The 55,205-nt window shown below is 52.2% G+C and carries 44 protein-coding genes and 5 pseudogenes; 24 read left to right on the top strand and 25 right to left on the bottom strand.

What is annotated here, in order from left to right; all coding sequences use genetic code 11:
• Positions 1-163 (top strand): annotated as a pseudogene (locus GEI7105_RS41230) (IS701 family transposase); the annotation flags it as partial.
• A 540-nt stretch (positions 164-703) separates the two neighbouring features.
• Here GEI7105_RS41230 and GEI7105_RS41235 read toward each other — a convergent pair.
• Positions 704-1,153: pseudogene (locus GEI7105_RS41235) on the bottom strand (nuclear transport factor 2 family protein); the annotation flags it as partial.
• Between GEI7105_RS41235 and GEI7105_RS29175 the strand changes: the two are divergent.
• Both GEI7105_RS29175 and GEI7105_RS29180 read left to right on the top strand, forming a co-directional pair.
• A pseudogene (locus GEI7105_RS29175) lies at positions 1,049-2,315 on the top strand (IS701 family transposase). The pseudogenes GEI7105_RS41235 and GEI7105_RS29175 sit on opposite strands and share 105 nt — an antisense overlap.
• Before the next feature lie 175 nt (positions 2,316-2,490).
• Positions 2,491-3,975, top strand: a pseudogene (locus GEI7105_RS29180) (IS5 family transposase).
• Positions 3,976-4,118: 143 nt separating this feature from the next.
• Here the strand turns inward: GEI7105_RS29180 and GEI7105_RS36770 are convergent.
• The 3 genes from GEI7105_RS36770 to hemB all read right to left on the bottom strand — a co-directional run bounded on the left by GEI7105_RS36770 (position 4,119) and on the right by hemB (position 6,602).
• On the bottom strand, positions 4,119-4,307 hold the full coding sequence (locus tag GEI7105_RS36770) for a hypothetical protein (RefSeq protein WP_144053680.1): 189 nt from the start codon (positions 4,305-4,307) through the stop codon (positions 4,119-4,121).
• A 28-nt stretch (positions 4,308-4,335) separates the two neighbouring features.
• Positions 4,336-5,466 (bottom strand): tetratricopeptide repeat protein, encoded by a 1,131-nt coding sequence (locus GEI7105_RS0105410; RefSeq protein ID WP_017659466.1) that lies wholly within the window; start codon positions 5,464-5,466, stop codon positions 4,336-4,338.
• Positions 5,467-5,603: 137 nt separating this feature from the next.
• Entirely contained in the window at positions 5,604-6,602 is a 999-nt protein-coding gene (gene hemB, locus GEI7105_RS0105415) for a porphobilinogen synthase (RefSeq protein WP_017659467.1), read from the bottom strand.
• Between the two features lie 398 nt (positions 6,603-7,000).
• Between hemB and moaA the strand changes: the two genes are divergently transcribed.
• Positions 7,001-7,993 (top strand): GTP 3',8-cyclase MoaA, encoded by a 993-nt coding sequence (moaA, locus tag GEI7105_RS0105425; protein ID WP_026097450.1) that lies wholly within the window; start codon positions 7,001-7,003, stop codon positions 7,991-7,993.
• A gap of 281 nt (positions 7,994-8,274) precedes the next feature.
• On the opposite strand, the gene rpsD is transcribed toward moaA, so the two are convergent.
• Positions 8,275-8,883: a 30S ribosomal protein S4 gene (gene rpsD / locus GEI7105_RS0105430; protein ID WP_017659469.1), complete on the bottom strand. Its 609-nt coding sequence runs from the start codon at positions 8,881-8,883 to the stop codon at positions 8,275-8,277.
• Positions 8,884-9,024: 141 nt separating this feature from the next.
• On the opposite strand from rpsD, the gene GEI7105_RS29185 reads away from it, so the two are divergent.
• A complete protein-coding gene (locus GEI7105_RS29185) occupies positions 9,025-9,567 on the top strand; it encodes a hypothetical protein (RefSeq protein ID WP_017659470.1) in 543 nt (180 codons plus the stop codon).
• Between the two features lie 299 nt (positions 9,568-9,866).
• Here GEI7105_RS29185 and GEI7105_RS0105440 read toward each other — a convergent pair whose 3' ends face one another.
• The gene (locus GEI7105_RS0105440) at positions 9,867-10,430 is read right to left on the bottom strand and encodes a thylakoid membrane photosystem I accumulation factor (RefSeq protein ID WP_071591975.1); all 564 of its coding nucleotides are present in this window, start codon (positions 10,428-10,430) and stop codon (positions 9,867-9,869) included.
• A 246-nt stretch (positions 10,431-10,676) separates the two neighbouring features.
• On the opposite strand from GEI7105_RS0105440, the gene rbp reads away from it, so the two are divergent.
• Entirely contained in the window at positions 10,677-10,982 is a 306-nt protein-coding gene (rbp, locus tag GEI7105_RS0105445) for an RNA-binding regulator (protein WP_017659472.1), read from the top strand.
• A 51-nt stretch (positions 10,983-11,033) separates the two neighbouring features.
• Positions 11,034-11,231, top strand: coding sequence for a 30S ribosomal protein S21 (rpsU, locus tag GEI7105_RS0105450; RefSeq protein ID WP_017659473.1), 198 nt, complete (start codon positions 11,034-11,036; stop codon positions 11,229-11,231).
• Positions 11,232-11,477: 246 nt separating this feature from the next.
• Here the strand turns inward: rpsU and miaA are convergent, their stop codons facing one another.
• Entirely contained in the window at positions 11,478-12,407 is a 930-nt protein-coding gene (miaA, locus tag GEI7105_RS0105460; RefSeq protein ID WP_245555374.1) for a tRNA (adenosine(37)-N6)-dimethylallyltransferase MiaA, read from the bottom strand.
• 172 nt (positions 12,408-12,579) lie between these two features.
• Between miaA and gyrB the strand changes: the two genes are divergently transcribed.
• Positions 12,580-14,520 carry a DNA topoisomerase (ATP-hydrolyzing) subunit B gene (gene gyrB / locus GEI7105_RS0105465; protein ID WP_017659476.1) on the top strand — a complete coding sequence of 647 codons (1,941 nt, stop codon included), beginning with the start codon at positions 12,580-12,582 and terminating at the stop codon, positions 14,518-14,520.
• 270 nt (positions 14,521-14,790) lie between these two features.
• On the opposite strand, the gene GEI7105_RS29190 is transcribed toward gyrB, so the two are convergent.
• From GEI7105_RS29190 to GEI7105_RS0105495, 6 genes are all read right to left on the bottom strand, one after another.
• A complete protein-coding gene (locus GEI7105_RS29190) occupies positions 14,791-16,731 on the bottom strand; it encodes a pentapeptide repeat-containing protein (RefSeq protein WP_017659477.1) in 1,941 nt (646 codons plus the stop codon).
• A gap of 62 nt (positions 16,732-16,793) precedes the next feature.
• Positions 16,794-19,103 carry a single-stranded-DNA-specific exonuclease RecJ gene (gene recJ / locus GEI7105_RS0105475; protein WP_051044119.1) on the bottom strand — a complete coding sequence of 770 codons (2,310 nt, stop codon included), beginning with the start codon at positions 19,101-19,103 and terminating at the stop codon, positions 16,794-16,796.
• A 59-nt stretch (positions 19,104-19,162) separates the two neighbouring features.
• Positions 19,163-19,615 (bottom strand): STAS domain-containing protein, encoded by a 453-nt coding sequence (locus tag GEI7105_RS33160; RefSeq protein WP_017659479.1) that lies wholly within the window; start codon positions 19,613-19,615, stop codon positions 19,163-19,165.
• 44 nt (positions 19,616-19,659) lie between these two features.
• Positions 19,660-19,821, bottom strand: coding sequence for a hypothetical protein (locus GEI7105_RS38250; protein WP_158413166.1), 162 nt, complete (start codon positions 19,819-19,821; stop codon positions 19,660-19,662).
• A 153-nt stretch (positions 19,822-19,974) separates the two neighbouring features.
• The gene (locus tag GEI7105_RS29200; RefSeq protein WP_017659481.1) at positions 19,975-20,544 is read right to left on the bottom strand and encodes a DUF3611 family protein; all 570 of its coding nucleotides are present in this window, start codon (positions 20,542-20,544) and stop codon (positions 19,975-19,977) included.
• Between the two features lie 348 nt (positions 20,545-20,892).
• Positions 20,893-24,495 (bottom strand): hypothetical protein, encoded by a 3,603-nt coding sequence (locus tag GEI7105_RS0105495; RefSeq protein ID WP_017659482.1) that lies wholly within the window; start codon positions 24,493-24,495, stop codon positions 20,893-20,895.
• A gap of 17 nt (positions 24,496-24,512) precedes the next feature.
• Between GEI7105_RS0105495 and GEI7105_RS0105500 the strand changes: the two genes are divergently transcribed.
• Positions 24,513-25,214, top strand: coding sequence for a phycobiliprotein lyase (locus GEI7105_RS0105500; protein WP_017659483.1), 702 nt, complete (start codon positions 24,513-24,515; stop codon positions 25,212-25,214).
• A 134-nt stretch (positions 25,215-25,348) separates the two neighbouring features.
• Here GEI7105_RS0105500 and clpS read toward each other — a convergent pair whose 3' ends face one another.
• Complete coding sequence (clpS, locus tag GEI7105_RS0105505) at positions 25,349-25,672, bottom strand: ATP-dependent Clp protease adapter ClpS (protein ID WP_017659484.1); 324 nt, start codon at positions 25,670-25,672, stop codon at positions 25,349-25,351.
• 238 nt (positions 25,673-25,910) lie between these two features.
• On the opposite strand from clpS, the gene GEI7105_RS0105515 reads away from it, so the two are divergent.
• From GEI7105_RS0105515 to GEI7105_RS0105525, 3 genes are all read left to right on the top strand, one after another.
• Positions 25,911-26,663, top strand: coding sequence for a WecB/TagA/CpsF family glycosyltransferase (locus GEI7105_RS0105515; RefSeq protein WP_017659485.1), 753 nt, complete (start codon positions 25,911-25,913; stop codon positions 26,661-26,663).
• A 52-nt stretch (positions 26,664-26,715) separates the two neighbouring features.
• The gene (locus GEI7105_RS0105520; RefSeq protein WP_017659486.1) at positions 26,716-27,780 is read left to right on the top strand and encodes a lipase family protein; all 1,065 of its coding nucleotides are present in this window, start codon (positions 26,716-26,718) and stop codon (positions 27,778-27,780) included.
• Between the two features lie 72 nt (positions 27,781-27,852).
• A complete protein-coding gene (locus GEI7105_RS0105525; RefSeq protein WP_017659487.1) occupies positions 27,853-28,983 on the top strand; it encodes an AI-2E family transporter in 1,131 nt (376 codons plus the stop codon).
• Between the two features lie 29 nt (positions 28,984-29,012).
• Here GEI7105_RS0105525 and GEI7105_RS0105530 read toward each other — a convergent pair whose 3' ends face one another.
• Positions 29,013-29,852, bottom strand: a complete 840-nt coding sequence (locus GEI7105_RS0105530; protein ID WP_245555375.1) for a response regulator — start codon at positions 29,850-29,852, stop codon at positions 29,013-29,015.
• A gap of 147 nt (positions 29,853-29,999) precedes the next feature.
• Positions 30,000-30,218 carry a photosystem II protein, Psb35-related gene (locus tag GEI7105_RS0105535; RefSeq protein ID WP_017659489.1) on the bottom strand — a complete coding sequence of 73 codons (219 nt, stop codon included), beginning with the start codon at positions 30,216-30,218 and terminating at the stop codon, positions 30,000-30,002.
• 221 nt (positions 30,219-30,439) lie between these two features.
• On the opposite strand from GEI7105_RS0105535, the gene GEI7105_RS0105540 reads away from it, so the two are divergent.
• A complete protein-coding gene (locus GEI7105_RS0105540) occupies positions 30,440-30,838 on the top strand; it encodes an ArsR/SmtB family transcription factor (RefSeq protein WP_035492445.1) in 399 nt (132 codons plus the stop codon).
• Between the two features lie 181 nt (positions 30,839-31,019).
• Positions 31,020-32,503, top strand: a pseudogene (locus GEI7105_RS29205) (transposase); the annotation flags it as partial.
• A 130-nt stretch (positions 32,504-32,633) separates the two neighbouring features.
• Here the strand turns inward: GEI7105_RS29205 and GEI7105_RS0105555 are convergent.
• Positions 32,634-34,124, bottom strand: a complete 1,491-nt coding sequence (locus GEI7105_RS0105555) for an IS5 family transposase (protein WP_017659491.1) — start codon at positions 34,122-34,124, stop codon at positions 32,634-32,636.
• A gap of 353 nt (positions 34,125-34,477) precedes the next feature.
• Here GEI7105_RS0105555 and GEI7105_RS0105560 point away from each other — a divergent pair, with 353 nt between their 5' ends.
• Both GEI7105_RS0105560 and GEI7105_RS0105565 read left to right on the top strand, forming a co-directional pair.
• Positions 34,478-35,176, top strand: coding sequence for an MBL fold metallo-hydrolase (locus tag GEI7105_RS0105560; protein WP_017659492.1), 699 nt, complete (start codon positions 34,478-34,480; stop codon positions 35,174-35,176).
• A 26-nt stretch (positions 35,177-35,202) separates the two neighbouring features.
• Positions 35,203-35,988 carry a sulfite exporter TauE/SafE family protein gene (locus GEI7105_RS0105565; RefSeq protein ID WP_017659493.1) on the top strand — a complete coding sequence of 262 codons (786 nt, stop codon included), beginning with the start codon at positions 35,203-35,205 and terminating at the stop codon, positions 35,986-35,988.
• 233 nt (positions 35,989-36,221) lie between these two features.
• Here GEI7105_RS0105565 and GEI7105_RS0105570 read toward each other — a convergent pair whose 3' ends face one another.
• From GEI7105_RS0105570 to GEI7105_RS0105585, 4 genes are all read right to left on the bottom strand, one after another.
• Positions 36,222-36,698, bottom strand: coding sequence for a low molecular weight protein-tyrosine-phosphatase (locus GEI7105_RS0105570; protein ID WP_026097456.1), 477 nt, complete (start codon positions 36,696-36,698; stop codon positions 36,222-36,224).
• A gap of 233 nt (positions 36,699-36,931) precedes the next feature.
• A complete protein-coding gene (locus tag GEI7105_RS0105575; protein ID WP_017659495.1) occupies positions 36,932-39,715 on the bottom strand; it encodes a CHASE2 domain-containing protein in 2,784 nt (927 codons plus the stop codon).
• A complete protein-coding gene (locus GEI7105_RS29210; protein WP_218959060.1) occupies positions 39,700-40,539 on the bottom strand; it encodes a DUF928 domain-containing protein in 840 nt (279 codons plus the stop codon). Before GEI7105_RS29210 ends, GEI7105_RS0105575 begins: the two co-directional genes overlap by 16 nt.
• A gap of 580 nt (positions 40,540-41,119) precedes the next feature.
• Positions 41,120-43,657: a CHAT domain-containing protein gene (locus tag GEI7105_RS0105585; RefSeq protein ID WP_035492446.1), complete on the bottom strand. Its 2,538-nt coding sequence runs from the start codon at positions 43,655-43,657 to the stop codon at positions 41,120-41,122.
• 474 nt (positions 43,658-44,131) lie between these two features.
• Between GEI7105_RS0105585 and GEI7105_RS0105590 the strand changes: the two genes are divergently transcribed.
• Together GEI7105_RS0105590 and GEI7105_RS36780 are read left to right on the top strand one after the other, a co-directional pair.
• Positions 44,132-46,879 carry a beta strand repeat-containing protein gene (locus GEI7105_RS0105590; protein ID WP_017659497.1) on the top strand — a complete coding sequence of 916 codons (2,748 nt, stop codon included), beginning with the start codon at positions 44,132-44,134 and terminating at the stop codon, positions 46,877-46,879.
• Positions 46,880-47,189: 310 nt separating this feature from the next.
• Positions 47,190-47,432: a hypothetical protein gene (locus tag GEI7105_RS36780; protein ID WP_144053681.1), complete on the top strand. Its 243-nt coding sequence runs from the start codon at positions 47,190-47,192 to the stop codon at positions 47,430-47,432.
• Here the strand turns inward: GEI7105_RS36780 and GEI7105_RS29215 are convergent.
• Positions 47,390-47,884, bottom strand: coding sequence for an REP-associated tyrosine transposase (locus tag GEI7105_RS29215; protein ID WP_017659499.1), 495 nt, complete (start codon positions 47,882-47,884; stop codon positions 47,390-47,392). The genes GEI7105_RS36780 and GEI7105_RS29215 overlap by 43 nt on opposite strands.
• Before the next feature lie 351 nt (positions 47,885-48,235).
• On the opposite strand from GEI7105_RS29215, the gene GEI7105_RS36785 reads away from it, so the two are divergent.
• Together GEI7105_RS36785 and GEI7105_RS0105605 are read left to right on the top strand one after the other, a co-directional pair.
• A complete protein-coding gene (locus tag GEI7105_RS36785; protein ID WP_158413168.1) occupies positions 48,236-48,391 on the top strand; it encodes a hypothetical protein in 156 nt (51 codons plus the stop codon).
• A gap of 69 nt (positions 48,392-48,460) precedes the next feature.
• Positions 48,461-49,264, top strand: a complete 804-nt coding sequence (locus tag GEI7105_RS0105605; protein ID WP_035492448.1) for an inositol monophosphatase family protein — start codon at positions 48,461-48,463, stop codon at positions 49,262-49,264.
• Positions 49,265-49,281: 17 nt separating this feature from the next.
• Here the strand turns inward: GEI7105_RS0105605 and larB are convergent, their stop codons facing one another.
• From larB to ispF, 3 genes are all read right to left on the bottom strand, one after another.
• Positions 49,282-50,058 carry a nickel pincer cofactor biosynthesis protein LarB gene (gene larB, locus GEI7105_RS0105610; RefSeq protein ID WP_017659501.1) on the bottom strand — a complete coding sequence of 259 codons (777 nt, stop codon included), beginning with the start codon at positions 50,056-50,058 and terminating at the stop codon, positions 49,282-49,284.
• A gap of 102 nt (positions 50,059-50,160) precedes the next feature.
• Positions 50,161-51,939 carry an ABC transporter substrate-binding protein gene (locus GEI7105_RS0105615; protein WP_017659502.1) on the bottom strand — a complete coding sequence of 593 codons (1,779 nt, stop codon included), beginning with the start codon at positions 51,937-51,939 and terminating at the stop codon, positions 50,161-50,163.
• A 190-nt stretch (positions 51,940-52,129) separates the two neighbouring features.
• Positions 52,130-52,615: a 2-C-methyl-D-erythritol 2,4-cyclodiphosphate synthase gene (gene ispF / locus GEI7105_RS0105620; protein WP_017659503.1), complete on the bottom strand. Its 486-nt coding sequence runs from the start codon at positions 52,613-52,615 to the stop codon at positions 52,130-52,132.
• 94 nt (positions 52,616-52,709) lie between these two features.
• Here ispF and GEI7105_RS0105625 point away from each other — a divergent pair, with 94 nt between their 5' ends.
• The 4 genes from GEI7105_RS0105625 to GEI7105_RS0105635 all read left to right on the top strand — a co-directional run bounded on the left by GEI7105_RS0105625 (position 52,710) and on the right by GEI7105_RS0105635 (position 55,010).
• The gene (locus GEI7105_RS0105625; RefSeq protein WP_017659504.1) at positions 52,710-53,015 is read left to right on the top strand and encodes a carbon dioxide-concentrating mechanism protein CcmK; all 306 of its coding nucleotides are present in this window, start codon (positions 52,710-52,712) and stop codon (positions 53,013-53,015) included.
• A 135-nt stretch (positions 53,016-53,150) separates the two neighbouring features.
• Entirely contained in the window at positions 53,151-53,501 is a 351-nt protein-coding gene (locus GEI7105_RS0105630; protein ID WP_017659505.1) for a carbon dioxide-concentrating mechanism protein CcmK, read from the top strand.
• Between the two features lie 274 nt (positions 53,502-53,775).
• Positions 53,776-53,967, top strand: a complete 192-nt coding sequence (locus GEI7105_RS34465) for a hypothetical protein (RefSeq protein WP_245555376.1) — start codon at positions 53,776-53,778, stop codon at positions 53,965-53,967.
• Between the two features lie 53 nt (positions 53,968-54,020).
• The gene (locus tag GEI7105_RS0105635; RefSeq protein ID WP_017659506.1) at positions 54,021-55,010 is read left to right on the top strand and encodes an RNA-guided endonuclease InsQ/TnpB family protein; all 990 of its coding nucleotides are present in this window, start codon (positions 54,021-54,023) and stop codon (positions 55,008-55,010) included.
• The last annotated feature ends 195 nt before the right edge of the window (positions 55,011-55,205 follow it).

Here is a 55,205-nt window from a genome sequence, read left to right on the forward strand (position 1 = left end):
GGGCGGTTTACGAAGGAAGTGGGCGAACCAACCTTTGGAAACTTTTGTAGATGCTTTAGAGGCTTTTCGGACAGCCATGTCTTTTCGTTTTGTGGCATGGCTGAACGAGAATCGAGACCTGTTTGCCGCTCACAAAGCGCGTTTTGGCTTGGTTTGGGCTTGAAATTTGTTTAAGTACCGTTAGAAAAATATTCGTCAAAAACATCGCCGCTCCCCACAATCCCACGCGGGGAACCCGATAGCCTCTCGCGTCTGCCAAAAACAGCGGCAAAAACATAAAAATCCAGACTTCGGCAAAATTAAAAAACGCCTCTGTCACCGGATGCACCACAGGCGCGTTTATCCCGTCGATTTCGCTGAGAATCGGCAACACGAAAAAGAAATTCGTCGATTCGTCGATCAGTTCCCGCACCGTCTCCGGTTGAATTGCCCAAAGCGGTTCGCCAGGAAGCCACAAATTCGGCGGCGAGAGCAACAACAACCCCACGTATACCGCCGTCAGAACCCACAACAACCGTGCGTAACCGGGATAGAGTTTCGTATTTTTCTCGTTCTCAGATTTGGGAGTTTCTCTCGGTTTCAACACACGACGTACCAGCGGCGTTACCAACCGAATGATTCCTAACGAGAGTTTCCCCGGTTTAAAGGGCGGTTCGACTAAATCGCGGGCAAACACCAGCTTTCCCGTGGTGTCGGAAATCCGATAAAAACTCGCCCCGCGTCCGTTGGGAAACGGAATCCCATCGAGTTCGACGTGCCACAATAAACCGACGGCGTTTCCCTCGGCTTCAGTAATATCGTCAATGACGAACAGCAAATCTTCAGGAACGCTGTCACAGGAAGTTTCAAACAGTCGGCGAACCGCTGCTTTTCCCCGGAACGGTTGGGGAAAGTTCAAATCTTCGTACACGCACTCGTCGTCTACCAGTGCGATCGCCCCATCGATATCGCGACGGTTAATGGCCTCGTAGCGGGACTTAAACGGTAAAAAAGGTAAAATAAAAGCAAAACCCTTGACTGACAAGGATTTAAGGTGGAGAGTGTCCCCATGAGAGAGACCACCCCAGCCGCTATGCCACCCTGCTTTGAGAAGTGGTGCAAGCGTTTCGACCCCGACTTCAAAACCCAAGCACAAAAAAAGGGGTTTAGACACTATTTGGGAGGATTACTCGGGGAAAGCCAGCGAAAAAACATAACTCAGATGGCAAACGACTCGGTGGGAGTGGTTTACAACCGCTTACATCATTTTATAACGGAATCCCCTTGGGAGGAGAAGCGTATTAACGAACGTCGTTTAAAGGTGGTGGACTCCTGCCATCAAACCCGAGTGGGTCGGGGATTTGCCTTGCTGCTCGATGATACAGGACATCGAAAAAGCGGCAACTTCACCGCAGGTGTGGGAAGACAGTACATCGGAGAAATCGGCAAGCTCGACAACGGAATCGTGGCGGTAACGACCCATCTCTATGATGGCAAAAAAAATTTGCCTCTGGATGTAGAAATCTATCAGCCAGCCAGTTCCTTACCCTCAGGCAAGAAAGATCCCTCTTTCAAAAAGAAACCCGAAATCGCCTTAGAATTAATTGACCGGAGTTTAAAGAGAGGGTATCGACCGGGAATCGTCCTCATGGATGCCGGCTATGGTAACAACACAAATTTTTTAAAGGGACTCGAATCTCGCCGACTGAAGTATCTAAGAGCCGTCCCCAAAAATCGGAAAATCTGGGCTGAATCAATCGGGAGAAAATTGGCAAAAGATTCGCCTTGATGAATATGCCAAAAGCTTACCAGAAGAGGACTTTACGTCAGTTTCTCTAAATTTAAACAAGCCCAAAACCCTGTGGGTGGCGACGGGTACGGCAGAGCTGTCACGTCTACAAGGAGAAAGAACCTTTGCTATCGTCATGAATGCAAGTTCTTATGCGGACGCGACAGAAATTGATTATTTCATCACGAATGAAGACTCCGAAAAAGTGACTGCCGAATGGGTCGTGAACACTTACTCAGGGCGAAACTGGGTAGAAGTCTTCTATCGGGAAGCCAAAGGATGGTTGGGTTGGAGGGAATGCCAGGCGAGAGGTTTGAAGAGTTTACAGCGGCATTTAATTTTGGTATTTTGTGCCTACACTTTTATCCTTTGGCATAAGTTGACGGGCGGTTTACGAAGGAAGTGGGCGAACCAACCTTTGGAAACTTTTGTAGATGCTTTAGAGGCTTTTCGGACAGCCATGTCTTTTCGTTTTGTGGCATGGCTGAACGAGAATCGAGACCTGTTTGCCGCTCACAAAGCGCGTTTTGGCTTGGTTTGGGCTTGAAATTTGTTTAAGTACCGGTAGAGCGATCGAACGAGTTGGGAAGCGTTTGCAGACATAGGGCTTGCTGAAAAGAAGTGAAAAGCTTACGACGTAAGGCTTAGAGGAGTCTTGACGTGGCTTCGAGAACCCGAAAAAGAGGTAAAATTGGAAATTCCCGTGCATCCGGCAAGAAAAAATGTATCGAAAATCACAAAATCCTGACGCGCCCGAAGAAGCCTTTGAACTTCCTTTTGAAGGCAAGTTGTGTGAAGAAAATCGTTGGGTAATTTTGGCGAACCTCATTCCCTGGGCAGAATTTGAGGAAGAATATGCCCAGAATTTTTCTGAGGAAATGGGAGCGCCAGCGAAACCGTTTCGGATGGCACTGGGAGCCTTAATTATTAAAGAAAAATTGGGAATAAGCGACCGAGAAACTGTCGAACAAATTAAAGAAAACCCTTACCTACAGTATTTTATCGGGGAAAAGAGTTATCGAAACGAAGCGCCTTTCGATCCTTCAATGATGGTTCATTTTCGGCAAAGGATTGGTCGCTCTCTACTTCAAAAAATAAATCGAAGAATTGTCAGACAAGCTCGAGGATTTCAACGGGAGGAATCTAGCACAAAAAAGTCAGAAGGAGTCGAAAGAAGAAAAGAAAATAGAGGGAAACTCTTAATCGATGCGACCGTCGCACCTGCCGATATCAAATACCCCACCGATGTCGAACTGTTAAATCAAGCGAGGAAAACCACCGAACTCATCCTAGACATTTTATATAAATCCCTGAAGGGCCAACTGTCTAAAAACCTAGAACCCACCGAAAACTCGCCCGAAAAGAGTATCTCAAATTTGCCAAAAAGAGGAGACCCTCTCGCAAAGAAAGAAGAAATGCTGTCAAAAAACAACTCCAATATCTTCAACGAAACTTCCGAAACATTGAGAAATTAATTGAGAAAGGAGCGAGCCTAGAATGCTTAAGCCGAAGGCAATACAGGAATTTATTAGTCTCCAGTGAAATTACCCGTCAACAGCAGTGGATGTGGTCAAATCATAAAAATAAAATCGAAAATCGCATCGTCAGTTTAACACAACCTCATCTCCGTCCAATCGTCAGAGGCAAGGCAGCAAGTCCTACGGAATTCGGGGCTAAGTTATCAGTCAGTTGTGTAGAAGGATATGTATTTCTCGAAAAAAATTAGTTGGGATAATTATAATGAAAGTGGAGATTTAATCTCGCAAGTCGAAGCTTACAAAGACTATACGGGAGTTTACCCCTAATCGGTTCACGCCGATCGAATTTATCGAACCCGAGCTAATCGAGCTTGGTGTAAAGAAAGAGGAATTCGTCTCAGCGGACCGCCTTTAGGAAGACCTCCTAAAAACCTCAGCCGAGAAGCCAAAAAACAAGCCCAGGAAGATGAGCGCATTCGTAATGCAATCGAGGGGAAATTTGGACAAGCCAAAAGAAGATTCAGCTTAAGTCGTGTTATGGCTAAACTGCCTAATACTTCGGAAACCTCCATCGCTCTGACCTTTTTAGTGATGAACCTGGTGAAGCTGAGCCGGCAGTTTTACTGTCTTTTTTTGTGTCAATTTTTCCCAAACTTCATAATTTTGTCGAGAAATATTATTGTAACTTATAAAGTGGACGAGTTAAGTCAATTCAGATTTATACCTTGAGCAAGACGGCTTCTTGTTCATTTTCCACCCCCAGCTTTTGATAACTTTTTCAGCAAACCCGACATAGTTCAAGGCAAAAGGCAAGAGAGTCGTAGGGTGCGTGACTTGAAAAATCGGGTGTCGATCGTAAGACCAATAAATCGTCACGCACCGCCAATGTACACCGCCCACATACAAGTCGTAGGGTGCGTGACTTGCAAAATCGGGTGTCGATCGTAAGACCGATAAATCGTCACGCACCGCCAATGTACACCGCCCACATACAAGAGTGCGTGACGCGGACAAAGAAGGTCTAGTGTTGACAGGAACATGAGATTTTCCACGTCACGCACCGACACCTTCTCCTCATCACCGCATCCCTCAAGACGCCGCTGCGCCGAAATTTCTCAGAAAGACCAAACCGCTGTAAAGCTGAAAGGCAGGGTCCCAATTCGTCGGTTCCGATCGCGGAATATCGACGTAGGGCGTTACTTTCTCGAGGAGGAAATCGTAATCGATCGCGGTTTCGGCAAACTGCGAAAAATCCGACCACACTGGAATCTCAGGTAACAGGCGATCGAAGGCTTGTATCATACCGTTCCAATTAATCCGCGTCGTGGCCGATCGCATTTTACCGATGGTTTGTTGCTGCTCGGGAGTAAAAATGACCCCCTGCTGAAAATCGTAACTGCGATCGCACAGGCGCAGGATACAACGTCGTCGCGGTAAGTGCAGATCGCACACTTGCGCGAAATCCCGAGTTTCCACCTTCCGCTTAACTTGTTCCTCCGTTTTTCGACTGATATCGTAACTGACTGCGTTGACGAAAATCGGCACGCCACCGCGAACCTGTTGGCGTACTTCCTCCCAAGAAAAGCGAAATTTCCCCAAGCGATCGCCGCGATCGCGACACACGACGATCGGTTGAGGCGACAACGATTCAAAATACACCCCGCGCAACACTTCCAATTTCCCCACCTGTGCGATCGACGCCGCAAACGCCGGAATCTCCGCCGCCTTCAACTCCTTAACGTACAGTTGCAACTCGCCCACCGCCCCGGTTCTGTACAACCGCCACCCCCGCGACTGCAACATCAACCGGGCGCTATAAGGATCGGCGTTAAAAATACGAGCCAGATGTTGCGCGAATTCCTGGCGGCGTTCCGGTGGTGTCGCCTCGAGAACTAACGCCCCCGCTTCGGCATTTTTCGGATCGGCTAAAATCCGTTCGATTTCCTGTTGTCGCTGTTGTTGCGCGGCTTCCTCGAGTCGTTGCAACCCCTGACGGGCGCGATCGATCAGTTTGGGCGAAGGACTGTCTCGCAGCAGTTGACGATAAACGGTTTCGGCCGTATCGAAACGCTGGTTTTCCTCGTACAACCGTCCGATATAATACCGTACCCAGGGATTGTGAGGGGCAGTGCTTTTAAGCTGCTTGAGGAGTTTCGAGGCTCGCTTGAAGTCGCGCTGCTCGAACGCTTCCGCCACGCGATCGATCGAGGGGTCGGACATGGATACATTTTGGGGTTTTATCTATGGTTTTAACATTTCCCGAGTTCCCACTTCTAGAAAATTGCGTCGCACCAACGAACAGAACCCCAGCATCTTCACGATACCGGGGTTCTCGCCCAAACCGTAGCAGTTAGAACCTACTTGAGCATCAACGCCACTTCCTTAGCGAAGTAGGTCAAAATCAAATCGGCACCCGCTCGTTTAATACTGAGAAGCGTTTCGAGAATCACCTTTTTCTCATCGATCCAGCCGTTTTGACCCGCCGCTTTAATCATGGCATACTCGCCACTGACGTTGTACGCCGCCACAGGAACGTCCGTTTCTTCGCGAATTTGGCTGATAATGTCGAGATAGGGCAGTGCCGGTTTGACCATGACGATATCTGCCCCTTCCGCGATGTCTAACTCCACTTCTTTAATGGCTTCGATCGCATTGGCCGGATCCATCTGATAGGTCTTTTTATCGCCCGATTTCGGCGCAGAATCCAGAGCGTCGCGGAACGGCCCGTAATAGGCCGAAGCGTATTTCGCTGAATACGCTAGAATTCCCACGTCGGTAAAGCCCGCTTCGTCGAGGCCGTCGCGAATCGCCCCCACGCGCCCGTCCATCATATCCGACGGTGCCACCATATCCGCCCCCGCCCGAGCTTGGGAGACAGACATTTTCACCAACACTTCAACGGTTTCGTCGTTGAGGATATAACCTTCTTCGTCGAGTAAGCCGTCGTGGCCGTGACTGGTGAAGGGATCGAGTGCTACGTCTGTAATGACGACAATGTCTGGCGTACTTTCCTTAATCGCCGCCACCGTACGCTGTACCAAACCCTCGGGATTGTAACTTTCGCTGCCCGTTTCGTCTTTTTTCGCTTCGGGAACCACCGGAAACAGGGCGATCGCGTTGATACCTAAAGCATAAACGTCTGCCACCTCTTTCACCAACAAATCGAGGGTGTAGCGGTAGCATCCTGGCATCGACGCCACTTCAACTTTCTGATTTTCCCCTTCCATCACGAACATGGGATAAATCAGATCGTTCACTGTCAAGTTGGTTTCCTGTACCATGCGTCGCAAGGCTGGAGTCCGACGCAAACGACGAGGACGACTGATAAGGTTGAGGGCGTTGGGTTGGGGAGACATATGCGATCGATGTTTTTTAAAACTGAATTAACGAGGAAGCATCAAAGACCGTTCGATGGGAGTTCGAGAAATCTTTCTAACAGAACTTACGCATTTACACCATTTGTAGGGTAATGACCGCGACCCTCCACGGGTAACGGGGTTCGCATTAAAGTGCGTCAGTCCTATTCGAGAGACAGCAGAAGTCCGTGCGAAACATCTGAGTAAGACATCTGAAAATATTAGTTCATCGAACGGGACACCGTAAACGTTTCCGTTACGTTCTGCAACATTACGTTGCAACTGTTACGGCGATCGCACAAACGATACTCGTTACGAGTTTGATTACACTGTTAACTGTAAGGCGTGGCATTACCCCAGTCTCGATCGCCTTAGAACCCCTCGCGGCCACTGTATCCATGAATCCCACCGTAGACTACCTTCGCATTAGCCTGCTCGATCGCTGTAACTTCCGGTGTCAGTACTGTATGCCCGAAGGCGAAGATCTCAACTACATTCTCAAACAAAACCTACTGAAGCGAGACGAACTCCTGACACTGCTGCGCGAAGTCTTCGTTCCTCTGGGGTTCCGCCGCTTTCGCCTCACCGGTGGCGAACCCTTACTGCGTCCCGACGTCGTGGATATCGTCCGAGATATCGCTACCCTAAGCGAAACGCAAGATTTAGCCATGACGACGAACGGTTTTCTGTTATCCGAGAAAGCCGAAGCCCTCCACGATGCCGGACTCCAGCGCGTCAATATCAGCCTGGACTCCCTCCATTCCGAAACGTTTGACAAAATTATCGGAAATCGCACCAAGAGCCGCTGGAAGCAGACGTGGAACGGCATACAGAAAGCTTATGAAGTAGGGTTTGACCCCCTAAAAATTAACGTTGTAGTCATACCGGGCGTGAACGACACAGAAGTCTTGGACTTAGCCGCTTTGACCGTCGAACGTCGCTGGCACGTCCGCTTTATCGAATTCATGCCAGTCGGCAACGCCAACCTCTTCACTCACAAAGGCTGGATTCCCTCCGAAGAACTGCGCCAGCGCATCCGCCAACATTGGGGACTCGAACCTGCCAGCGTCACCGGAGCCGGCCCCGCCGACGTTTTTCAAATTCCCAACGCCAAAGGAACCCTAGGCTTTATCAGTCAAATGTCCGAATGTTTCTGCGATCGCTGCAATCGGATGCGCCTGTCCGCCGACGGCTGGCTGCGTCCCTGTCTGCTCGACGAAACCGGTCAAATCGACCTCCGCAGTGCCTTACACCAAGGCGCATCCTTCCCCGAACTGCGTCAAGCCGTGCGCCACCTTTTGCACCTCAAACCCGAAATCAACTTTAAAGACCGCGATAACGGCACGCTCACCGGAGCTTACAGCCGCACCATGTCCCAAATCGGCGGATGAGGGGGTAGGAGATGATGCAGTGAGGAGGTGAGGAGATCGGGAGATGATTAGATGTCGGTGCGTGACGCGGTAACAGTCCATTAACCTGACTTCGACAACATTTTCCGGCCGCGTCACACACCCTACGATTCTTCCCTGTTCCCGATTCCCTGTTCCCTGTTCCCGATTCCCTGTTCCCTGTTCCCTGTTCCCCGTTCCCCGTTCCCTCTTCACTGAAAAAGTCGTCCCCTGTCGGCGAAACCCAGCAAAGGACGACTTGATACGTTTGTTGAAGTGGAGGATTAAGCCTGACGCGAGTAGTACTCGATCACGAGCAGCTCGTTGATTTGTAGAGCCACCCATTCCCGATCGATAATTCCGGTCACTTCCCCTTGCATCTTGTCCTTGTCGAGCTTCAAGTGAGAAGGGATGTTGGCCAAACCGGGAGAGTCCAAGTTTTGTTTGACGAGTTCGCGAGACTTTTCGCGATTTCTCACTTCGATAACATCCCCACTACGGCAGTTGTAGCTCGCGATGTTGACGACGCGACCGTTGACAGTGATGTGACCGTGGTTGACGAGCTGACGTGCCGCTGGGATCGTCGGAGCCATACCCAGACGGAACACGGTATTATCCAGGCGCATTTCCAGCAGTTGCAACAGCACTTGACCGGTCGAACCTTGGAGGCGACGGGCGCGTTTGACGTAACGCAGCAGTTGTTTTTCAGTGATACCGTAGTTGAAGCGCAGCTTTTGCTTTTCCTCGAGACGGATCGCGTACTCAGAGCGCTTGCGGCGACCTTGGCCGTGTTCCCCAGGGGGATAGCTGCGTTTGGGATCTTTCCGGGTCAGGCCGGGTAACGTACCTAGACGGCGAACGACTCTCAGGCGAGGTCCTCGATATCGTGACATATAGCTTCCTGTGTTTGGACTTGTTCTAGCTAAAATTAACCCAAGCATTTTATTATAAGGCGCAGTCAGGCTTAGTTCCAAACGGCCTGGCCTTAAAATATTTGGCATTGTGTCGCGATCGCTTGCAGGAATTTGCTGAAAATGCCGTTATCTAAGCCTAAAAATCCCATGAACGCGAAATTTTTCCAGACGATTGTTAGTGTAGGAGCGATCGCGGGACTGTCGATCGCCGTTCTGCCAAACGCTCCGGCTCAAGCCAGGAAAGGGAGTCAAGCAGACTACAACGCCTGTACGACCCAATTACTCGATCGCGGTCTCAATAACGAAGTGGTTGCGTTGGCTTGCGGTACCGCTTTCGACCCGAGAGATCTCGCGCGTTGTGTAGCCGAAATCGACGAAGGTACTGAGATTACAGCAGTTACAGCTCTCGATAGCTGTCGAGAAGTTCGCCGTCCTCGGGAGTTATCGAGTTGTGTCGTCGATATTGCCGGACTGACGACGACAGACAGCTTACCCATCGTCCTCGATAGCTGTCGCCGCAGCTTGCTTCCAGAACGCTACGCCAACTGCGTGACGGGAATTACTCCCCCCTCTGACTTGGCAACCCTCGACGTGATGGACAGTTGCATCGACGCCACCGATCGCATTCGCGATTTCTATCCGACCTTTATCCAGGCCGAATAGACATCTACCTGAACGGGAAACGGGGAACGGGGAAGAATCGTAAGGAAGAATCGTAGGGTGCGTGACTCGAACAATCGGGTGTCGATCGTCAGACCGAGAAATCGTCACGCACCGACAATGTACACCGCCAACAGACAAGGGTGCGTGTCGATCGGTAAAGAGGGCAGAGTTTAGAGTCTAGAGTGTCAATTCCGGAGCGCAAGGGAGAGAGAGCAGTGGAGAAACTGCGAACGTTTAACTGTCTTCACTCTTCCCTCTTCACCTCTTCCCTGAAAAAGCCCCCCCTCTCCCTGGCTCCATCACTCCGTCAGTTCCGTATTGACCTCGTTGAGAGGCCGCCGCTTCAACTCTAGAGACTCCGATCGCGGTAGCAAATTGAAAATTTCCCGAAATACATCGTCGAGGGTTTCAAACGTCACCTGACCCCGACCTTGAAAGCGAACCTCTCCGCCATCGTCGAAGACGACAGTTTTGGGAACGAAGCCGTCGAAATAATAACCGGGATCGGAGCGATCGAACTCCGATTTCATCGCAATACTATCGACGTTCACCGGAACGAAGTTCGCTACGCGACCGTAATAGGCTTGCAGTTGGGAAACTGTGGTAGTAAACCCCTTACAGTCGCTGCTGTCGTCGAGATACAGCACCAGTAGCGTCGGCCGTCCGGCCGCGAGAGACTGTTTCAAATCCACCTTCGGGGGAACCAAAGACCCGTTTCCGGCGTAGAGGGCGAAAATATTGCCGTCGTACTTATCGTCGTCGATTTTTGCCCAGGCTGGCGTCACGGCGATCGACCACAGCGCGATCGCCACACAGAAGACAGAGAGCCAGCGTCGCCAATTCCAGCAAGCACGCATCATCATATTTGTAGACAAAAGCAGTTTTCCCGTTAAGCTTTGTTAACGATTTCTCTAGAGTATCAGTTCCCTTCGACAAACCGATGCCGTTTCCCCTCGTCGGACGCCTGCAAATTCTGCTAAAGTCAAGAAAAGAGACAAGCCATTCGGTGGTGATAGAGGTTCATAGTATCGATCGGTTTCCCTATCGGTATTCACAGACCACACTCCGAAAGCTCCATCTCAAGACGAATTGAATTTGGGAAATCGCGAATGTCTATTTACATTGGTAATCTCGACTACGAGGTTACCCAGGAAGACTTGCAAGAGGTCTTCACCGAATACGGAACGGTAAAACGGGTTCACTTGCCGACCGATCGGGAAACAGGTCGCGTGCGCGGGTTCGCCTTCGTGGAAATGGAAGACGAAACCGACGAAGAACGAGCGATCGAGGAACTAGATGGAGCGGAGTGGATGGACCGCCGCCTTCGTGTTAACAAAGCGAAGCCCCGTCAAGACAAACGCTCTCGGGGTGGCGGCAGACAGTCTTTCGGCCGCAGTCACTCTCGCGATTTCTAAACTCGCCGAACGTGCTAAACAACTTGTAAGGATTACGGAGAAGCTTTTGGTATGACCCAAATTATCGTGGGTGAAAACGAAGGAATCGAATCGGCTCTGCGCCGCTTCCGCCGTGGTGTTTCTAGAGCGGGAATTTTTCTCGATCTCAAGAAAAACCGCCATTTCGAGACGCCACTGGAAAAACGCAAGCGGAAAGCGGAAGCCTTACGGAAACAGCGTCGTCGTCGGCATCGCCGTCGCTCGAGCTAAACTTCCGCAAGGGGTCGAGAGCTATCGGTAATCGCCAGAGCGCGATCGCCGACCGTTTCTGTTCGATCGATCCCCGTAGGGTGCGGGTTTTTCAATGCAGAGGGTAGAGTTTAGAGGGTAGAGTGTGGCTCGAGTCGCTCTTATCTTAGACTCTGCCTTAGCTGGAAAACCCGCACTTTTTGCAGTCACCAGTCACCAGTCACCAGTCACCAGTGAAGACAGTTGACAGTCGATCGTTTCTCCTCGTCACCTCATCTCTGACAGAATTCGGGTGAGAACGCGATCGCGCAAATCCGGTGCGTCTGCATCGAACCATTCAATTTCGGGATAAGCGTTAAACCAAGTTCGTTGGCGTTTGGCAAACTGACGGGTGTGTAACGCCGTCAACTCTACAGCTTCTTCTACAGAAATCTCTCCGGCGAGATAACGCTTCATTTCAGCATATCCCAAGGTATTTAACAGCGGTAAGTCCGAGCCGTAGCGACGAATCAGGGTTTCGACTTCTGCCACAAATCCCATTTCCACCATTTGTCGGGTGCGTTGGTGAATGCGGCGATCGAGCGCTTCGGGGTCGCAGGCTAAACCGAGATGTAAAATAGGATAGTCTGGCGGATCTTGTCCCTGTTGCTGCGATAGAGGCCGGCCGGTGACGGTATATACCTCTAACGCCCGTAAGGTGCGCGTGGCGTCGTTGGCGTGGATTTTTGTCGCCGCTGTAGGGTCTACCTGCTGCAACATCTGATAACACTGCGGTTGTCCTAACGCTGCCAGTTGCGATCGCAACTCGGGATGTGGCGAAACTCGGGGAATCTTCAACCCCTTGGTGACGGATTTGATGTACAGTCCCGTTCCCCCCACTAACAACGGCGGCGAGTCTGGATTTTTCTGATGTTGTTCGGCGATGAGATACTGTGCTTGTTGCTGGTAGTCTGCGAGAGTGAGCTGTGCGATCGGATTGCAGCAATCGATGAGATAATGGGGAACGAGCTGTAACTCCTCTGGTGTGGGTTTCGCCGTGCCGATATCGAACTCTCGATACACCTGACGGGAATCGGCACTGAGAATCACCGAACCGAGCCGCTGTGCCAATGCGATCGCCAATCCCGATTTTCCAGTTGCCGTCGCCCCACAAATGACAATACATCCTGGCAACGGTTTCGCCTTCACTCCCTTCACGCCATTTCCCAAAGCACTAACTCATTAATTTTAATACATCCACCCCCCACTCAAATTACGCTCCATCTGCCCCTAAAATCGCGCGTAACCATTTTGTGTTAGAATTTTTATGATTTTTGTCGTCCGTCAAAAAATCTGGCGGGTTTAACCCCCTATTTTCGGAGAAGCAGTCATGACCAGTAGCTATAGTGCTGACCAAATTCAGGTTCTCGAGGGACTGGAGGCGGTTCGCAAGCGACCGGGGATGTACATCGGTTCGACGGGCCCGCGAGGTCTGCACCACTTGGTTTACGAAGTGGTGGACAACTCCATCGACGAGGCACTAGCTGGTTACTGCACCCACATCGAAATCGACATCAACGCCGACGGTTCGGTGAGCGTGACGGACGACGGACGCGGTATTCCGACGGAAGTTCACTCGAAAACCGGACGTTCCGCCCTCGAAACGGTTCTCACCGTCCTCCACGCGGGCGGAAAATTCGGCGGCGGTGGGTATAAAGTCTCTGGGGGATTGCACGGGGTTGGCGTCTCTGTCGTCAACGCCCTATCCGAATGGGTAGAAGTCACCGTTTGGCGGGAGAAAAAGGTTCATACTCAACGCTACGAACGGGGTAAACCGGTCGAAGATCTGAAAACGAAACCCAGTCCCGACAAGAAACGCACCGGAACATCGGTTCGCTTCTTACCCGACCGCGATATTTTTACCACTGGGATCGAGTTCGATTACACCACCATCGCCGGACGGATTCGCGAACTGGCCTATCTCAACGCAGGCGTTCGCATCACCTTTACCGATAACCGCCTCGAATTTCTCGGAACGACGGAACCTCGTATCGAAACCTACTGTTACGAAGGGGGAATCCGCGAGTACGTTCAATATATGAATCGGGATAAAGAGCCGATTCACGAAGAAATTATTTACGTTTCGGGAGAACGGAATAACGTCCAGGTCGAAGTCGCCTTACAGTGGTCGATCGACGCCTACAGCGACAACCTCCTCGGCTTCGCCAACAACATTCGTACCGTAGACGGCGGAACGCACCTCGAAGGCTTGAAAACTGTCTTGACGCGGACGATGAACAATATCGCCCGCAAGCGAAACAAACTCAAAGAAGGAGCGTCGAATCTGGGTGGCGAGAACGTCCGCGAAGGCTTGACGGGGGTGATTTCCGTGAAAGTCCCCGATCCGGAATTCGAGGGTCAGACGAAGACGAAACTGGGAAATACGGAAGTTCGCGGAATCGTCGATTCGTTGGTGGGGGAAGTGCTGACGGAGTATCTGGAGTTTCGCCCCAACGTCGCCGATGCGATTCTCGAGAAAGCGATTCAAGCGTTTAACGCCGCCGAAGCCGCACGTCGGGCCCGGGAACTTGTTCGCCGGAAGTCGGTATTAGAATCCTCCACGCTACCGGGGAAACTGGCTGATTGCAGTACGAAAGATCCCTCGGAATCGGAAATTTTCTTGGTGGAGGGGGACTCCGCAGGCGGGAGTGCGAAACAGGGACGCGATCGCCGCTTCCAGGCGATTTTGCCCCTGCGCGGTAAAATCCTCAACATCGAGAAAACGGACGACGCGAAGATCTATAAAAACAACGAGATTCAGTCGTTGATTACGGCGATCGGCTTGGGGATTAAAGGCGAAGAGTTCGACGAATCCCAACTGCGCTATCACCGCATTATTCTGATGACGGACGCCGACGTGGACGGGGCGCACATTCGGACGTTGTTGTTGACGTTCTTCTATCGCTATCAGCGGGAATTAGTCGATCGCGGTTTCGTGTACATCGCGTGTCCGCCGCTGTACAAAGTCGAACGGGGACGCAGCCATCAATATTGTTATAGCGATCGCGAGTTACACCGCTATCTCAACGAGTTACCGTCTAACGCCAATTACAACATTCAGCGATTTAAAGGGTTGGGTGAAATGATGCCGACTCAGCTTTGGAATACGACGATGAATCCAGAAACTCGTCTGTTGAAGCGAGTCGAAATTGAAGACGCCGCCGAAGCCGATCGCATCTTTACCGTGTTGATGGGGGATAAAGTCGCCCCCCGCCGCGAGTTCATCGAAACGGAAGGTCCGAAATTGAATCTGGACGATTTGGATATTTAGTCTGTCGAGGAGCGAGACGAAAGTGATGCAGACCTAGAGATTTGAAAATTCTCTGGGTCTATAGAGCTAAATCAGGATCGCAATTCATCTCTCCGATCTGCCGATTGGAGAGGAAGCCACTCAATCCGAGGTATGACGGCTCTTCGGAGTTTAGGGTGACAGAAAAACTAACTTCACGAGATTTCAAGGGTTTTGGCTCTCGAATCTTCAATTTTTTGTATCATGCTATACATTTATAACCACAAACTCCGAAGACCCGGTATGACTATTTTAGCTCTTAGTTTTCTGCCAATCTGTTATCATCTCGATCACAAAGGTAGCAGCAGGATGGTTAAGCGTTTTCTCTAGGGCTTTCGTTCCCCCAGCTCGCAAGGCACTGAGAATTCGATCGGCTAGAGACTTATCATTCTCAATCTGCTTCATAACCGCTTGTGCTGCATCCCATTTTCCACTTGCGGTGTCAGTAGCATAAGTCTCGTCGAGTTGTTCGAGGAGCTGTTGGATTTCGGCAGCCGCTTCTGCGAGGGATTGCTGTCCGGCTTGGTTGAGGACACCGGCAACCTTTGCCTCGCCTTCGATCTTGCTTCCACTCATGTGACCGATGCCGACTTGGTTTTGGTTGTACGTATCTCCACTTGTCATAGCTGTTGCTTGTAATTGAATTGGTCTACTTGCTTGTAACTTAGCAATTTCGTTTAGGTTGGCATTTTGCCGTCGGTAAATTTCAATTTCGCCATCTTTGGCGTTTAGCTTCTCCCGATACCATCTTTCCTGGGATTCAAGCGCAAGTTGGTATTTTTGATATGCGTGTTTTTCAAGTTGTGCTTTATCGGCTGTAGAGGGAACCGCCACTCGAACAATAAGAACACCACTAGGCTTGCTTTCAATAGCTTGGATGGAGAGTTCGTCAGTTTGAATCTCTTGGCGGAGCTGCTCGAACGCTTTGAGGAACGCAGACCAGTCGATACCGTCCATGAAAACCAAGTCCATGGTTTCAGTGACGACCTGAAATAGTTTTGTAAATTCACCGGGAGCAAAGCTTTTTTCAGGGTGATGAGGTCGCCGGTCTTGAAAGTTTCTTTTTGCGTCAGTTTTTAGATAAATGTATTGGCAGTTAACGTTATTAAGATTGGTTTGACTGTTAACATTCCAATTTTCTAAGCAGGCTCCTGTAAGTGTAGCAGTTTCAAGGTTTGCTCTAATTACATTAGCCATGATGAGGTTGGCTCCTGTGAGATCGGCTCCCACCAGGTTAGCCCCCACCAGGTTAGCTCCTGTGAGATCGGCTCCCACCAGGTTAGCCCCCACCAGGTTAGCTCCCGTGAGGTCAACTCCTACGAGATCTGCTCCTACAAGGTTAGCTGCCTCAAGGTTAGCTTCTGAAAGATCGGCTTTCCAAAAATAAGCTCTCTTAAGGTTGGCGGCTGAGAGCTTAGCTTGCAGAAGCTCAGCTCCCGCAAGGATAGCGTCCATGAGATTGACTTCTCGCAGATTTGCTCTCGAGAGATCGGCGTCCATGAGATTGACTTCTCGCAGATTTGCTCCTCGGAGATTGGCTTCCAAGAGTTCAATGTTGCGAAGGTAGGCTTGCGTGAGATTAGCTCCCTGAAGGTTGGCAGATAATAGTTTAGCTTGGATGAGATCGGCTTTCTCAAGGTTAGCTTGTGTCAGGTTGACTTCCTCAAGGTTAGCTTCTGAGAGGTTAGCTTCTGAGAGGTCGGCTCCTGAGAGGTTCGCTCCTGCTAGGTCAGCTCCTCGGAGATCGGCTCCCACAAGACTAATACCTGAGAGGTTCGCTCCCCAGAGATTCGCTCTAGAGAGGTTTGCTCCTGAGAGGTTCGCTCCCGTGAAGTTGATTTCCGAAAGGTCGGTTCCTGAAAGGGTAGCTCCTGAGAAGTCGGTGTCTTCAAAGTATGCTCCCCGAAGGTAGATTCCTTCGAGGTAGGTTCTCTCGAGGGTAGCTTTCCGGAGATCTGCTTCCCGAAAATCAGCCTCTAAGAGATTTGCTTCCATGAAGCTGACTCCTGCAAGGTTAGCTCTTTTAAAGTTAGCTCTCGAGAGATTGACTCCCTCAAAACTAGCTCCCTCAAGGTTGGCTCCAGATAGATCGACTTCCTGCAGATCTGGGCTGTCACCCATATTTTCCTTTCTCCATCTGTTCCAAGCCTCAACTCCTTGTGTGAGTATGGCGAGGTAATTCGTATTTTCCATCTGGGATATATTTCTATCCACTAGCGTCGTGGAAATATTGTAACTAACTGGCAGCGCAATGGTTACAATGCCACTACGTCTCGAACGATCGAAATAGAAGCTTTGGCGAAGTAACTGCGGCGAAACTGTTCTTCATGGATGGCGTCTAAAAATCGGTCGATCGCCTTGCTGTTGCGTGGAATGTCTTCGAGAGGTTTCGGTTGCCAAATGGCAACGGTATTGCCACGGGCGATCGCTCGAAATCCTATCTGGTTCAGCATTAAAAATCCTAACGCCAAGGTGCGATCGCTCAATCCCAACTTATCGCGAATTTTAGCCGTCTCTACCCATTTCTGAGTCCGATTTAAATATTTCGCAATTCCTACCAACTGCATAAAAATCTCCTCCGGTAAAACGGCTTCCGGCTCCGAATAAGCGAGGGCAAATTCTCCCGTCGATCCCACCTCTTGGCGAACTTTGTGAAACCAGCGTTCGAGCTGTTCCCAACTACTCGGACAGGTTTCCAATAACGGCGGGTGAGGCTGGGGAATTTCTGCTTTAACGCGCCAGTCGAGAAGGCGAAATTCCGGTGTTCCCACGATTTCCGCCGCCTGTCTTTCTAAGGCAGATCGCACGTCGATTAACCGAACTTCATAGCGTTTTTCGTAGGCGTTAAAGTCCAGTTCTACCACCGCATCGCAGCGTCCTTTTGGAACTTCGTTTTGATAATGTCCCCACCAAACACCGGGAAATCCAGTTTCTGCGGTTTCGTCCCAAATTTTAAAAAAGGTGCGAATGTACTTGACCGTTTTTCCCGTACTATCGCGCAGGTTTTTATTCCAAACGTCCTCGAACCAACAATCGCGGACTAACAACTGAGGGACGGGATTTCCCATCCCGCAGGGTTCGAGATATTTCAACTCTTTAAATAACTCTCGTCCCAACTCCGCCACCGTCACCGTCAGATCGATTCGCTGTTGAGACGCCACCCCACCCGTTCGTCCCAACTGTTGCGCCAGTTCTCGGTTGATGGCTTCGGCGAACAAGTCCAGGTTCGACACCGGAAGACTCAACCCCGCCGCGAAGGGATGGCCGCCGAAACGATGTAGGAGACGGTCTTGAGATTTGACGAGGCGGTAGAGGTCGATGCGATCGACCGATCGCGCCGAACCCCTAGCCATCGGCGGCTCTCCCGTGGTTTCGGTACGGAGTAAAATCGTAGGACGACCGTAATCCTGGGCGATTTGACCGGCCACCAATCCCAACACCCCCACCTCCCACTGGGGATCGCTCAACACGATAACGCTGGTGGTCGATAAGTCTAATTGCGCGAGTTTGGCTCTGACGCTGTCGTTGACTCGTCGTTGCAGTTCCTGGCGTCGCGTGTTGGCCAGTTCTGCATCTTGCGCGAATTTTTGACAGCGTCTGACGTCGCGACTGGTGAGTAACTCGATGCAAAAGCTGGCGTCCCCGTGAATGCGGCTGACGGCGTTGATGCGCGGTCCGATCCCGAAAGATACGTCGCTGGGGCGATCGCCACTGCGCTTACAGCGTTTTAGCAGTTCCGCCACGCCGGGACGGGTGGGATGGGTTAGCTGCTGTTGGAGCTTCTCGAGACCCACTTGCGCTAAATAGCGACAGTCGCCGCTGAGTTCGACCAAATCCGCAATTAAACCGATCGCCACTAAATCGAGTAAGTCTTCGAGAGGCTGTTGGGGAATGTCGGGAAGGGTTTGATAGAGAGCTTCGACGAGTTTATAGGCCACCGCCACCCCCGACAGGTGATAGAGCGGATGGGTTTCGGGAAGGTTGCGAGGATTGACGATCGCCTCGACCGGCGGCCGGTGTTCGGGGAGGGTATGGTGGTCGGTGACGATAACGTCGATCCCCAACTCGGCGGCGAACTGAATTTCTTCGAGGTTCGTGCTTCCCGTGTCGCAGGTGACGATGAGATCGACTTTTTCATCGGCCAGGCGTTGGATACCCCGTCGGTTTAAGCCGTGGGAGTCAGTGAACCGGTTGGGGACGAAATAGGACAGTTGCCGATCGCGATCGAAAAACTGCCCTAGACCTTCCCACAGTACCGACGTTGCGGTCACGCCATCGGCGTCGAAATCGCCCCAAATCGCCACCCGTTCGTTGCGCGATCGCGCCTCCCTCAAACGACGGACGGCTCGCCGGATTTCTGTAGCAAACTCAAAGGGGTCAGTACTTCGGTACTGCTTGGGGTCGAGGAATCCCGGTAACGCTTCGGGGTCTCGGACGGATCGATTCCAAAGTAGAACTGCCAAGCGTTCGCACCGACCAACGGTATACTTTTGAAGCGATCGAACAAACTCCGGTGGTGGAGCTTCGTTTGGGATGCGATGCCAAATTTTTGGGGGGGCTGACATGGCATGATTATATCACTTCCCCCGCGTCGTCCACTTCCTCTCATGAGCCTTGTTTTAATCTAAGTTTCCAACTCTATTGAATACGAGTCGCGAACTTCTAGCGATGTCGGTTGTGACGCGATTGTCGGTGGGGAAGATCGCTCGGTTGGGAGTTGGGAGATATCGGCCGCTGGTGTCAATGGTGAAGGGTTCGGCCGAGACTCGGAGGTTTTGTCTGGCGATTTACCTTGGCGAATCTCGAAACTGTTTTCGAGGTGGGCGACTTGCAATAGCGATCGCACGGATTCTGAGATATCTCGCAATACGAGCTTGCAATTGGCTTTACTCGCACAACGACGCAAGGCCACTAAAGCGGTCAAGCCGTTGCGATCGATCGACCGGACGTCAGAGAGATCCACGATCCAAGTCGTTTGGTTTTTCGGACTCGACGCTACGAGAGATTGGAGCTTTCGGCGGAGTTTTGCCGCGCCTCGAGCGTCTAGCTTACCGTGAGGTCGAAGTACAATCGCCATCGCCGCTTTCGGTGTTCCTGTATATGCCGAACGATCTTACTATTTCAGGTTTCGCGCTGAAGCTCAGTAATTGAAATCCAACGTCGGCGCGATCGTGCAGAGTTGCTTGACGTGATGCTCGACGGACGCCACCTGCGATCGCGATCGCTCGCTGTCACCTCAACAGGCTCCGATCGCAGCAGACGAACTGGCTGGGCTACCTCCAAACCCGGATCGTGCTGTTTTTTGCGAACTCAACCCGTGTTTTGGGGAGGAAGTACTCCGATCCTATCCTGAAACTCGGACGGACTCGGTTTAGCTCACGCAAACTTTGAACGGTTTTTACAAACTCTTTAAAAAACAAGACCGAAAAACCGGATTTAAGATCGCGTCGATCGAGATGGCGATCGCGACGATAGGGAATACAGCAACCATCCTCCGACGATAATTCCCACTAATTCGGCGGCTACGATGTTGATACTCGCCTGCAATCCCACAATTTCTAAGGGGGCGATCCCCGCACCTTGACTGAACACGGCCGATCCTTGCCCCGGCGTCGAGATCGTCGAACCCCCTTGGGGGACGGACAACACCCGAAACAGCAGCCGTCCGACTTGTCCCAAGTTCACCAGAACGCCGCATACTGCTCCAATGACGTTCGCCACGATGCCGATCCAAACGCACCGCACGACTTCAGGTTTGGGGGGACACCGTTCGGGATCGTCAAGTTTTTCTGCCATTTGAATGTATCGATAACACCAGTAAATGGTAAATATCAAAACGAGCAAACACGCGTACGATAAGACAATTCCGATAAAGTTACTGCGTCCGGCACTGCTGCGAAAGAGTAATACGAATACTAAAATCAGAATGGGAATAATGCCGAGAATAGTTTGCAAGCATAACCCTAACCATCCTCCACGTCGAAAGGCGATCGCGATTTTATTCATGGTCTTTTAGTCGATCGTAAAGTGTCATTCATCCTTTCAGTAAAACGTTATTTATTTTTTAAAATTTTGCTTAAATTGATTTAAATTTTAAAAAATTATAGAAATATTTAATATTTTTTAAGGTTAGATAAAATGTATCATATTTTTTTGCAAAGATATAATTTTAAAATATAATTTTGAGGTGGACTGAATCGAGCGAAACCGAAACTCAACAACAGCTTAATTCGTTGCAGAGACTTCAATTTTATGAATTTACTTTTTTGAGATTTTCCCATTAAATCACATAAAAACACACCAAGATCGAAAAAAAATCATTAGTATCTGGAAAGTTCAGTTCAAAAAACGACTTCAACGATCGCCGGTTTTAAAAAGTCCTTCCGGTTCGATAAGTTTGGGAATGCGGTGCTGAAAATCGGTCGGGGCGAGCGGTTCGATGTCGGGGTCGAAACCGCCGACTTGGAACGACTGCTGTACCCGCAGCGACGCCCCCAACTGTAGAAAAATTAACGCCATGCGATCGTGTGCCAACCGAGGTAACAACGTTCGCCAACTCGCCAAAACATTAGCGAGGGACTTCAACGGCGTTTCTTCGGGATACTGTCCCAAGCTCGATCGACCGTATTTCCAATCGGGGCGAACTTTTCCGAGGGGCGCTAGTTCGGTTTCTAACGTGGCCACGAAAGTCGCTAACTGACAAAATCGCTGAGTCTGGGGACTCTCGGGGCGATCGCGCAGCCACTTCACTATATTAGGGTTTAACTTAATTTCAGCCACTGTCCGTTCGAGCGCCACATACAACGCTTGGGACGAGTCCTGAACGCAAGAGTTCACCGCAGACACGAACGTATTTCCCGTTCCGTCACCGACACGATATCGCGCCCCCATCACGTCCAACTCTCGCACCAAGCGATCGAACGGCGAAAACCGCATTCCGTCGAAATCGTAATCTTCCGTCAGGGCGGGAAATTTAACGAGGGTATCGCAAATCGGACGACAACCGAGCCATCCCCACTGACGATCGCCCGCGTAGCAGTTCCACGCCACACGCCCCGCAATCAGTCCGTCGGGATTGTGAGTGTAAATTTGGTGGTATTCGATGTCAAAGCGTAACTCGTCCGTCAGCGGTTCCCGTACCACCTGCGCCACGCCATAGGCAAAATGCCCGAAGTAAATGCCCATCGGGGCAAAATCGGGGTTTTTACCGCCAATGCCGCCGTACAAGTGCATGACCAATGCGCGATCGCCCTCTTGCCAGGTCAGCGCTTTTTCGGTCGGTAACAGGTTGACGGTGCGAACCCGTCCTTTTAACTCGCTGGCGTCTTGCCAGTATTCTCGATTGATAAATTCGAGGGTGGCGTCTTCGCCGCTGACGAGGCGATCGCCCGGTAGCGCAAACAAGCGACGGGGCGCGATCGCCGTGACGACAAACGTTCCCGTTACCTCCGGCGCACCGTAGATATACCAACCGTCTTCGTTAACTCGAGAACAGTCTAACCCCCGATTCGACGATGGAAACACCCCTCGCATATCGTCGACGACCTGGGGAACGCACACCACCTCTTCCACGCCGTCGAAGGTTCCCGAATCGCGGTTGTAATGGCGCACGGGAGCGCGATCGCCGCTTGAGGATTCCCCAGACTCGACGAACTGCACGAGGCCGTAATACCGTCCCGACACTCGAACCGGGTCGCGATCGATCTTCAACCTCACCTCACCGTCAGTTTCTTCAACGACGATCGCCTCCGACAACCCCACGAGAACGTCGTCGTCAGGATGCGATCCCGCCAGAGATTCCAGCGGCCCCACCGCCGTCCACCCATCGAGGCGAGTGGGATGGACGTTCCCCTGACGCTGGCTGACGCGGGTGCGATCGATAAACCGTACAGTTTCCGTCACCCGTTGCACGTAAGACCTGACCGTTTCGTCCTCCTCCCGCCAGTGTAAGGCGATCGTCCGTCCGACGAGATGGGCAAACTCCGGCGGGGCGCAGTGGACTTCCAGCCAAACCCCGCCCCCAGACAGGCGGCGATCGCGATCGGGTAAAATCAAGCGTCCCACCCAAGGCGCGATCGCCCGGTAGCGATCGCCCGGTACGGCAACGTTGACCGGGTAAAAGTCCGGTCGGTTAAACGCCGCCTGACAATACCGTTCGTAGTTGCTGACGGTACGGAAATCGTCGGGATTCAAACCCGATCGCGCCCAATCTTTCAGCAAAATTCCCGTTACGATGGCGATCGTTTGCTCTAAGTGCGTGCGATCGTCCGCCAGCTTTGCCCGAGTCCCCATCGGCCCGGTTTCGCCGTTGTGACCCACCTCTCCCAACGACACGAACGCAATGCGCCCGCGACGTTTCGCCCGATTCCAGTTCGACAGGAACGCCAGCGGCCAGCGACCGGGAAAGATCGCCGCTCCCAACTTTTCGACGAAATCTTTCTCGCCAGCCAAGTGATACAGCCGTTCGACCGTCATCGCTCCCGTATTGCCGCTGATGACCCCCGCCAGAGAAATTACCTCGATGGGAGCTTGCGTCGCCTGCTTCAAAAACGACACCGCCCCCATCGACATCTGACCGCCGCCGCTGTATCCGATCAGCGTAATCGGCGTTCGGCTTCCGATGGGATATCCGTAACGCAGCAGACTCTCGAAAAGGACTTGCGCCACACCCTGATTTTGAATCGGGCCGTAGCGAGGATCGGCAGAAACGGCGACGGCGACGATATTTCGGGCGTTGACGACAAAACCGATCGGGTTGGCGGGGTTGCGTTGCGTTAGCGATTCGACAACGCGCCACCACAGAGAAAACAGACTTCCTTCACCGATCGGTCGGTTGGTGACGGAATAGGGAATAATACCTTTGACGAGGAGAACGTTCGACGGGAGTGCCTCTGTTAAATCGTCGAGCAGTCGTTCGACTTCTGGCAAATATTCGTAAGTGCCTTGGTTGATGCCGTCGAGATAAAGAACGTAACGGGCAATGTCAGTACGGGGGGGCGGTTTTTCGACAGCAGTTCCCGACTTCAGGGGTTCTCGACCGTACCATCCCGCCCACCAGGTTAGTGCTTCGAGGGGCGTCAGCAAGATGGAGACGAGCAATCCCAGAATAAAGATCGTTGCGAGGTCGATCGCCAGTTTGACCGTTCGGTCTAGGGCGTTGTAGGTACTCGCGAGCCAAGTTTGGGAACTCGGAGACAGCAGTAAAGTTAACGCGAATACTGTGACGGCCAGGACGAGAAAGAGTTTCCAGGGATCGAAGCGCAGGGGTTTCGATCGCTGCTGCGCCCGGACGAATTCTACCGCGCGATCGAGGTCTGAGGGCATCGGCGGTCCAGCGAGAACGAGCTGTTCGAGTTCTCGAGGGTCGGTCACGAGTTGCGTTCCGGCCGCCCAGTCAGTCAGCCAGCGACCGAAAGCGGCGATCGGACGGCCGACAGTCCGTTGCAGGAGTTGCAACACCAACCACCCCGCACCGCCGCAGGCGAACGCCCACCACGTCCCCAGACTGCTAATGACTTTAAGGGCGGTTATCGTACCGAGCAATGTCCACAAGGATAATAGAATCCCGATGGGAACGCCGAGGTAGGGCAGTCCCACCGCGACACCCAACAGTTGGGGCGCGTAACTCAACGCCAAAGTCGCGGCCACGTCAGCGAAGGCGAGACGCTCTGCCAGCAACAGGTTCGCCACGAGCCAGGTACTCAACGCCCATCCGCCGTAACTGGCGGCGAACAACACGGCGGCGATCGCCACGCTGAGAACGAAGCGAAAGGGTTTGATGCGGTTGACGAACAAGACGACGCACTGTCCGAGGGTTTGGGACAACCCTGCCAGGAGAACGACGAGAATCGCGACCGTCGTTCCAGAGGGTAGCGTGTTAACGGCGTCAAATGCCTCGGGATCGAGGTTTAACGCTCCCCAGACCAGTTCCCAAAAGCGATCGAGCGCAGTTGACATAGGCTTGCGGAGGGTCGATGACACCCTGCGATCGAGATACTCCCAAATCTTATCCGATTCGAGAGTTTGGATTTTTACAATTTATTGCGGTGGCCTTCGGTGCGATCGCCAATTCGGGAGGGTCGAGCGATCGCGTAAGATATCTGAAGGTCATTTGTCCGTTTGAAGGACTATCGCAAGTAAGAGTTAATACAAGATCGATGGACGTTCTCGAATTTATCGACCAGTGTGCGGGAAAGTGGTTTTCGCAGCGAACCAGTCACGCCGTTCCTCCTCGGGAGTTAGAGGCAGGAAAATCGGATTTATGGATCGATCGCCTACCGACGGAAGATCGCGCGACGATCGATCGGTGTCAGTCAGTGGGACTCTCGAGCGATCGCGTGTTGTGCGCGTTTCGTTCCCGCTGGGAAGGCACCGTCGGCACTTCCGCCAGCCCGCACAAAGGCTCGACGATGCTGGTGTTCGTCGCAGACGGCGATCGAGCCAACGCGGGCAAATTTTGGCAATGGTCCGAACATCAAAACGCCGCCCCCGTCACGGGAGAGTTCGTCCTCGGAACTGACGACGCGTTAACCCTATTCGCTCGTGCCGATGAATTCGAGTCCGAGGAACGGCTGTGGTTCGTCAGTCCCAACCTCCGAGAGCGCACTAGCGTCGTCCGACACGCCAACGGCGATCGCTACGCGTCCTTCTGTTCTGAAATCCGCATGGGACTTTAACAGTGAGCAGCGAGCAGTGAGCAGCGAGCAGTGAACAGTGAGCAGTGAGAATAGTTAACAGGTAACAGTTGCTCCCCCTCTCCCTCTCTCCCCCTCTCCCCCTCTCCCCCTCTCCCTTGCTCCCCTGCTTTCCATCACGCCGGTTCGATCGGTGCCATAGTCAGGCCGGCGCGGCTCAGCTGCATATGGTAAAACTCGGCCTGTTCTTGGGGACCGACCCAAACGGTCGCCTGACCTTCGTAATGAACTTGATTGGTCAGTTCCCAGGCGCGATCGCTCGTCATCTGGGGAATGTATTTCATCAAGCAGGCGGCGACGTGTTGGAATGTGTTGAAATCGTCGTTCAACACGATTACCTTGTAGTTCGGATAATGTTTGCGCTTAACTTGACTCGATCGGCCTGGCGCGACGGTCGGTGCGGTGGTGGGACTGGCTACGGCGAACTGCATGACAGTCATGAATTTTCCAAAAAAATAGAGGTCAATGCGATCGCTCGATTTGCGGAACGTTGAAATTCGCTTTTGAAAATTTTAACAACAACCCGGGATTTCGTGAGGAAAATTCGATCGCTCTGGCGGTGAAACCATAAAGTCCCTTGAAAGTTCCTCGAAATTCACACAGAACCTTGCAGCAACCCGGTAAACTAGACTCCGCAATCGATCCGCGTGCGATCGCGCCTTTGGGACTCTCGAAGCTATGTCAGAAACTCTAGACACTTCTGCCTTAGATACCGTTAGCGTGTTGGGAATGCCCGTGCATCTCTATCCCGATTACGTGGCATGGCTGCATTCTCGACTCGACCGACATCTCGGTACTCACGTCGTCACCCTCAACGCGGAAATGACGATGCAAGCTGAAACCAACCCCGCCCTCGCCAACGCGATCGCTCGAGCCGAACTGTCGATCCCCGACGGTGCGGGTGTCGTTCTTTATTTACAACTGTTGGGACACCGCGTCAAACGCTGTCCGGGGATCGAACTGGCGCAAACGCTACTGTCGCAACTCGACTCGTCGCGATCGGTCTTTTTCTACGGGGGCAAACCGGAGGTCGTTCGACAGGCCGCCGAGACCCTCAAACAACAGTATCGAAACTTGAATCTCGTCGGGGTGCGACACGGCTATTTGTCCGACGAGGAACGACAAGATTTGACCCGCGAGTTACAACAGAAACAACCCGATGTCGTGTTGGTCGGGTTGGGCGTTCCCCGTCAGGAACTCTGGATTGTCGAACACCGCCATCTCTGCCCCAATGCCGTTTGGATCGGCGTCGGCGGAAGTTTCGATATTTGGGCCGGTGTCAAAACTCGCGCCCCGGACTGGATGGGAAACAACCATCTAGAATGGGCGTATCGCCTCTATCAAGAGCCTTGGCGCTGGCGGCGAATGTTAGCGTTGCCGAAGTTTGCCTTCAAGGTTTTGGGCGATTTCGGACAGCGTAAAGTTTTTTAACCGTCTAGCCTTTTGGCAACGGATTCAAACTGTGACGGGCGAGGGGGACACGATGGCGAAATTGAATCGTCGGCAAATGTTGATTGCGGGGTTAGTGGCCGGTGCGGCGACGAGCGTTACGGTAAACTACTTGCGCGATCGCATGGCCGAAGACACCTCTGAGGGTAAAGCCGATCTGGGGTTCGAGGAAGAGACTCCCCTCGAACGGTTGTTAGAAGTCCGCGATTCGGTCACCCTCACCCCTCCGGAGGTTCCCTACGATCGCGCGTTGTCGAGTTTTTTCGTGCGTTGCTGTCGTCTGGGAACCGAACAGTATCTCAAAGCCGAGCAAAGTCTACAGGATGCCTTGCAGTACGACGGCGCGATCTCCCAACTCGAGAGCTATACGGAGGAATTTGAGGCTTACCGACAGGTGGCGTCGTTCAAAGCGGAACGAGAACCGGGTTTCCTCGAAAAACAAATCAAAAAGCACGTCTTGAAGGAGATGGAGGTTCCAGAAATCCGACAGGTATACTACGGATTTGTTTTAACGTCTCCCCAACACCACATTGTCGTGTTTCGCGGAACTCAGGAACTCGACGAGTGGATTGCAAACCTCGATGCCTCTCAGGAATACTATCGGATTTACGATATCAGTCCCGGTCGAGTCCACAAGGGGTTTAATGACATTTACCAGGAAACCCTCGACGAACAAGTTCGAGCGGTCGTCGGCTCTCTCGATCCGAATTTACCCTGTTACTTTACCGGACACAGCCTTGGGGGAGCGTTAGCGGTTCTCGCCGCGATCGATATTGCCGAATCCTTTAGCGATCGCCGCGATCGACTGCGAGCCTACACCTACGGAACTCCTCGCGTCGGCGACCCGATCTTTGCCAAATACTACAGCGAGTTAGTCCCCAATACCTACCGCATCGTCAACATCGCCGACGTAACCCCCACGCTACCGCCAACGGTCTTAGGGAAACAAGTGTACCTCCACGTCGGCCAGGAATGGTCGTTTCTCAATCAAACGGGAGATATGAGTCCGAACCACCAACTCGCTGCCTACCGAGCTGCGATCGAGCGCCAAATCGAACAAACTGACGTTACGTCCTATAACAACATCGCGACGGGATAGCGGTTTTGGAGTATTTTCAAAGCAAATCCCGTCAATTTTCGATGCGATCGTTCAATGTGAGGAGTCAACGTTGTGAAACTTGGGGATTGGATCGCCGTTATCGGTTTTATCATATCTATTACCATAATTTGGCAGTTTCGTCAAATTTTATTGTTGGTTTTTACGGCGATGGTGTTAGCGATCGCCCTCAACAGTCTCGTGCGCTGGATTCAGCAGTTCGGAATCCGTCGCGGCATCGAGATCGGTCGCGGAAAAGCGGTGTTGCTGTCACTGCTGTTCGTTTTGTTATTTGGCATCTTGTTTGTCGGACTCGTGGTTCCGCCGTTCGTCGAGCAGTTCCAACAACTCCTCGAACTGGTTCCCGTGGGGCTGCAACGGTTTCTCGCGTGGCTCGACGGCGTCCTCGAAAATCCCCCCACATGGTTGAAACTCGAGGAAATCGACTTACCCGACTTCTCCGATTTCACGCGCCAAGTCGGGCCGCTGGCCGGAGATCTACTCGGAAACTTCTTTACCTTTTTCTCGAACTCTCTGGCCGTTTTACTGCAACTGCTCCTCGTCGTCGTCCTGACGGTGATGTTTCTGGTCAGTCCCACGTCCTATCGCAACATGACGATTCGGCTGTTTCCCTCGTTTTACCGACGTCGCGCCGATGAAATCTTCACTGCTTGCGAAACCTCTCTTCTCAACTGGATGGGGGGAATCGTCATCAACTCCCTGTTCGTGGCGAGTCTCAGCGCCATCGGCTTAGTTGCGTTGCAAGTTAAATTTGTCTTCGCTCACGCGCTCCTGGCGGGTGCGTTTAACTTTATTCCCAATATCGGCCCGACGATGAGCGTGGTGTTTCCCGTGTCTGTAGCACTACTGGATACGCCCTTAAAAGCTTTGGCGGTTTTGATTTTGTATTTGGTCATTCAAAACCTGGAAAGCTACTGGTTCAGTCCGATGGTGATGCAAAAGCAGGTGTCTTTGCTTCCGGCGGCGACGTTGACGGCGCAAATTTTCTTCGCCACGTTTTTAGGGTTGTTGGGGCTGATTTTGGCGCTCCCGTTGGCTGTGGTGACGAAAACTTGGATCGAGGAAGCGTTTATTAAAGACGTTCTCGATCGCTGGTCTGGCCGTCCTCAGCGTCAGATTTCCCGTCAGGTGGCCGCCTTGGAACGGGCCAATCCTTCTGATGCGATCGACGATCCCTGGAATTGAGATCTCGCAGCGATCGCTAGACTCCCGTTCTAGACGCGATCCTCGGCGTGTCGAAACAGTTCCCAATCGGGACAGGTTGGGGTTTCGCGATCGAAGGGATGCGGCGCACAGCGAACGTCGTCGTCACCGTGGTAGTACTTGCAGGCGTGGCACGGACGCACTCGCCCCAAGATTTCTCGCCAACCTGCGATCGCCGTTTCCGCAGTGTGACGAGATCTGACCGCCCAGCGATCGCGCGGTTCGAGATGTAATGCTTTTTCAAACGCATCGAGGGCAAATTCGTACAACCGCATCACTTTCAATCCATAGCGCGTGACAGCTTCGCGGCGGTGTTCGTACAGTCTACCTTGCTCGAACAACAGCCATCCGTATTCGCTCCAGGCGTCGGCGGAATTCGAGTTGTCGTCCGAGGGTTGACAGTCTGCGATCGCCCGATCGATCGTCGCCAGCAGTTCCCGAGGATGCCAGGGTTTGCTGATGTAGGCTTCGGCGTGTTTGAGACTCCAGTACAAGGCGATGGTTTGAGAATTTCCCGTCAGCATCACCACCGGAACCTGGCGAGTTTGTGGGTTGGCTTTGAGTAACCGACAGGCGGCGTACCCGTCGAGATTCGGCATCACCAAATCCATTAACACCACGTCGGGACGGGATTCTTCAACTCGTTCTAGGGCTTCGACCCCGTCGCAGGCGGCAATGGCATCGAGTCCGCTCCATTTGAGCTGGTACGCGATACATTCTCGTTGGCTGCGCGAGTCTTCTACGACGAGGACGGTACTCATTGACGGAAGTGTAAGGGATAGGAGACGACTCGAAAAATCGAACGGCTTAGGCTTAACGTACCCCAATCCTTTTGAAAAAGCGGCACTCACCGATCTTTCCCGTGATGGATCGATTTGGGAGTCTCTCGGTACATCTTTCGAGTCGTTTCGATGTCTTTACGACGAAAAAGAGGCTGACTCCGGAGTCAGCCTCGAATCTTTTGCAGTTTTTAACGCGATGCGCTGCACACTATCGATCTAGCTCTTGGTGGCAAAGGCGTCCATGCTGTAAGCGGGGGTGCGATCGCTGTAGTCGGTTTGGTTTCCGGTGAAAGACTCGGCCAGGCGATCGAACTCGTCAGAATTCCAGTTCCGCTCGTGGATGGGTTTGGTTTGTTCGCCTCGGAAATAGGCTTGGGTTCCGATCAGTGCTGCGGCAACCCAACCCACGACGAGGATTCCGATTACAAATGCCATAGTTATTGTTCTCCTGATGAGGGACGACTCAAACGCTCGAGTGCGTTTCGTTTTATCTATCTGTTACACATCATAACATTTTGTTAAGCAATGTAAATAGCGCTTGACAAAAAATAAGTTGTGATATCCGTAAACGAGCCGAACCTTCCTCCGCGATCGCCGATCCTTAAAACTTTGTGATAATATGAACATTTAAGCGTTGTTGCCCCTTCGGTGTTAATATGTCCGATCGATTGTCCGCTCCGTCATCCACGTCTGACTGTGGATTAATTGATGCTTCCCCCGAAGCCCTCGAAACGATCGCTGATTTTTTCAAGGTCCTTTCAGAAGTCAACCGCTTGCGAATTGTCTGCTGTCTCAAATCTGGCGATAAAAACGTCTCGCAAATCATTGAAACCACGGGTTTGGGACAAGCCAACGTCTCGAAACATCTGAAATTATTGAGTCAAGCGGGAATTGTCAGCCGCAACCAACAAGGGGTCAACGTTTTTTACAGTATTTGCAATCCGCTCGTTTTTCCTTTGTGTAACCTCGTCTGTCAAGCACTGACAGCACAGATGCAGCAACGCAGCGAACAGGTCGAACTGTTGAAAAGTTTGCAACAATCGTTCGATCGATGAGTCGTAATATCTCAGTCGTGCAGAAAATTTTTCGAGAACGGGGATTGACAAAAACATATTTTAGGGCTTGCTGAAAAGAAGTGAAAAGCTTACGGTGTAAGGCTTAGAGGAGTCTTGACGTGGCTTCGAGAACCCGAAAAAGAGGTAAAATTGGAAATTCCCGTGCATCCGGCAAGAAAAAATGTATCGAAAATCACAAAATCCTGACGCGCCCGAAGAAGCCTTTGAACTTCCTTTTGAAGGCAAGTTGTGTGAAGAAAATCGTTGGGTAATTTTGGCGAACCTCATTCCCTGGGCAGAATTTGAGGAAGAATATGCCCAGAATTTTTCTGAGGAAATGGGAGCGCCAGCGAAACCATTTCGGATGGCACTGGGAGCCTTAATTATTAAAGAAAAATTGGGAATAAGCGACCGAGAAACTGTCGAACAAATTAAAGAAAACCCTTACCTACAGTATTTTATCGGGGAAAAGAGTTATCGAAATGAAGCGCCTTTTGATGCTTCAATGATGGTTCATTTTCGGCAAAGGATTGGTCGCTCTCTAACTTCAAAAAATAAATCGAAGAATTGTCCGACAAGCTCGAGGATTTCAACGGGAGGAATCTAGCACAAAAAAGTCAGAAGGAGTCGAAAGAAGAAAAGAAAATAGAGGGAAACTCTTAATCGATGCGACCGTCGCACCTGCCGATATCAAATACCCCACCGATGTCGAACTGTTAAATCAAGCGAGGAAAACCACCGAACTCATCCTAGACATTTTATATAAATCCCTGAAGGGCCAACTGTCTAAAAAACCTAGAACCCACCGAAAACTCGCCCGAAAAGAGTATCTCAAATTTGCCAAAAAGAGGAGACCCTCTCGCAAAGAAAGAAGAAATGCTAGTCAAAAAACAACTCCAATATCTTCAACGAAACTTCCAAAACATTGAGAAATTAATTGAGAAAGGAGCGAGCCTAGAATGCTTAAGCCGAAGGCAATACAGGAATTTATTAGTCTCCAGTGAAATTACCCGTCAACAGCAGTGGATGTGGTCAAATCATAAAAATAAAATCGAAAATCGCATCGTCAGTTTAACACAACCTCATCTCCGTCCAATCGTCAGAGGCAAGGCAGCAAGTCCTACGGAATTCGGGGCTAAGTTATCAGTCAGTTGTGTAGAAGGATATGTATTTCTCGAAAAAATTAGTTGGGATAATTATAATGAAAGTGGAGATTTAATCTCGCAAGTCGAAGCTTACAAAGACTATATGGGAGTTTACCCCTCATCGGTTCACGCCGATCGAATTTATCGAACCCGAGCTAATCGAGCTTGGTGTAAAGAAAGAGGAATTCGTCTCAGCGGACCGCCTTTAGGAAGACCTCCTAAAAACCTCAGCCGAGAAGCCAAAAAACAAGCCCAGGAAGATGAGCGCATTCGTAATGCAATCGAGGGGAAATTTGGACAAGCCAAAAGAAGATTCAGCTTAAGTCGTGTTATGGCTAAACTGCCTAATACTTCGGAAACCTCCATCGCTCTGACCTTTTTAGTGATGAACCTGGTGAAGCTGAGCCGGCAGTTTTACTGTCTTTTTTTGTGTCAATTTTTCCCAAACTTCATAATTTTGTCGAGAAATATTATTGTAACTTATAAAGTGGACGAGTTAAGTCAATTCAGATTTATACCTTGAGTAAGACGGCTTCTTGTTCATTTTCCACCCCCAGCTTTTGATAACTTTTTCAGCAAACCCTATTTTAGGGCTTGCTGAATAACTCCAAAAAACAGGGTATGGACAGTTGACAAGAAATGGAACAGAGTTAAGCATAAGCTATTTTTTTGGTATAAAATAGCTTGATATAACTCATCCTAATAATTTGGAACACAAAATCAGAGTTTTGGGAAATTTGACACAAAAAAAGACAGTAAAACTGCCTCAGCAGCTTCACCAAATTCATCACTAAAAATGTGAGGGAGATTGAGGTTTCTGATGTTTGAGCCAGTTTAGTCATGACTCGCCCCAAACCAAATCTCCGTTTTCCTTGTCCAAATTTACCCTCAATTTCGTTCCGAACTCTCTCATCTTCTCGTTCTTGTCTTTTCTGTTCTTTGCTCACCTTTTTAGGCGGTCTTCCCAAAGGCGGACCACTCAAACGAATTCCTCGTTCTTTACACCAAGCTCGATTAGCTCGGGTTCGATAAATTCGATCGGCGTGAACCGATTTTGGGTAATGTCCCGTCAGTTCTTTATACTCCTCTACTTGCATTTTCAAGTCGCCAGTTTCGTTATAGTTGTCCCAACTGATTCGCTCCACAAACACATATCCATCCCAACAACTCACCGAGATTTTGGCTCCGAATTCTGTATTGGCTCTCGCTTTTCCTCTCACGATCGGACGCACATGAGGTTGACTGAGACTGACAATCCGATCGTCAATCCGCTCGGTTTGATTTTCGAGCATCCATTGCTGCTGACGGTAGATTTCTACTCCGACCAATAATCTTCTGTATTGCCTGTGGCTTAAGCATTCCAGGCTCACCCCTGTTTCAATTAGCTTCTCAATATATTCCAAATTTCTTTTCACATACTTCAGTTGTTTCTTCACTGCATTGATTCGTTCTTTTCTCGATTTCTTCTTCCTTTTAGAAAATTTTAGATACTCTTTACGGGCTTGTTTTCGATAAGTTCTCGGTCTTTTCTCTCCTTTTACCTTCTGTTGTTCGTGCATCTTATCGACGATCCTTTCTGTGTCTTTTCTGACTGAATTTAACAGATCGAAATCCGTGGGATATTTAATATCCGCTGGTGCCACCGTTGCATCGATTAAGAGTTTTCCTTTATTATTTTGACCGTCTTCTCTTTCTCCGGCTTCTCCGAGCTTTTTTTCGGTGGCTTCCTTCCCAAATCCTTGGGCTTTTTTGACCATTGATTTATTGATTCTACCCAGAAACTCTTCCCCAATTCTCTGACGGAAGTGAACCATCATTGAGGGGTCGAATGGGGCTTCACTACTGTAACTCTTCTGACCGATAAAATACTGCAAATACGGGTTCTCTCGGATCTGCTCTACGGTTTCTCGATCGCTAATTCCCAATTTTTCTTTGATAATTAATGCGCCGAGCGCCATCCGAAATGGTTTCGCTGGCGCTCCCATTTCCTCGGAAAAAATCTGGGCGTATTCTTCCTCAAATTCTGTCCAGGGAATGAGTTTTGCCAGAATGACCCAACGATTTTCTCCACACAACTTTTCCTCAGAGGAAAGCTCAAAGGCTTCTTCGGGCGTGTCGGGATTTTGTGATTTTCGATACATTTTCTCTGACTGGATGCACGATAATTTTCAATTTTACCTCTTTTTCGGGCTCTTGACGTCACATCTAGACTCCTCTAAGCCCTACGCCGTAAGCTTTTCACTTCTTTTCAGCAAGCCCTATTTTATGTTAAATAAACCAAGCCAGATCCCCGGCATCTTGGAGATGCCGGGGATCTCCGGCAAAAGTTTGCAACAATCGTTCGATCGATGAGTCGTAATATTGACAGTTGAGTCATCGATCTCAGAGGTGGGGACGTTAGCTCTCTTCTGGAATTGACAAAATATAACTAATCAATCAAATAATTGTATACAATCGATAACAGAGTCTTCCGATCGCACAGAGGGCGCAAATTATGCTGTTCCGACAACTCTTCGATCCAGAAACCAGTACTTATACTTATCTCGTTGCCGACGAACTCAGCGGTGACGCGGCCGTTATCGATCCGGTCGTCGCGCAAGTCGATCGCGATCGCACCCTCATCGACGAATTGGGATCGACCCTGCGGTACGCCATCGAAACCCACATCCACGCCGACCACGTGACGGGAGGCGGGAAACTGCGCGAATTCACGGGATGCCAAACGGTCGTCCCCGAAAACGCCCAAGCCGACTGTGCCGATCGCATTTTGAAAGACGGCGAGGTATTGCAAGTCGGTCGAGTATCCATTCGAGCGATCGCCACCTGGGGACATACCGACAGTCACATGGCGTATCTCATCAACGGCGATCGCGTCCTGACCGGAGATTCCCTACTGATTCGAGGCTGTGGACGAACCGACTTCCAAAGCGGCGATGCGGGAACCCTCTACGACACCATCACGCAGCGGTTGTTTACCCTACCCGACGAAACGTTGGTGTATCCCGGTCACGACTACCGAGGACACACCGTTTCCAGCATCGGCGAAGAAAAACGCTTCAACCCTCGTCTAGCGGGTCGCGATCGCGCTGCCTTCATCGAACTGATGGAGAATCTCAACCTTCCCCAGCCGCAGCGGATCGCCGAAGCCCTTCCCGCCAACGTGCGATGTGGCTGCGTGAGTCAGAACGCATAGAAGAAGTATATTTTGAAGTATATTTTATGGAAGTTATCGCCCCCTCGGTCTTGACTTGGGCGATCGGACATTTACTAGCCGTTGCGATCGGCTTGAGTTTGGGACTCCTCGGCGGAGGCGGTTCGATTCTAGCCGTTCCCACGCTCGTCTACGTCATGAGCTTACCGACGAAACTCGCTGTCGCCACGAGTTTGTTTATCGTCGGCCTCGTCAGTCTCGTCGGCTTAATTCCCCACTGGCAACAGCATCACGTCAATTTGAAAGTTGCCTTCATTTTTGCGCCCTTTGCCATAGTAGGAGCCTATGGCGGAGCGCAAATCGTGACGTTACCCTTTGTTACCGACACCGTGCAACTTTTGAGTTTCGGGATAATCATGTTGGTGGTGAGCCTCTTGACAATTCGCAAAAGCGATCGATCGCCTTCCAAAACAGCAACTCCCACTCAATCCCAGAGGTGTGATGCGGCAACTTTACCCGTCGTTGGGGTTTTCACTGGCGTTCTGACGGGATTTGTCGGCGTTGGGGGTGGATTTGCCATCGTTCCCGCCCTCGTATTGTTGGGTGGCGTTCCTATGAAAGAAGCGATCGGCACCTCGTTACTGCTAATTGCTATTAACTCCGCCAGTGGCTTTCTCGGCTACATCAATCAAGTCGATCTCGACTGGCCGTTAACTCTATCCTTCACCACCGCCGCTACCCTGGGAACGCTCGTCGGTGGATATCTCGCCAGAGCGATCGATGCCAAACACCTACAAAAAAGCTTTGGCTATTTCGTTTTAGCTGTCGCTGTGTTTACCCTTTTGAACTTGTGATACGGAATCCAGGTTTGAAAACCCTGTTTTGCGGCCCTCGTCGTAAATTCCCTGTAAGCCAAGACTTAAATCGATTTTAGGCGATCGCTTTAAGAGGGGTTATGGTGTGCGGATTCCGTATGAGGGGTTCACCGGAGCGTTAACAGTGCTGGTTCAGCAAGCAATGAGCAGTGAGCCGTGAAGCAGTGGAGACAGTTGACAGTTTCTTCCTTGCCCCCTTGTCTTCCCTGCTCTTAATCCAAATGCGGGCGGATATCAGCGAGGAGTCCTTCACACGCATCGAGGAGTAGATCGATAACGCGATCGAAGCCTTCGAGACCGCCATAATAGGGATCGGGAACTTCTTTAACCGTGTAGTTTCGGCAAAAATCGCACATCAAATAAACTTTATTCTCGTAAATTCCCGCGCGATCGAGGGCGAGGATATTGTGGTAATTTTCCAAATCCATCGCCAAAATGCGATCGAAGCGATCGAAATCTTCTGCGACAAACTGACGGGCGCTTCCCACTAGGGCAATACCTCGTTTTTCAGCCGCTTCCTGCATTCTCTTGTCGGGCGGTTTTCCAATGTGGTAATCGGACGTTCCTGCTGAATCGCAGGTAATTTCCCCTTTCCAACCCGCCTGCTCGATGAGATAGCGCATGATATTTTCCGCAGATGGAGAGCGGCAAATATTGCCCAAACACACGAACAGTAATCGATAAGCCATAGTTACGTCTTCAAACATACTAAGCCTGTACGGGCAGGCTCGAATTTCTCTGATTGCTACTACAGCGTACCAGAAGCGTGAATTCTAATGACAGAGAGTCTGCGATCGCGTCTCCGGTCGAACTGAGCTTGAGTGCGGTAGAGGACGCGATCGCTCGAGCGACGATCGGGCAAGGATTTTTTGTATTGATTTTTTGTTCGATTCAGATTGCCATAACAGTAAGTGGCGATCGACTACAGGTAATAGTTATCGAGGAAAGCCCGTAACTGTTTGACCTGAAAAGTTTTCGCGAATTCCAACACCCGATCGGCAAAGGGAGTCAACTGAGGGTTTTCTGCTTTCAACGCTTCGACTTCCCCGCTCAACCGCTTTAAATTGCCTTGAAGTGTCAGTTCGTGCAATCGTTCGAGGCGATCGTGCGGTGGGGGAACGATATCCTTGCTGTGGTTCCGAAGATCGGCTGCTCGAACCTCGCGATCGGGCATTCCGTAAATCCACTGACAGCCCAACAACTCCTCGAGGGTTTGCAATACGCGATCGCGCGAGAGAGGTTTTGAGAGAAACGCATCTGCCCCAGCCGTCAGAGCGGCTTCGCGATCGCGCTCGAAGGCACTGGCCGAACAGACCACAATTTTCAAACCGCCGTCCGGTCGATACCGCTTCAACCGACGGATCGCGTCCACTCCACCCCCATCGGGCAACATCCAATCGACGAACGCCACATCGATCGCCCCTTTTTGCAGGCGTCTCAACGCTGTTTTGACATCCGCCGCCTCCACTGTCGGACAGCCGAGGTCGTTCAGCCAAGACACCAACACCGCACGCCCGTAATCGCTATCGTCAACGGCCAAAGCCGTCGGCGGCGTGCCATCGATCCCCACGACTAACGATATGCTTCCGGTTGAGGGACGTTCCCAACGCTCGGCCACCTCCAACTCTAACTCGAAACCAAAAACACTTCCTTTTTTAGGTTGACTTTTTACCCATAACGTGCTACCCATCGCCTGAACGATTTTCTGTCCGATCGACAAACCCAATCCCGTGCCTTCAGCTTGTTTGCGGCGATCGCCCACTTGCTCGAAAGGCTGAAAAATTTTCTCGATCTGCTCGGAAGTCATACCCACCCCCGTATCGATCGCCTCAAACCGAACGCGACAAGATTTCAGCGTCCCGCGATCCGACAGCCCGCTTTCGGAAGTCTCGACAGGCGATTGCAGGAGCGTCGCGCGAAACACGACCCCACCGAGATCGGTAAACTTGATCCCGTTGCCCAGTAAATTCAACAGCACTTGACGCAAGCGTTTCTCGTCTGCCCGTATCCCTGCTGGCAACCGAGGATCGATATCGCAATCGAACGTAATCCCTTTCTGGTACGCACGAATCGCGCACATTTGCGCCACACCTCGCAAAAAACCCAAAAAATCGAATTCGATCGGCTGCAACTCGAATTTTCTCGCTTCGATTTTCGACAAATCCAGAACGTCGTTAATCAGCGTTAACAAATGAGTTCCGCACTGATAAATCGCCACCAATCCATCGCGTTGTTTCGTCGTGACCTGAGAATCCCGCTGTAGAATATCCGCATACCCGAGAATGCCGTTGAGGGGCGTTCTCAGCTCGTGACTCATATTGGCCAAAAACTCGCTTTTGGCTTGATTGGCAGCGTCCGCTCGTTGCTTGGCCACTTCGAGTTCTCGGGTGCGATCGCGAACTTTTTCCTCCAACACCGAAGAATACTCCCGAAGTCGTTCGTTCGCCTGCTCGAGTTGTTCGTTAGCTCGTTCGAGTTGTTCGTTCGTCGTTTTAAGCTTCAACTGACTGTAATAATTTGACACCGCCAAACTTGTCGCCACCACTGCAACGGCTGGAGAAACCACTGGAACTAAGCTCCCGGTGACGAATCCCACATAGGTTATTCCGGCTAAGGGAATCCAACAGATGGCAATTCCCGACAGAGAGCTGTACCAGAGAGAACTCGTCCCGCTGCGGTGGCGGACTAAAACGCGCCAGACGATCGCGCCGCTGACAAACGACCATATCGCGATCCACAACCATTCTTCTTCCTGCGTCCAAGGTTGCAGCAGCGGGCGTCCGTCGAGGGCTGCCGACATGAGGTGACTGGCCACGTGGGCGTGAACCTCGACGCCGTTCATGGCTGAAGATCCCGTTCCGTAGGGCGTCGGGAATACGTCTTTCGTACTGCTGGCGGTCGAACCGATCAACACGATGCGATCGCGGAAAAAGTTCCCTGGAACCTTATCCTCGAGAACGTCGCTGAGCGACACTTGAGGGAAACTACCGTTCCCACCGCGATAGTTGAGAAAAATCTGATAGCCCCCAGACACGGCTTCCGAATAGCCTCCAATGGGCGATCGTAACGGAACGAACGTCGCCTGTCCCAAGCGGTAACAAGACAAACAGTCTGAAAGGCGCTCTAGGGTAAGACCTTCGCGTTCGAGGTATTTCAGGCTCAAATCGACGCCCAATCCGAAGCGTAGCCGACCGTCGATGCGAGAAGAAACGAGTGCCCGGCGGACTTTCCCGTCGCCATCTTCCATCACGTCGGCCAGACTGACGCGACCGAGTCGAGCCAAAGTCGGGGGAGGGGCGACCGTATCTTCGCCGAGTGCTTTTTCGATACCGACTAAGTTTGGTGTCGATTTCATGACCTCGACCAAGCGATCGTATCCCGGTTCTTCAGGAAAATCTCGGTACAAATCCAAACCGATCGCGCGGGGAGACCGATTCCGAACGCGTTCGATGACCTCGGCCAGAACTGCATCGGGAACCGGCCACTCCCCCAAACGGCGGATGTCTGCTTCGCCGATGGCCACGATCGCGATTCGTGAATCTACGGGTGCGTCCGGACGCAGGCGAAACAGCGTATCGATGGCAACACGCTCGAATAATTGAAATCCGCCAAAGGTAGCGGTAAAACTGACGACCAACGCCACTGGCGGGGCGGTAAAAAACACACCCTGCCAGCTACTCAACCACCTCGTCAACCGTTGCCACATTCGTGGGTCGAGCTGACTGAGGTTGAATCGACGAAGGGGCGATCGGCGATCGCCTCGAGTCCGACTTGAGCTAAAAGGTCGCGCCATTCAGTTGCTAAAACGTTGCTATGGGGGCGAGCTTGTCGCAACGCAGCGAGAACTTCGAGAGCGTCGTACCAAATTCCGGAACGTCCGTAGGTGGCAGCCAAATCGAGGCTGTTTTCCTTTGAAGCCAGACTTTCCCAATCGGGAGACTGAGGAACTCGTCGCACCCATCCAGAAGTACTGGGACTGTCAGGACGCAGCCGATCGCTCGTGACGACGGCAACGTACCACTGATAGTTTTTTCCGAGTTCGAGTTCTCGGGCTTCCGACGGCAGTGTCAGTTGTACGATGCCCTCACAGCCAGAAATCGATAAAACCCCTTGGTAGTGAGGGAAACGATCGACCGTTTCGTTGTCGGTCGCCACGTACTCGTGCAGGCTGAAAAACATTTGGCGAGCGACGGTTTCCGGAACGTAGACGAAAAACGACGGGTGGGCGGAAACTGTTCTGCCGTAATGGGTCTCTGGAACGAGTGGCGTTAGCGAGACGAGTTGAGACTCAGAGTCTTGGCTCGAGACGGCAAATTCGTTTTCGCTACGGGATGCGCCACTCCCACTTTCCTCGGGTGCATCCTCGTCGGGGGGTTCGAACTCCCAGCGATAGCGAGACCCACCTCCTCCACTTTCGCCGGGGGCGGCAGGTTCTTCTGGAGGTGGCTCGAAGTGCACGATTCCCCGCGAACCCCCTCCACCACTGTCAGGTGGTGCGGGAGGACTTTCTGGGGGCGGCTCGAAGCGCACAATTCCACTGAGTTCGCTGCGTTGAGAACTGGTGAACGTGTCAGTTCGATCTGATTTGGCAGGCTCGCCTGGGGACGAATCTGTTGATGGGATCGAAAAGGACACTTTGGGGTAAAAGATGCACCCGATCGCTGCGATCGTAGCAAATGACGCGCACGCGATCGAACGATGGCTAGTCAACATAAGGCAAGCTGGTTTGCTCGGTAATAAAACTTAATTTTAAGCAAGAATTTCCACCAGCACTGTTATTTAATAGTTCTGTAAGTTGGAATTGTCCGGAAATTTCTGAGGGACGCAGCCATTCTAAAGGGTAGGTTTCAGTGTGAAAGACTGAAACTTGCAAAATTGAAACTCAACATCCGCTCGAAATTCTCAGAAATGAGGAAGTCCTCTAAGCCCAGTTTAGTCGAACCTTGAGAGGAAACCAACTTGAGGGAGAGGGGGAGCCAGGGAGAGGGGGAGAGGGGGAGCCAGGGAGAGGGGGAGAGGGGGAGCCAGGGAGAGGGGGAGCCAGGGAGAAACTGTCACCTGAAAACTGTCTTCACTGGTGACTGGTGACTGGTGACTGGTGACTGTAAATCTATTGCCAGTTGCCGATCGCCACAAACGGCGCCCAGAAAAACGGATGGTTGTACGGTGACTCTCGCAAGAGATGGAGTTGGGCGCGGCGTAAGGCTTCTGCCTTGTTCGGTCGCGGCTGTTGGGTCAGTTGGCGGTAAAATTCGTCCATGAGTTGGGTCGTCGAGAGATCGCGAACCGACCATAGGGTGGCGAGAGTGCTGCGAGCGCCCGATCGCACGGCCATTCCGGCTAAACCCAATACTGCTCGTTCGTCTCCTAACGCTGTTTGACAAGCACTGAGTACCAGTAAGTCGATCGATCGACCGAAGCGGCGAGTTTGCAACCAGCGATCGAAATCTCTGACGTTCAGGCGGCCGTCCCAGGTCAGCAGAAACGTATCGTCGGCGTTGGAACTAAACTGACCGTGGGTGGCCAGGTGAACGATGTTGAAATCGCGCGATCGCACTTGGGTTTCGAGCTGTTGCTCGGTAAACTTGTCGTCGAGTAAAACCCGCGCGGGGAGATAGCGGGCAATGCGATCGAGTTCGGTGGCGACTCCGGGGAGTGCGGGAAATCCTCGGCGAGCTTCTGTCAGTCCGCCACTGAGAACCTGGGGGCGATCGGGTAACGGAGATTGCGGTGCGAACAGGTACAAGCTGGGGCTCAGAGCGATCGCGTAGCGTTCGATGAGATAGCTGTTGCCGTCGTGTAACGCTGCTAGGGGTAGAGTTTGTAACGTACTGTCGAGAACGAACACCAGGGTTTCGATCTCTTCTCGTTTTAAAACGTCTTCTTCGGGTTTTAACAACCAGTCGTAGAGGGTTTGAGAAATCTCGAGTCGATCGAGATCTGAATAGGCTAGGTGTAGCGATTCGAGCATTTTCGCTACTTTTTCTTCAACTTGGGTTTGAGAAACCTCAGTTGAAAACAGTTGTAGGGGATGCCCGGCCACGGAGAGAATGACGAACAGGCGATCGGGTAAAACGATCGGGTAAACCACTGCGGCGTGGGGATCGATGGCGTCGATCGAAACCGGCCGAACGTCCAAACAGGCTTCTCGAAAGAAGTTGTCGAGTTCGGCCAGTTGTAAAGATTCGATCGCCTTTCGCGCTTCGCCCACCAGAGCATCGAACCGGTCTCGATCGCTCGATCGGTGCAGTTCGGCTTTTTGGAGAAGCAAGCTGACAAATTCTCGATAGACGGGTTCGACCCGCTCGCGGAAGGAAAATCGCAAGTCCGTCTCGAACGAGGCTAAATCTCCCCGAACGACCTTCAGCGCCGCGACGGCTTCGCGATAGGCGGCGAGGGCGTTGTCATAGTCGTTCTGTCGGGCTAGAACGCGTCCTAACTGCCATTGCCACCGTGCTAGCAAGTCGGGGGTATGGATGGCTTGCGCCAGAGCCAGCGATCGCTCGGTGAGGGTTCGGGCGTCTTCGAGTTGTCCGAGGCGTTCGTAGAGATGTCCGAGTTCTCCCAAGCTGTAAGATCGAGCGCGGAGATCCCCCAATTCTGCGGCTTCCGTTGCCGCTCGTGCCAACAGCCTCGCGACGGTTTCTCGGTCGTTGGGGGACAGGCGCTGCCAACTTTGTGCCAAGTTGACTCGCGCGTATACCGAGCGGCGACTGACCGGTAGGGTCTCGAGCAGTGCGGTGATTTCGGGTAACAGCGATCGCGCCGTATCGAACTCGTCGGTTTCGATCCACAAGCTTAACCGATCGAGCTGCACTTCTAGGCGATCGAGTCCCTCGCTGCGTCGCGCGACCCAGTCATAGGCATCCAAGGCGGTTTCCGTATCTCCTAAATCCCGCGCCGTATCGCTCAAGCTCAGCAACGCCCCCCGCACCCCCTCTTCATCTCCCACCGCCGTCGCCACAGCTAAACTCCGCTCTAAAATTCGCTGCGCCTCTCCGATTCGACCCATCATGTGCAGGACTGTTCCCAAGCTCCGCAACCCTCGGGCTTTCAGGGGGGAGTCTGGAGTCTCTTCGAGCTGTTGCGTGACGCGTTCGAGGAGGACTTTCGCCCGTCGATACAGTCCCAAGGTTTGCAACGCCTGTGCTTGGTTGATTTGGCTGCCGAACCGTCCGGTCTCATCGGCGATCGCGATGTAAGTGGTTTCGGCCGCTTGCCAGGTTGCGAGGGCGCTTTCGGGATCGCCGCGCTCGAACTGCCACTGTCCGAGGGTGTTGAGGAAGAGGGCGCGAATTTGCCGTTCGACGTCCGTAGAGGGATCGGGGCTGAGGAGCGATCGCACCCGGTCGAGGGCGTCTCCGGCCGCGTCCCACTGTCCGAGCCGTTGGTAGGCCAGAGATAGATAAATGCGACTGAGGGCTTCGTTGAGGCGATCGTGGCGGCGATCGTACCCTCGGGCTGCCGTTTCCCAGACCGACGCTGCTTCTGCAAACCGCCCGGCTTCGTAGTACTGTTGACCTCGGGCGATGGGGTCGAGTTGGGAAGAGGAGAGGGAGAAGGGGAGCGAGGGAGAGGGGGAGAAGGGGAGCGGGGGAGAAAGGGCGATCGAGCTGGCGATCGACAGCCCTACCAAAAACATTGACATTCTATTTATTTTGTGGTAATAAGCGTGCGATCGATTGTCTATCGAGAGCCAATGTGGTATGAATCGAAGGTGTTAACAAACGTTAAGCCAAAAAAAAGTCAAACTCACTGGGAACATTTTCCCAGCTCGTTCAGACTAAACCTAATAAAAGTCGCCAAGTCCGTCGCTAGGACGCGCAACTCCCCTGGATCGCTCTGAACAGAAGCCCTCAGTGAAGCCCTTCTCACACAGAGTCAAACCAACTGAGATTGCGTGTTCCCACCGATCTAGACAATATCAGTGTCCATGCTGTAAATTGGCGACTGTTATGCGTACAGCGAGACTGAGAACCGATCGTACCGAGTACGCTGGCGAAAGCTAAATCTTTCGCAGCCAAGCAACCCAGCTCGAGGCAGCATTGGCCAGCGATCCAGTTAGCCGCGCCGAGAGCCAAGGTACGTTCTAAAAACCGTTAGCGAGGAAGAGGAGCGATAAGTGACTGACATTAACAATCCTAGTAACGTCATTATCGGCGACGACGCAGACGAGCTAATTCGTTTGCAGGGAACCGGCGCCGCAGCAGGATTCGGCGGCAACGACACCATTGTCAGCGCCATCAACGGTGTAGCCCCCGGCAGCCTGATTTTCGGAAATACCGGCGACGATTACTTAGAAAGCAAAGGCGTTGGTGACAGCGTTTTCGGCGGTAAAGACGACGATTACGCGATCAACGATACCGGTCAAGCCCTCATGTCTGGAGACCTGGGCAACGATACGCTCTGGGGCGAAGAGGGACTTTATACCCTGTTCGGTGGTGCCGGAAACGATTATCTCTACTCTGAAGAAGCTGAAAGCATTCTCCTCGGTGAAGACGACGACGACACCCTGGCGGGTGGAGAAGGCGCCGATACCTTCGCCGGTGGAGAAGGTGACGACTACGTCAAAGCCGGTCCCGAAGGTGCGAGCTTCCTGTTTGGAAATGAAGGTGGCGACTACCTCCTTTCCGAAACCAGCGACGAAAACGGCGATGCTGACAGTCTGTACGGCGGACAAGGCAACGATACAGCCGTAGTTGGCGGAAGCAGCGTCGCAGATAACCCACTGCTCGTCGGCGACTTGGGCGACGACAGCTTGATCGTCGAAGCCAACATCAGTGGTGCGATCCTCGGGGGTGACATCAGCCCCGACGGTCAAATTGCTGGAACCGATGTGGGCGACGATTATCTCTATGTCGCGGCCGGTAGCGACCACGGTTTGGCAGGTAACGGCGGAGACGATCGCCTGGTTCTCGGCGCAGCAGTCGGAGCCAACGTGACCCTGCAAGGCGGTCAAGGTAACGATAGCCTGACTGGAACGGCTGGCGCAGGCCTACAGACCTTCGGCGACTTGGGAGATGACTATCTCTACTTAGTTGCCAATGGTGCAGAACTCTGGGGCGATAACCCGGATGCCACGGAGTGCAACTCTGATACCATCATTGGTGTGGGCGGTAACAACACCCTGGTGGGCGATAGCGATGTGGCCGGCTCGGATACGTCCGATAGCGGTGACCTGCTGATGACCATGGCGGGTAGCAACAACCTCCTGATTGGCGGTTGCGGCGACGATACCCTGGATGCTTCGGCCAGCGGCCCTGGCGATACCTTAGTGGGTGGAGCAGGTGACGACTACTACGTCTTCGGTGCTGGTGCTGTCATCGCTCAAGACACCCTGGGTATCAACACCTACATCGGTAGCGGTGCGCTTGACGTTACGGTGACGGTGCAGGCTCAAGATAGCTTCGGTGGAGATGCCAACTTCTTCATCCCCGGTGACAACAGCAACGTCCGCTCCATTGCTTCGGGCGGTATCATCTCTGGCGATGCGCCCGACTTGCTGACGATCGGCTCGGCGAACGGCGTGACCGATTCCGGCGGTGGCGACGATACTCTCAACGTCGGTAACGTCACGGGAAGCGTTAGCGGTGGAGACGGCAACGACATTATTAACGTCGTCGGAACCGATCCGACTGTCGGTCCCATCGACGGTGGACTGGGTGACGACTCCATTGCAGCGCAGACCGTTGCCGGTAGCGTGACGGGTGGCGAAGGTGCTGACACGCTGGACTTCGACAGCCTGCAAGGGGGTGCGGTCGTGTCCGGTGGTGACGGTAACGATATATTCAACATCGGTACGGTCGATGCTGGCGCGTCTATCAGTGCTGGTGCGGGTAATGAAGTCATCTCGATCGGCGGACTCGGTACTGTTGCGGGTGAAGTCTCGGTGGCAGGCGATGCTGGCGACGATACCCTCGGTCTCAGCAGCGGTGCCACAGACAACATTGGAACTACCAGCCCCACGTTGAACCTGAGCGGTGGCGAGGGCAACGACGTCCTGCAAGGTCGCCAGTTCGGTGGAGACATTCTCAGCGGTGGTGCTGGTAACGACCAGCTCTACGGCGGTACTGGTATGACCGCAGCCACTCGAGCCAATGTTATCGCTCTGGATGGATCGGTCTCGGCGACAGAAGCTGTGAACTACGGTGATGGCGATCAGCTCACAGGTGGTGCAGGTGCGGATCGATTCGTGATCTTGAGTCTCCAAGAAACGGGTAACGTACTCGAAACTGCACTCGACGATAACTACGTTGGTAACCCTGCGCTGGTCGAGGGAGCGGGAGAAGAGTTTCTGGCGGCGAGTGGTCCTCTAGCTGTTGCTGAGAACTTTATCGTCGGTACAACGGGTGAGTACGTCACTGAAGTTGGTACGACTCCTGGTGCGCCCAACTTAGATGCTGGTTACTTCACCTCTGGCTTCAATGTCGATACCTTGACTGACTTCTCGATCTCTCAAGGTGACGTTATCGTCCTGAAAGACGATGCGTTCACTGATTACGAAGCTGGTGCTGGTGATGCTGTTTTGCCATCAGTTTACACCTTCGCTGGAACGGGCGTTCTGTTCGGTGAAATCAATCCCACGGCTGGTTCGAACGCTGTTAATGCTGCTTACACCCCTGACGTCGGTTTTGACGGTGACTTTGCTGGTCTCGTGTACGGCGGTACTCTCACTGCTGATGGCTTTGATGATGCAGGTCGAGTCAGCTACGACCAGAGCACGGGTGGCTTGTACATTGGAGACGGTGTGGACAATAAAATGACTCTGTTTGCCGTGTTACCCACTGGCTTAAGTTTCACGGGTGTTGACGCAAACGACTTCATCAAGTTCGACGACCTCCAAGGTGGCGGTGGTATCAACGTCATCTAGGTTCGGTTAACGATCCTTTAGCCTCTGACCAATCTAGTTGGTAGAGCTTCGTAGGGTGGGCAATGCCCACCCTATTTCTGTTTTCGAGAAATTTAAAATGTCACTCGACTGAAACCCCATCAACCATTTCATCCCAACCCCGACTTCGGTGCAATTACCCCAGCAAAACCGTAGGGTGCCGTGACGCGGGCAATTCCCCTCTCGTCCCCGAACCCCCATGTCAATCCCGCGTCACGCACCGCCCCCACCGATCCATGGAACCCCCACCGTATCGCATCCCACCGATCCATGGAACGATCGAGGTATTGCAATGGTTTACCCCGTCGCGAATGGGGATTTGATTTGTCCGTTCGGTGTGCCGGGTTTCACCGCGTTTTTTGGGGTTGGATGGGATGTGTCGGTTGGAGGCGGTAAGGTGGGTGTGGGGGTTTGTCGGTGGGGGCGGTGCGTGACGCGGAAACGTCATTTGACGGTGGGATGCGAGAATTGGGTTGTCCGCGTCACAGCACCCTACGGGGTGTGTGTTGGGGTGAAGCGATGGATGCTGGAATAGGGCCAATCGGTGGGATTTCGGCATAGACCATGTTTGACGGGATTGTGATGAATGTAGTCAAAATGATTTTGAAAATCCCGTTCGTCTCGAATTCGATGTTCCCAAAACCGACGTTGCCAGAGATTGCGTTCTCCTCGTTCGTATCGAGAGCGGGTTTCGGGAATTTCTAAGGTTAAAATACGACCAATTTTTCGCGTGACGTGAATTTTGATTAACCGCATTCGCGTCGAACAATTTCCATCGTTTTCGGGTAACGTCCAAAGGGCATGAAAGTGATCGGGAAGGAGAACGAAGGCATCAATTTGAAATGGATATTTTTGACGGACTCGTTCGATCGCATCTCGTAGCGTTTTTCGCGCAACAGCTCGACACAACCAAGGTTGCCGACAATAGGTAACTTGTGTAATAAAAAATGTCGCGCCCGGCGTGCGATCTCGTCGATAATTCGGCATAACAATAGCATTAGACCGTAGGGTGCCGTGACGCGGACAAAAACATTCTTACCTTTAACACTCCCCGGAAATTCCCGCGTCACGCACCGCCCCCACCGATCCATGGAACCCCCACCGTATCACAGTATCACATCCCACCGATCCAAAGCATTGGACCGTAGGGTACCGTGACGCGGACAAAAACATTCTTACCTTTAACACTCCCCGGAAATTCCCGCGTCACGCACCGCCCCCACCGATCCATAGAACGATCGCCCATCGAGGTATTTACCCCGATAATGCGTTGGGATTCGATTTGTCGGTGGGGACGGTAACGGTTGTTGGTGCGTGATTGGTCGGTTGGAGGTGTTGATGTGGGTTCGGGATGGGTCGCGGTGGGCGCGGTGCGTGACGCGGGACGGTCATGAGACGGTGGGATGCGACAATTTTCTTGCCCGCGTCACGGCACCCTACGGGGGGGTTCGGGATGGGTCGGTGGGCGCGGTGCGTGACGCGGGACGGTCATGAGACGGTGGGATGCGACAATTTTCTTGCCCGCGTCACGGCACCCTACGGTTGTTAATCGGTTTAATCTCTATGTCCACGAACTGGAACCATATCACCCACTTCAGCCAAACTCTAACTCAACGGGTTGGTAAAAAACTTATCGATGACTTCGGGGCGGCGACGCCAGAGGAAAAAAATGATGGTAGTCTCGTCACTAAATCTGATGTTTGGGCGGATAATGCCCTCGGTGATGCGATCGCCAAGGAATTCCCCGAACATGGCATCCTCACGGAAGAAGGTAGCCAAACGTTCCCCGATCGCGAATGGTGTTGGGTTATCGACCCCATCGACGGAACCACCAATTTCGCCCGAGGTATTCCTGTCTGGGGTATCTCACTCGGTTTACTCTATCGCGGTACGCCGGTCTTTGGGCTGGTTCACTTTCCCCCCATCCAACAGACGTTTCACGGCTTCTGGAACGGAGAGACGGGGCTAGAGGTTCCCAGCGGTGCGTATTTCAACGGCGAACCGATTCGCGTGAGTCCTGACGAACCTTCAGACAATCACCTTTTCAGCTTCTGTTCTCGCAGCGTCTCTTGGGTAAAGCATCCTTTTCCCTGCAAGATTCGTATGGTGGGTGCGGCGACGTACAATCTGTTGACGGTGGCGTCGGGCATTTGCTTGGGAGCAGCGGAAGCTACGCCCAAGGTTTGGGATATTGCGGCGGTGTACGCCATTGTACGAGCGGCGGGGGCAGCTTGGGTCTTTTTGGATGGAGAGTCCGTGTTTCCGTTAGTCGAACATCAGGATTATCTCAAACGGCCGGTTCCGTCGTTGGTGGTCTCGCGGGAGGCGTTGGTGGAGGTGTTTCGCCGACAGATTTCACCCGAATAACTCGGAACGTTCGGAAACTAGCAATTTTCAGCGATGCGGTGGGCGGTTCTTAAAATCTGTCCGGCTAATACGGCAGCCCCGAACCCGTTATCGATGTTGACGACGCCGATTCCCGCCGCACAGGAGTTTAACATGGTCAACAACGGGGCGACGCCGTTAAAACTGACGCCGTAGCCGATGCTGGTGGGAACGCCGACAACGGGACAATCGACGAGTCCGGCGACGACGCTGGGTAATGCGCCTTCCATTCCGGCGACGACGATCAAAACGTGGGCTTTGGTGAGGAGGTGGCGGTTGTCTAGCAGACGGTGCAGTCCCGCGACGCCGACATCCCACAACCGCAATACTTCAAACCCGCAGAGTTCGGCGGTGGTGGCGGCTTCTTCGGCGACGGGGAGATCGGCGGTTCCAGCACTGAGAACGCCGATCGCACCAGGATAACGGGGTTCGAGGGGATGAGGGGCGATCGCACAAATTCTTGCTTGGGGATAGTAACGCACGTCCCGCACGCGATCGCGCACTTGGGCGTAAACCTCTGCTGAAACGCGGGTTGCCATCACCGTCGGATGGCGATCGCGCATGGCTAACATAATTTCGGCAATTTGTTCGGGGGTTTTATCTTGTCCCCAAATCACTTCAGGAAATCCGGTTCTCAAACTCCGATGGTTGTCAATTTTGGCAAAGTCTCCAACCGGTTCGTAGGCGAAGTGTTTTAACTTTTTTAAGGCAGTTTTGGGATCGAGCTGTCCCATCGCTACAGCATCGAGCAGTATTTTTAGAGTATCGGCATCCATATTTTTCAGTCGCCAGTCACCAGTCGCCAGTCACCAGTTACTCGATATTTTTGGAATTTTAAACGCAGTATTGACAAAAAAATTAAGGGTTTACATTTCGATTTATTCTTCAATTGAAATTTCGTAAATATTCCAAAACGCACCGCCCGATGCCGAATATTTAATGTTTTGAAGGTCGTTCCGAATCGCACCCATTGACAAGGGATTGACGAGGTAAATAAACGGCAATTGTTCTTGAACGATGGTTTGAGCTTGGACGTAAATTGCTTTGCGTTCTTCGTCTCCAAAAACTTGAGAGCCTTGAATATAAAGCCGCTCGATTTCTTTCTCCCACTCTGAAACTTCTCGTCCTTCAAGTTCCATCACTTCCGATTTTTGGTTGAAGGAGTGCAAAGTTCCGTCCACCGACCAAATCGTCAACCCGCCGTGAGGTTCGATACTCCCCGTAAAGCCGAGTAAGTGACATTCCCAATCGAGATCGTTCGAGAGTTTGCTGACGAGGTTGTTGAAATCGATGGGGGTAAAGTTAACTTTAATGCCAATTTGACTTAAATCTTGCTTGATTTGAGCGCCGAGCGCTTCGCGAACTTGATTCCCTGCGTTGGTGATGAGGGTAAATTCGACGCGATTTCCTTCAGCATCGAGGAGGCGATCGCGATCGTCGTATTGGAACCCCACACCGAGCAACAGTTCCTTGGCTTTTTTAATGTCGTAATCGTAAGCGGGAAGTCCTTCCTCTGGGGAATAGTAATAGGGACTTTGAATTGAAATCGGAGAATGTTGAAGCTCGCCTAAGCCGCGATAAATGGTATTAATCATCGTTTGGCGATCGATGGCGTGGGCGACTGCTCGACGAAATTCTAACGTATTAAACCATTTAGATTTGACCGGATCGATGAGGGGCGTTCCGTCGGGTTTTATGCCTTTGTTGAGGTTAAATGAAATAAATGTCGTACCGAGGGCAGGCCCGTCTTCGTAGATGGTAAAATTTCCTCGTTCCTCTTCTCGTTTGAGTAACGAAAAATACTGCGGTGCGACGCTCACCGCACTCAATCCCCCCGAGCGAAATTGTAAAAGCTGTGTGTCTTGGTTCTCGACGATCTGCCAAACGATGCGATCGATATACGGTTGTGGAATGCCTCGGTCGTCTTTGCGCCAGTAATAAGGATTGCGCTCGAAAACGACTCGCTGGCTGGGAACGTATCGGTTGAGGCGATAAGGACCGTTGACGACAATTTGGGTCGGATCGGTGTCGGTTCCCCAAGTACTGTTAAAGACTGGATTGCCGTCGTCGTCCGTTTCTTCGATCGCCGGTCGTAAAATATGTTCGGGAAGAATTTCCGAACTCAAGGCACGTAGCAACGGCGAAAACGGCTCGGGAAGGATAAATTCGACTCGGCGATCGTCGAGCTTTCGGACAATAGGAAACGCCCCACTTTCTCCGACGCGCAAAACGTGACGAGTCGAGGTGGGGACTTGTTCGTTGAAGTAAACGTCGTTGTAAGTAAATACCACGTCGTCGGCGGTGAGCGGTTCTCCGTCAGACCAACGGAGGTTTTCCCGCAGCGTAAAGACGATCCTCAATGTATCGTCGGAAATTTCCCAAGATTCGGCTAACGCTGGTTCGATCTCTGTCGTCACGCCGTTGGTATCGACGAGTCCGTTATAGGTATAGGTAAAAACGTTGGGATATTCTTTGCTGAGGGCGGCGTTAAAGGTTTTGGGATCGCCGAGTTGTCCGAGGATTAGTTGCGTTCCTTCAGCTGCATCGACGCGGAAGTCCTCGAGGCTACATCCGCCGAGTCCAAACAAGGCGAAACTGGCGATCGCAACGGCGAGCCAACGATGCCATTTTCGGACGAGGTGAGAAACGAGTGACATGGCGTTTTTTTAGGAGAGGAGGAGAGGGGGAGCAGGGGGAGCAGGGGAGAAACTGTTACCTGTTAACTGTCTTCACTGGTGACTGGTGACTGGTGACTGGTGACTGTAAAAGGTGCGTGACGCGGGGACAACATTGACTGGACTTCGACGCCATTTTTTTGCCCGCGTCACAGCACCCTACGGCTTCTCGTTACGACTTTTCGTTGACGAGTAGGGCGACGGCGTAGGCGGCGATTCCTTCTTCTCGTCCGACGGGGCCGAGTTTTTCGTTGGTGGTGGCTTTGATGCCGATGGCGGTCGGATCGAGTTGCAGCGTGTGGGACAGTTTCGCTTGCATATCGGCCAGGTGAGGTTTGAGTTTGGGGCGTTCGGCGACGATGACGCTGTCGAGATTGCTGACGTGCCAACCTCTCTCGTGTAGGAGTTCGTTGACTCGTTCGAGGAGAACGAGGCTGTTGGCGCCTTTCCAGCGATCGTCGGTGGGGGGAAAGTAGTGACCGATATCGCCCAAGGCTAGAGCGCCGAGCATGGCATCCATGATGGCATGGGTGAGAACGTCGGCGTCGCTGTGACCGACGAGACCGAAGGGGTGGGGAATTTCGACACCGCCGAGGATGAGGGGGCGTCCTTCACCGAGGCGGTGAATGTCGTAACCGTTACCGATCCGAACGTTCATGGGGGCGCGATCGAAGTTTACGAGCTTCGATCGTAACTTGTGACAGTTAACTTGTACAATTGGATAGCCCAATTGCGTTGGAGGAGTCGTCCTCATGCCCGTTGCCGTCGGTATGATTCAAAGCCTCGGGTTTCCGTCTATTTTAGCGGCGGCCGATGCGGTCGTGAAGGCGGGGCGAGTGACGTTGGTGTATTTCGATAAGGCTGAAAGAGGTCAGTTCGCGATCGCCTTTCGCGGTCCGATTTCAGAAGTGAAGCAGTCGATGGACGCCGGACTCGAAGCGGTTGAAAAAACCTTTGGGGGTGAGATTATCTCTCACTATATCGTTCCCAATCCTCCTGAAAACGTGGTTGCCGTGTTGCCGCTCGAGTATACGGAAGCCAGCGAGCCGTTTCGATAGGGCGATCGACGCGAACCCTTCAACAAACTTGTTTGAAAAACCGTTTCAAACAACGTCGCCACACTCCTTAGAATAAGGAGCGGACGTATTCGGGCGAAGCTTTTTTTGAGATTTGCGAACTCTAGGAGACGAACAGTGACACAACAGGCAGTTGGAGCGATCGAAACGAAGGGATTCCCCGGTATTTTAGCCGCCGCCGATGCGATGGTGAAAGCCGGACGAGTTACCCTCGTCGGATATATCCGTGTCGGAAGCGCCCGATTTACGGTGAACATCCGGGGTGACGTTTCGGAAGTCAAACAAGCGATGGACGCCGGAATCGCCGCCGTCGAACGCACGGAAGGGGCAACTCTGGAATCTTGGGTGATTATTCCCCGTCCTCACGAAAACGTCGTGGCCGTGTTGCCGATCGATTTCAGTCCTAATGTCGAAGCCTTCCGCGATGCGGTCGAAGGGGTGAGAATGCCTCGGTTGTCCAATACGTGAATAGGTCGGGAGCTCGATCGCCCCGCTGCTTTAGCGCGGGGTGGAAAAGCGACTCGTGCGGCATCCACAGCGCCGTCAGCTTCCTTAATCCTATCTATCCAATCTTCGATTAGTTGAGTCATCGTTTTGCGCTTCTGCTTGGCAATCCGTCTTAGCTTCTCAAGTCGTCCTGCCTCAATCCTGACACTTAGCCTTAATTTCATATAGCTCATATAGCTGGCTACCCATTGACTACCCAAATATGCGATCGTCCCCAATATGCGATCGTCATAACATGAAGACACTCAAGTTCAAGCTGTACAACCACAAGCGAAATCGCCACCTGAAGCGCATCGTCAACGCCTCGGGAACGATTTACAACCACTGTATTGCGTTACATCGTCGGTACTATCGGATGTGGGGCAAACACTTGAACGGGTGCATCTCACTTTTGCACCCGGAACCCCACCCATCCTCCCCTTGCTAAGGGGAGGTGCCGAAGGCGGAGGGGTCGTTCTACGAAATTGAGATGCACCCCACTTGAACTGCGCCAAGCTCCAGAAGCATATCGCTAAACTCAGGAAACGGAATCCTTTTTGGAAAACCGTTGACGCTCAAGCCGTGCAAGACATCTGCCAGCGTATTGAAAAAGCGTATCAGTTGTTTTTTAAGCACAGAGACAAAGGGGTTCGTCCTCCTGGGTTTAAAAAAGTCAAAAAGTACAAGTCGTTTACTCTCAAGCAGAACAACTACAAGTTTCTCGGTGGAAATCGAGTCAAAATCTGCGGTCGGGTGTATCAATTCTGGAAGTCCAGAGAAATTGAGGGAAAAATTAAGACCGTGACGGTTAAACGGACTCCCTTGGGAGAGATGTTTCTGTTAGTCACGGTAGACGCTTCTTCAGAGCCGATTGTCAAAGTCGAGATGGGTAAAAGCGCTGGCTTTGACTTCGGACTGAAAACGTTTCTCACGACCTCTGAAGGCTTCAGCATTGACGCACCGCTGTTTTTCAAGCAATCTCTCCGCGAGATTCAAAAGGCGAACCGAGAACTGTCTCGCAAGCAGAAAGGGTCGAACAACCGAGAACGCGCTCGGAAAAACCTAGTTCGTCGCCACGAGGACATCGCTCACCGACGAGAAGACTGGTTTTGGAAACTAGCGCACTGGCTGACCGACCAGTTTGACGTTCTCTACTTCGAGACGCTGAACTTGAAAGCCATGCAACGGTTATGGGGGCGCAAGATATCCGACCTAGGATTTCGGTCGCTCCTGCAAATTTTGGAATGGGTTGCTCAGAAGAAAGGAAAAACCGTTGCCTACATCGATCGCTGGTTCCCGTCCAGTAAGACCTGCTCCTGCTGCGGCTATGTTCTGGACGAGTTGGATTTAAGCATGAGGCGGTGGCGCTGCCCGTCCTGCGGGTCGGAAAACGACCGGGACGAAAACGCCGCAATTAACATCAAACAGGTTGGGGCATCAACCTGTGGGTTAGGCGAAGTTAGTCAGGCTCCGCCTGCATTGGCTGTTTGAACCCAGAATCCCCGTCGCGTGACTCGCGGGGAGTTTGTCAACTCTTCTTCATCGTCCTAACGGGACTTAAACGGTAAAAAAGGTAAAATAAAAGCAAAACCCTTGACTGAAAAGGATTTAAGGTGGAGAGTGTCCCCATGAGAGAGACCACCTCAGCCGCTATGCCACCCTGCTTTGAGAAGTGGTGTAAGCGTT

The organism is Baaleninema simplex PCC 7105 (genome assembly GCF_000332355.1).
In the GTDB taxonomy this organism is placed as follows: domain Bacteria; phylum Cyanobacteriota; class Cyanobacteriia; order Cyanobacteriales; family Geitlerinemataceae; genus Baaleninema; species Baaleninema simplex.

Coding starts and splice junctions, on each gene's coding strand:
- GEI7105_RS0105410 (WP_017659466.1), bottom strand. CDS start 5,466: ATGTCCGACCCCTCGATCGATCGCGTGGCGGAAGCGTTCGAGCAGCGC.
- hemB (WP_017659467.1), bottom strand. CDS start 6,602: ATGTCTCCCCAACCCAACGCCCTCAACCTTATCAGTCGTCCTCGTCGT.
- moaA (WP_026097450.1), top strand. CDS start 7,001: ATGAATCCCACCGTAGACTACCTTCGCATTAGCCTGCTCGATCGCTGT.
- rpsD (WP_017659469.1), bottom strand. CDS start 8,883: ATGTCACGATATCGAGGACCTCGCCTGAGAGTCGTTCGCCGTCTAGGT.
- GEI7105_RS29185 (WP_017659470.1), top strand. CDS start 9,025: ATGCCGTTATCTAAGCCTAAAAATCCCATGAACGCGAAATTTTTCCAG.
- GEI7105_RS0105440 (WP_071591975.1), bottom strand. CDS start 10,430: ATGATGATGCGTGCTTGCTGGAATTGGCGACGCTGGCTCTCTGTCTTC.
- rbp (WP_017659472.1), top strand. CDS start 10,677: ATGTCTATTTACATTGGTAATCTCGACTACGAGGTTACCCAGGAAGAC.
- rpsU (WP_017659473.1), top strand. CDS start 11,034: ATGACCCAAATTATCGTGGGTGAAAACGAAGGAATCGAATCGGCTCTG.
- gyrB (WP_017659476.1), top strand. CDS start 12,580: ATGACCAGTAGCTATAGTGCTGACCAAATTCAGGTTCTCGAGGGACTG.
- GEI7105_RS29190 (WP_017659477.1), bottom strand. CDS start 16,731: ATGGAAAATACGAATTACCTCGCCATACTCACACAAGGAGTTGAGGCT.
- recJ (WP_051044119.1), bottom strand. CDS start 19,103: ATGTCAGCCCCCCCAAAAATTTGGCATCGCATCCCAAACGAAGCTCCA.
- GEI7105_RS33160 (WP_017659479.1), bottom strand. CDS start 19,615: ATGGCGATTGTACTTCGACCTCACGGTAAGCTAGACGCTCGAGGCGCG.
- GEI7105_RS29200 (WP_017659481.1), bottom strand. CDS start 20,544: ATGAATAAAATCGCGATCGCCTTTCGACGTGGAGGATGGTTAGGGTTA.
- GEI7105_RS0105495 (WP_017659482.1), bottom strand. CDS start 24,495: ATGTCAACTGCGCTCGATCGCTTTTGGGAACTGGTCTGGGGAGCGTTA.
- GEI7105_RS0105500 (WP_017659483.1), top strand. CDS start 24,513: ATGACACCCTGCGATCGAGATACTCCCAAATCTTATCCGATTCGAGAG.
- clpS (WP_017659484.1), bottom strand. CDS start 25,672: ATGACTGTCATGCAGTTCGCCGTAGCCAGTCCCACCACCGCACCGACC.
- GEI7105_RS0105515 (WP_017659485.1), top strand. CDS start 25,911: ATGTCAGAAACTCTAGACACTTCTGCCTTAGATACCGTTAGCGTGTTG.
- GEI7105_RS0105520 (WP_017659486.1), top strand. CDS start 26,716: ATGGCGAAATTGAATCGTCGGCAAATGTTGATTGCGGGGTTAGTGGCC.
- GEI7105_RS0105535 (WP_017659489.1), bottom strand. CDS start 30,218: ATGGCATTTGTAATCGGAATCCTCGTCGTGGGTTGGGTTGCCGCAGCA.
- GEI7105_RS0105540 (WP_035492445.1), top strand. CDS start 30,440: ATGTCCGATCGATTGTCCGCTCCGTCATCCACGTCTGACTGTGGATTA.
- GEI7105_RS0105555 (WP_017659491.1), bottom strand. CDS start 34,124: ATGTATCGAAAATCACAAAATCCCGACACGCCCGAAGAAGCCTTTGAG.
- GEI7105_RS0105560 (WP_017659492.1), top strand. CDS start 34,478: ATGCTGTTCCGACAACTCTTCGATCCAGAAACCAGTACTTATACTTAT.
- GEI7105_RS0105565 (WP_017659493.1), top strand. CDS start 35,203: ATGGAAGTTATCGCCCCCTCGGTCTTGACTTGGGCGATCGGACATTTA.
- GEI7105_RS0105570 (WP_026097456.1), bottom strand. CDS start 36,698: ATGGCTTATCGATTACTGTTCGTGTGTTTGGGCAATATTTGCCGCTCT.
- GEI7105_RS0105575 (WP_017659495.1), bottom strand. CDS start 39,715: ATGTGGCAACGGTTGACGAGGTGGTTGAGTAGCTGGCAGGGTGTGTTT.
- GEI7105_RS0105585 (WP_035492446.1), bottom strand. CDS start 43,657: ATGTCAATGTTTTTGGTAGGGCTGTCGATCGCCAGCTCGATCGCCCTT.
- GEI7105_RS36780 (WP_144053681.1), top strand. CDS start 47,190: ATGGTTTACCCCGTCGCGAATGGGGATTTGATTTGTCCGTTCGGTGTG.
- GEI7105_RS29215 (WP_017659499.1), bottom strand. CDS start 47,884: ATGCCGAATTATCGACGAGATCGCACGCCGGGCGCGACATTTTTTATT.
- GEI7105_RS36785 (WP_158413168.1), top strand. CDS start 48,236: ATGTGGGTTCGGGATGGGTCGCGGTGGGCGCGGTGCGTGACGCGGGAC.
- GEI7105_RS0105605 (WP_035492448.1), top strand. CDS start 48,461: ATGTCCACGAACTGGAACCATATCACCCACTTCAGCCAAACTCTAACT.
- larB (WP_017659501.1), bottom strand. CDS start 50,058: ATGGATGCCGATACTCTAAAAATACTGCTCGATGCTGTAGCGATGGGA.
- GEI7105_RS0105615 (WP_017659502.1), bottom strand. CDS start 51,939: ATGTCACTCGTTTCTCACCTCGTCCGAAAATGGCATCGTTGGCTCGCC.
- ispF (WP_017659503.1), bottom strand. CDS start 52,615: ATGAACGTTCGGATCGGTAACGGTTACGACATTCACCGCCTCGGTGAA.
- GEI7105_RS0105625 (WP_017659504.1), top strand. CDS start 52,710: ATGCCCGTTGCCGTCGGTATGATTCAAAGCCTCGGGTTTCCGTCTATT.
- GEI7105_RS34465 (WP_245555376.1), top strand. CDS start 53,776: ATGAAGACACTCAAGTTCAAGCTGTACAACCACAAGCGAAATCGCCAC.